The organism is Vibrio sp. YQ_11, from assembly GCF_043103065.1.
Classification (GTDB): domain Bacteria; phylum Pseudomonadota; class Gammaproteobacteria; order Enterobacterales; family Vibrionaceae; genus Vibrio; species Vibrio parahaemolyticus.
The window spans coordinates 113781-171451 of record NZ_JBICJM010000009.1 but is presented as its reverse complement, the minus strand read 5'-3'; the positions used below and the strand labels follow the sequence as shown (position 1 = coordinate 171451).

Below are 57671 nucleotides of genomic sequence, written 5' to 3'. Positions count from 1 at the left end.
AGTGAAAGCTGTTCTCATTATTGAGAATGACGCAGACTGGAAGGGAGTATTTAGGTGCGTCTCTTTAAGGTATTAAGGAAAAAAATAACATAATCAGAATGTTATTTTTTGTATTTACTTTAAGTACTCATCAAGTATGAAATGAAGCCAATATAAAGAAGTAGTTCGTTCTATTGCACTGAGCGGAGCAGTCATCCATTTTTTATAAATGGCATTTTATCCAATTATTATCTTTATTATTTAATATTATAAATCATGTCCTTATGCTAGCACAGGTTGAAAAGTATGGATAAAAATATAATAGGTTCATACTTTTTAAGTCTTTTTCGGTGCTGAAAAGCAATGCGATATCATTCTGAAGTGCTATATTTTCTACTTAAAATGAAGATAAATTCTCTTTGCTATCCCCAATTTATTTTTAAACGGGGGTTGGTGAAACAGGTAAGTTAATGTGGTGGGACTATGGAAAAGAAGCACTTGATACTGCTAGCTGAGAGTAATTTGCAAAGTAACTTAATAAAAAAACAGCTGTCTTCCATTCATGATGTCGATGTAAAAATAATGCAACCAGATGAAGTGGTGTTCAGAAGTCACTCACTCAGTATCGATTTGATGTTTATTGATTACGATTTTATGCGTCAGCTTGAAATGCAAGGAAAGTTACCAGATTTTGATCTATTTGGGTGGTCCTTTATGCTCCACAACGTCCCTTGTGAAAAAGTACAAACGGACTTACTGCATTGGAAGTTGTTAAAAGGAATTTTGCTCCGAAGCGCATCAGTGACACATATATGTGATGGCGCGGAATACGTACTGAAAGGTGGGTTGTGGCTGCCAAGAATGTACTTAGAGAAGTTAGTCCTCAATTATCGGCATGCAAATTTGTCCGAAGAACAGCAGCATGATGAGTTAACATGCAGAGAGAAGCAGATTCTAGAGCTACTTGTGTACGGCATTTCAAATCAACAAATTGCTTCAAGGCTTTTTTTATCTGAAAGTACAGTGAAAAGCCATATATACAAGTTGTACAAAAAACTCGATGTCCATTCTCGTCATGATGCGGTTAAGTTGGTACGAATGAACAATGGCTTAACCGCAAGAAGTTAAGTTGTAAAGCATACAAACCATTGATTAATGATTTTTTGATTTAAGGGTTGACGTGTCAGACAGGCATATCGTAGAAGTGATAAGGTCACATCCGCAACATTGGTGAGAAAAGGTTTAGGATATCTCAGGGTTCTGCTCGATATTGATAACTTAGAATGCATAGCACTCGCATTTTGAGAACATTTTGGTTTGATAATTAATTTCAAGGATATGCGTCAAGATAAAGTGTATATAAACGCATGACTTTTGCAACATAAAGGCGCGTTTCGGGAATTGGTAATTTCTGTGTGAGTTCAAAATATAGCGCTTCTTCACTCATTTTATTCACATTGCGTGAAAACATGAGTAACGAGTTAGTCCTGCTAAGCGTTTGCATTACGCGAGATAAACCACAATTATAGGCAGAAATCACGACAAGCCGCCGCTTTGTGTCGGACGTTATCGCTTGCAAATGAACATTGTTTAGAATGTGCAAATAAGCACTTCCTATATCTATGTTTACCTCGGGCCGATATAATCTCTCGCTCTCTACCTGATGTTCATCGTGGTATTTTTGTGCTACTTCTAACGCTGCACCTTGAGGCATTATTTGCATTAACCCAATGGCGCCTTTATCAGAGCGTGCTTTAGGATTAAACGCACTTTCAGCGTCAATAATGGCAAATATTAGCGCAGGTTCGATTTGCCACTTTTCTGCCGCTTGAGACACTAATGGAACGTATTCCCAAGCAGAAAGGAGTCTTCGTGAAAATTTTGGAGCGCGATTCTCTAGTATTTTTGCCTGGCCTTTTCCTTTAAGCTCAACCATCTGAGTAGCTGATAGAGACGGGGGCAGGGGAGGGAGAGTTTTACTTTCAAGAAAACTGTGTTGTTGCTTCTGGATTTCATCATGATCCAGTGTGGTTATTTTTGCTTGGGTAAATAGCGCGCAGCTAAGTAGCGTTATAGTCATGGATAAACGTCGTCGCCATTGTATGAGCTTGTTTAGCCTTGATAGGGGGAGTTTACTCCCATTTAAAACCATGTCTAATTACCTTACGTTTTTGTCCACCAATAACCAAATATTGAGATCTTGTTGGCTTATTGCTAAACGTGAGGGATGTTCCCTTTTAGCCTGTCATGCAACCATTGATTGTATTTACTGTACTCCGTATGAAGTGGCCAAATCAAAGAAGCGTATATTTGCTTGCTAAATAGACCCGTCTCATTGGGATATAGGGTCAGAATCTCAGCATATGGATTCTGTTCAAGAGCGTGCTGTGGTACAAAAGCAATGCCTTTTTGCGCGATACAAAGCTCAATCATTAATCTAATATCATCAAGCACCCAAACTAGATTATTGGCTACATTCGATAAATTTAGGATGTATTCGTGACCATCTAATAATAGTAGGCGAGATTTGTACGGTTTCGATACTTTGAGTTGTTGGGGATGTGTGACCCAATGACAATGTACGCAAAATAGCTCATCAATATTAAAGTTACGAGTAGTTCGGTGGTAAGGGTTGCCAATTGCTATGTCGATTTCATGTCTATCAATACAATCGACGAGCATGTGGCTAGGCATTGTTACAATGGTGAGCGCGAGCTCAGGAAAAGTATCGCACAAGGCAATCAAGGTCGATCTTACCTTAGGGCTAAAGACTAAAGGGTCAACTCCCAAACGTAAGCGCAATGATTGGCAATGCATTAATGACTCGGCGACGTGGTTCAAATCTCGGTATTTATTGACTAGAGGTGATACTAGTTGGTAGAGTTTTTTCCCCTGCTCCGTGAGCCCAATCTGTTGCGATTCGCGGTCAATCAAACGATAGCCAAGCATCCCTTCAAGGCTTTTAACTGCACCGCTTACGGTCGATTGTGATTTGCCCAACTTCCTCGCTCCTGCACTGAATGAGCCACACGTTACCACTGCATGAAAAGAGATTAGATTGTCGAATGCTAGTTTCATCTTGTTTCTCCTGTATCTATTGTAAGCGTAATGGATATTATTCTAATCGAATAATTTCTGGTTTTTTTTGTGATCAATACCTTTTTTTATGTCATAGATATGTGACCTTTTTTTCTATTGCTCAACATGATTTGGTTCAAAGTGGCCTTATTGTCACTATATATTTATGATATTTAATATTTTTAGATATTCGTGGAATAAAAATAGTGAATTTCTATCGGTTTTACCGATGTGTCTTATTTATGAAACGGTAGCCTTCGAGCTAAGCTCATAGAGAAATACAATTTTATGCACACAAGGAAGAGGGTAACACCATGATTACTAAACTTTATGTAACCGCAAGCAACTACCTAAACAACCTAAGAAATGACGAGCGTGGCGTGACCGCGATTGAATATGGTCTTATAGCTATTGCTATGGCAACCATGTTGGCTTTAGTTTTTTACAACACTGGCAGCTTAGTTGATGAGCTTAAAATTGGCTTCGATAAAATCACTTCAGCGCTAAATTCAGCTAATAACTAGCCGCGACTGTAAACCAATATTAGTTAACCCTGTGTTACTGATTTATGTCCTACTGGCTCTGCTCTGTGCGATGGTATCGTTTTCTGACCTTCGCCATCGCACAATAAAGAATCATCACGTAGGCATGATTGCGCTCTTGGCAATCGTTATTGGCAGTGCGGACTATACACTCGACAGCTCTTGGATACTGGGTATTTGTTGGTCTGCGCTGCTTGTTCTTCACATTTTTAATGTAATGGGAGGGGGAGATGTAAAACTCATTGCAGCCTTTTCTTTGGCACTTCCAACCGCTTTTTTGCTGCCCGCTTTAATGCTTGTAGCTGTGTTTGGGGGCGTACTTACCACATTTTACCTGTGTAAACGTTGGTGGATAACTAAGAAAAGCGCGCAAGAGCATGTACAAATCGGCCTCCCTTACGGCGTTGCAATTTGCTGTGGCTTTTTCACAGCACTTCTATTGAATTCAGCCGTTTAATCGGTGGGAGGAGCGTATGCGATCTCGTATCGGGTTAGTGTTGGCACTGTTAGCACTGGTGATAGGTGGTTACGGGCTGTTTAGCCAAATGTCGACCCAAGCACCACAACAGGAAACCGTGGCCCAAGATAATAACTCTAATCAACCTCAAGTGCACTACGTTCAGGTATGGCGCGCCAAACACGATCTCACACGTGGCAGTGCCATCGGAATAGAAGACGTAGAAAGAGAGCAAATGCAGCTCGACATGGCATTGGAAGAGGGGATCAATAGCGATATTCAACTCGATTTTTCACCTTCTACGCTACTTATCAATGATGTGCCTCAAGGCAAAATTGTGTTTGCCGAATACCAAGTGGATGAGAGTGACCCAAGGCATATTGATGTGCTCATTACTGCAGGTAAGGAGCCGTATTCACTTTTGGTCAGTACACGTAACTTAGTCAAAGGTTATATTCGTCCTGGGGTGTATGTGGATGTGCTGTCAGTCGGTTCACCTCAAGAAAATCTTTCCGACGAGCGCAGGACGAGTATCGATTTTAACGGTGTGAGTGCGCGCCACATCTTACGTAACGTCAAAGTGCTCAGTGTGGGTAATTCCAAAGAGCCTGTGGACTCGCCTGTTAAATCCAACGTCAGCAGTGATGATGAAAAGCAGATCGTCATCGTGGTCGAAGTGGAGCCCAGTGATATCGCTAAATTATCCATTGCGCAAAAAACCATGTATCTCGAAGTATACAGAACACATCAATATCAAGAGCCAGTGTTCGCAGAAGTGCGTGACGTGATAGGAAATTACAGCGGTGTTGCCGAGTTAAGAGGCTCATCTCGACAATCAGCACAAGGAGAAGAGCTGTGATGGTAGGAATAATTAGAAACACTTGGCAATTTGGGTTGAGTGCATTGCTCTGCGTGTTGTTTAGCGCATCCCTGTGTGCTGCAGAGCAATACATTACCGTGGGGGATGGTCAGCACATCGCGGTAGAGGAAGCTATCTCTACCATTTTTATCAGCGATCCAGAAGTCGTGGATTACAACGTCGTAAATGAAAATACAGTAGTTGTGTTTGCCAAGTCTGTCGGGCAGGCACGGCTTATCGTTTACGGTAATTCGAAAAAAGTGCTGCTCTCGCAGAGGATCATCGTTGATGTGGATCTCTCGCTCGTGCGTCGTCAAATCAAGCTGATGTATCCAGATCTAAATGTCAAAGTCGAGTCGGTGGGGCAGCAAGTTGCAGTAAGCGGTATCGTCGATTCTGAGCAACAACGTGATGATATCTATCGCATGGTGGCGACACTACTGGGGCGTAAGAAGGTAGAGAAATGGGAAGATACCGACATTATTGAGTTTAAGGGCGATGGGTTTGATGTACAGGAACCTCAAAGCATGATCTTTGCTCGTAACATGACGTGGGAAGGCATTTTGGAGTTGCTAGAAGTTGCCACGGATCAGCAAGTTAACGTTAAGATCTCTGTAGCACAAGTGACTGAAAGTTTCTCGAAAACTGTAGGTGTTGATTGGTCTTCTGTTGGAGCTGATGTGGGGGAGTTCTTATTCCAACAATTTGATGCCGCAGATTTAACAACATTGATTACAGCACTCGGAAATGAAAACGTAGCGCAAATTTTGGCTGAACCCAATCTTACTGTGATTTCTGGTGAGTCGGCAAGCTTTTTAGTTGGAGGTGAAGTACCAATTGTCGTTAGTACTAATAGTAACATCAACATCACCTTTAGAGAGTTTGGTATTAAGCTTGATCTCACTGCCAAGGTGCTGCATGAAGACAAAATCCGTATGCGCTTGATCCCGGAAGTTAGTGAAGTGGAAAGATACATTCGTGCTGCAGGTATAGAAGTACCGCAGTTTGCTACTCGACGAGCCATGACCACCATTGAGCTAGGTGATGGCGACAGCTTTGTCTTGGGGGGCTTAATGAGCAGTGCCGATCTTGAAGAGTTACAGAAAACCCCTCTACTGGGTGATGTGCCTATCTTGGGAGCGGCATTTCGGAAAGCATCCACAGACCGACGCCATACAGAGTTGATCATTGTTGCCACAGTCAATCTTGTTAAGCCAATAAAGAATAAAGAGATTCAACTTCCATACATCAGAAAAACCTCAACTCTGCACCGTTGGTTTAACGTGGATACTAATGACGTTGGCAATAAAGGCAATGACCCCACCATCAAATTGCTTTCTCAGGGAGGATTCATCCAATGAGACGAACATTAATGACATTGTTAGGTATCATTCTACTCACTGGCTGTGCAGAGCGTTACTTTTCGGGCTCTGGCGTAGAGGCCCTAATTTACCCAGAAACGCATGTGTATCAATTAACGATAAAATCGGTATCGGAATCTGCAGAGCAGCTCGGAGACATCATCGACAAAGTCAGTGAGATCGATTCCGGAGGCCATTATTTATTGGAATATCGCAACAGCAAAGGGAAAAAAGTGGTACAGCATACCCTGAAAACGAGAGCTACATTACCTTTGCGTGCGGACTCGTTCGAACTAAAGCCTAATAGCACTATAGATAGCGATCTGCTACTAACAGTTACTTACCATGCCATGATTACACAAGCGTGTAAACCGGCAGAAATTGAACGCGCTAACCCAAGCCGAAATTGCTTTTCTGAAGTGGCTAGGATGAAGCAAGTCTCTCACAAGGAACGCATCGTGGAGGGGTTATAATGTTTGATTTAGGAAAATCTCTTAATCAAAGCAAACCAGCGGTCTTAGAAGGTAGTCATGGCCCTGTAGGTTGTGTTCTGCTCTATCAAAGTGACGAATGTGTTGCCTTGGTAAAAGAAATGTTTGAGTTTGAAGGTTGGGCAGCACCGACCTGCATCAAGCAGAGTGCGGTGCCGAAAAACTTTTATTCAGAGCAAAGCGGAAATATGGTCATTTTGGAGCTTTCTGAATCGCAGGATATTGTTACTGATGCGCAAAGGTTGACTAACCAAATGCCGACTCACAAAGGTATTGTAGTGATAGGTACGGAAGATTCGATCAGTGTATTACGTCAGTTAAAGGATATCGGGTTTTACTACCTGTTTTGGCCAATCAATAAGCATGAGTTTGCAGATTTCATTATGAACGTGCACCGCAATTTACAAACCTATACAGGGGTGAGTAAGCAGCGTCGGGCAAAGCGTGTGGCTGTTGTTGGTAGTAAAGGTGGAATTGGAACCTCTTTCATCGCGACCGAGATCAGCTCTAAATTGGCATCGAACGATATCGATAATATTCTTGTCGACCACCAGTACAACAACAGCAACATTGATGTGTTACTGGCGTTAGACGACTTTAAACCACGTTCGATAGACGAGTATGCCGTTCCAATACATGAACTTGATACAGAAGGTGCCAACAGCTATCTAACGAAAATACGTAAAAACTTGCGCTTACTGTCGTTAGGCAGTGATCGATCTCAAGCAGAGGTTTTTAATTACAGTCAGGCATTGTGTGAGTTACTCAGTCGTAATACCAATTTCATCATTGAGGACTTCTCTGGCAGTATTGATTTTCACGTCGAACCCCATATGTTGATAGAAAACTACGATGTGGTCGTCGTGATTTTTGAGCCTTCCATTTCATCGATTCGGAATGCTCGAGCCCTACTCGAACAGCTAGAAAATAAGCAGCTCTCGATGAGCAAACGGATTCGTATTATTACATTGGCCAATCATCACCGACCAGAGAACAACTTTGTCATTGAGCAAAAAGAGCTAAAACGATACTTAGGTTCGGAGGTGAATCTTAATATGGCCTACTGTCGTTCATTGTCGCATCTATTGCTCGAAGGCAAACGCGCTCACAAACACGATCGCAGTATTAGCCATACTATTGATGATCTCACACGTCTTATTAACGGGCAGCCAGCTCAGCACACTGGCGGTTTTCTCGCTAGGTTGGGGGTCAAATGAGTTCTAATAAAGAGGTTTATTCAGCGTTTAGAGCACAGATCTTCGAGGCACTTGATGTCGAAGCGATACAATCTCTTGCGCGCCCTGAGATCGAGGGGCAAATTCGCAATGCGGTAGATGTGTTAGCGACTAACTTTGATCGCCCCGTGACTAGTATGATGAAAGCAAGCCTTGTGAAAAGCATGCTAGATGAGTTGTTCGGTCTCGGTCCAATCCAGCCGTTGGTGGATGATAAAGCGATCACTGACATCATGGTCAATGGGCCGAATAATGTTTTTTATGAAAAACATGGAAAACTAGAAAAATCGGACATTACGTTTATCGACGAAGATCAAGTACGTACGATAGCCAAGCAAATTGCCGCGCGCGTTGGACGTCGTGTGGATGAGCTCTCTCCCACAGTGGATGCCCGTCTTAGTGATGGTAGCCGGGTTAATGTAGTGATTCCGCCGATAGCGTTAGATGGCACCGCCATCTCTATTCGTAAATTCCGTGAGCAAAATATAGGCTTAGAGGAGTTGGTCGAGTTTGGTTCTATGTCCATGGACATGGCAAGGCTCTTGTCTATCGCGTCTCGCTGCAGGATGAACATCTTGATCTCTGGGGGGACTGGGTCCGGTAAAACTACACTACTCAATTCGCTCTCTCAATATATTGGTGAAGATGAGCGCATTGTAACCATTGAGGATGCCGCAGAGCTGCGCCTACAGCAACCGAACTTGGTACGCATGGAAACCCGAGCTGAGAGCATTGAACATACAGGGCTAGTGACGCAACGGGATCTTGTGATCAACGCGCTACGTATGCGACCTGACCGTATCATCCTTGGTGAGTGTCGTGGCTCAGAGGCGTTCGAGATGTTGCAAGCGATGAATACAGGCCATGAAGGTTCCATGTCTACTTTGCACGCAAACTCACCACGAGATGCGATATCTCGTGTCGAATCGATGGTGATGATGGCGAATTTAAACCAACCGTTAGACGCTATTCGTCGTGCTATTGTCAGCGCTATTGAATTGGTGGTGCAAGTTAGCCGCTTGCGTGATGGTTCGCGAAAAATCACGAGCATATCAGAAATCATTGGACTAGAAGGTGATAGCGTGGTGATGGAGGAGATCTTTCGCTTCCAATATGAAGAAGTTGGGTATGGTGAAGCAGTCCGAGGCCGCTTTATTACTGAAGGCTTAATGCAACGCTCCGAGTTGGTGAAAAAAGCCCACTTTTATGGTCTCTATGACGAGCTAATGAAAGCGTTTCAAGGAGAAAGAAAATGATCTTATGGATATCTTTCATACTATTTTGTGTCGCGATTTTGTTCTTATTGAGTGGCAAAAAGAGCAAAGTAGAAAACTATTTCCCAGAAGTGGAGGTGGAGGAAGATATCATTACCGCAATTAACCTTAATGTGTTAATCGAACAAAAGCCGTGGCAACGTTTTAAAAACATGGTATCACCGGCAATAAAAGTGCTCGGACCCAGAGCATATGTGATCATTTTTATTTTCTTGTGTCTCTCGGCTTATATCAGTTATTACGTCGTGTATCAGTTACTGAATGTTGATTCGCGCTTGATGTCGTTTCTCATTTTTACTTTTTCAGTATTTTGGGGATATTTCTGGCTGCAAAATCGACGTCGTTTAGATTTTGAGAAAAAATTCCCCGATGCGTTGAATATTTTAATGAGTGCGGTGACCGCCGGTGAAAGTTTAATGCATGCCTTTTCGTTTGTAGGCGAGAATATGGATGGCGAAGTTGGACGTGAATTTAGGGAAATGGGTGAGCGACTTAAATTGGGAGAAAACCCAGAGAAAGTATTATTGCGCTCGTGTAAAGCATTCCCTTACCCTGAGTACGTTTTTTTTACCATTACGGTACGTGCCAACCTGAACCGAGGAGGACAGTTAAAACATGTATTAGCGCGTTTAATTCGAATTTTAGTTGATGCAAGAACACTAGAATCGAAAAAAATGGCAATGACGTCAGAGGCAAGAATTTCAGCCAAAGTGGTTGCAGCGATTCCTTTGGTGTTCGCTATCATTATTAGTCAAATTAATCCCGACCATATTGAATTTGTGCTCAATGACCCACGTGGACAATTAGTATTGTATTATGTTGTCGGTAGTGAGTTGATCGGTCTGTTTATTGTTTGGCTTCTGGTAAAAGGAGTTAGGCGATGATTTTAGCAATAAGTGTGTTTTTAATTGTTTGCGCGCTGACTTTTGTCTTTTATGATTATTACTCGACACGCAAGCGTGAAATCGCACTAAATAAATATTTAAAACACCAATCCAAAAAAATGAAAAAGCAAAAAATGGAAACATTTATCGTTGCATTTGGGGAGAGTGGTAAAAAAGACTTAGAACAAAAATTGTTAAACGCGGGTTATTACAATAAGCAGCTAGCGAAGTACTACTTTCCTTTTAAAGCTTTTCTCTTTGTGGTGGCATCATTAGTCATTTTCTTTATTGATGTGGCCATTAATAGCAAAATCATTTTGCTCCTCATCGCAGCGGTAACCATTATTGTGTTACCTGACTTTTTACTCGAGTTACGCCGACGTTGGCTTGTGCGTAAAATTTCAAAAAACCTTCCCTACGTGCTCGATATTATGTCGGTGTGTGTGCAAACGGGTATGACCATTGAGGCATCTTTTGCTTATTTGGCCAAAGAGCTAAAAATCTTCGATAAAGATCTGTGCTATCAAATCAATAAGACGTCCGAGTCAGGGAAAGTACACGGGATTGAAAAAGCCTTGCATGATCTGTCGCTGCGCTTGCCTGCACCAGAGATCAATAGTTTTGTGCTTACCATTATCCAAAACTTACATTATGGCGCCTCTGTTGCTGGTGTATTAAGTGACTTGGCTGAAGACATGCGCCGAATTCACTTACTCGAAGTAGAAGAGCGAATGGGGAAACTATCAGCCAAAATGAGTGTGCCTCTTATTTTGCTGATCATGTTTCCAATCGTTATTTTTATCCTCGCTCCGGGTTTCTTGCAAATCGATTTCTCGACACTTTCAGGGAGTGGGTAATGAAAAAAATCGCATTGATGGCTTTAACACTTTTTTCTCTCATGGGGTGCAGCTCGACGGCGTACAACGAAGAAAGTACTGTTGAAAGCATGAAACGTGTACAAAATCATGCAGGCCTTATTGAGCATTACAAAGCACGCTTAGAACAAAAATCCAACGATGTACAAGTGATGCAGGATCTCGCTTTTGCTTATCTGGCAAAAGAGGATGTGGAGTCTGCAAAATTTTATGTTCAGCACTTATCTGAATTAGGAGTTGAAAATGCGCGACTTGCACAGCTAGGTGGGCAAGTTCATAGCCTCGAAGGCGAAGATGCATTAGCGTTGGAACAGTACCAACGTTCCATCGCTATGGGTAATAGTAGCGGAGAAATTCAGGTACTAACCGGCATTGCGTATAGTAACTTGGGTGAGTTCTCTTTGGCTATACGGGCTTTTAATCAAGCTCGCCTGAAGGGGTTTAATGATGTAGCCATTAAGAATAATCTCGCTGTGGTCTATTTAGCTCAGCAGCAATATCATGACGTAATCGCGCTGCTTGCCCCTGTTTATCAGGAGAACCAAAGCAATGAAAAAGTACGTTCAAACTTAGCCATTGCCTTTTTCAAGGTAGGAGAAGTATCGCAAGCCAAAGAGTTACTTGAGGGCACTTTTTCTGATACGCAAGTTGCGCAAATATCCAAAACGCTTCATCGATAAAAAGCGATAACGATAAGAAACGAAATCTATTAAAAAGTTACATCATTGAAATATGGCATGGGATACAGCGAAAGCCACAAAAGTGACACCGATAATTAGGGTGGACAATATGAAACGATTATTGACTCAATTTCAAAGAAATGTAGCCGCTAAATCTCGATCTAAGAGTAAGTCATCATCAAGGCGTTCACGGAAAAAAATACAAGGGGTTACGGCTGTAGAGTTTGCGCTCGGTGCATTGGTGCTAGCGATTTCACTGCTGATGTTGTTTGAGATGGGACTACGTATTTATACAATGAGTGTGGTTGAGTATGCCTTAAGAGAGACGGTGCGAAATACTAAGATATTTGAGGGTGGGAGTAACTATAGTAGCTATAATAATACATTGAGAGCAGCGTTAAATGAGAGCGGAACACTTTGGTCTGCGCTGACTCCAGCGGACAATTTTAGTATTTCGGGTAAGTACTACTTAACCTATCCGGATCTGATCGCAGATAGCAGCTTTTCAGATGCGGAAATGATGGAAGATGATTTGGGCTATCAGATTGCTGAGATTACGTTAACGTACAATTACCGTCCGGTTTTGAATGTGTTTTCTAGTGCCACTGTGCCTATTGTCAGAAGCACTTTGATCAATTTAGAGCACGAGGGTTGGGAGGAATAACCATGAAATTGCGTTCCCGACAAAAAGGCTCCTTCGCCATTGAGCTTTTCTTTGTGCTTATAGCGATCGTCACCATTTTTTATTTTATGACTGATCTGAGCGATAAATTGATGACAAGAGCAAAACTTGATCGCAGTAGTTTTGCCTTAGTAAACATACTAAAAGAGCGCACTCGGTATTACGATGAAAGAGTGAATTTAAATGCAATTGATACCTCCCACATGCAAATTTTGGCAGCGCGTTTGCTCGGTACTAGCCCCGATAGTATCGCTATTAAGATAGAAGCATTGCACAATAAAACCGTTTGGGAGCAGTTTGTAAGTACGGAATACGAGAACTTAGGCTGTAATGCTGTAGCGTTGAATGAAAAAGCTGATCTTGTCCCAGTTGAAAATAGCGTCGTCTTTCCTCTCTACCAAGTAACGCTGTGCCAAAAGGAAACGTCTTGGTTCGCGACGCTTTGGGGGAATAGCGGCGGGTCCACAATGACAATCTCATCCAGTTCTGTTGTGGTGGGGAGGTAACAATGGGTTTCATGAATAAGCCACAGTCTTGTCGCTCAACGTATTTTAGTAAAGCTACAGGTCGAGTCCTACTGGCAAGACGGTCCATGCGTCACCAAAAAGGGGTTGCCGCCATTTGGTTTGCAATTAGCCTTGTCCCTGTACTTGGTATCACGTTTTTTGCCGTAGAGGGCACTCGTTATATTCACGAGACAAGCCGTTTACGTGATGCTGCACAAAGTGCGGCGTTGGCGATTACGATTGACGATAAAGCAAACCAAGCGGACGCCTTAGCTACTCGATATATTCAAGATTATGTGCGGGATATTTCCCATGTCGATATTACTACGCTCAGAACATACCAAGAGCCGGATGAGGACGCTGGAGTCTTAGAAAAAATTCAATATTCAGTACAAGTGACCACAACCCATAATTCTTGGTTTGCCAGTAATTTGATCCCCTCATTTAAAGCGCAGGAGAAACTGGCAGGACAAGCCGTTGCAGCGAAGTATCCGTACTATTTGGGTGACAAAATCATTGACTTGGTTTTAGTGAGTGACTTTTCGGGCTCAATGAATTGGAAGTGGCAAGGTAAAGTCAAAATCAACTTACTAAAAGGAGCCGTTGAGCAGATATCTGACCGTATTTTAGTCCCGAGAACCGGTGAAACCGAGGTGCTCAATCGGGTGGCGATTGTGCCGTTTAACTTGAGGGTACAAGAGAAAATGCAGGGCTCTCTTTTTTCAAGTAGTCAAGTCAGATACAGAAACGATGTGAGAACAAATGTCTCATCGGTAACCTATGAACAAGTGGACTGGTCAGCTTGGGCTAGTTCCTCTGAGAGAGATGTAGAGCGTTGTGCCGCTTGGTGGAGTTGGTGGTGTAATAGCCAGCAAAAAGAACAAGCACGACGAGTTCTCGACGTATTAGATCAAAATGGCAGCAGCAACTATCTGGAGGTGCCGGTTTACATTGATTACGCTACATCGGTGAATGATATGTTTAACGATAAGGTGTCGGATCCGAACTTTAATTTCCATTTTGATTCCAACAACAACAACCTTTATAGAGATAGCTTAACAAGCCCTGGCAAGAATGGCTTTTATACTATTCCGCTTACTGCGGACAAAAGTAAACTTGCAGAAATGCAAGGAATGCGAGCCGGAGGTGGTACGGCTGCTTATCAAGGTTTATTGCGTGGTTTTCAAGCCATGGATAAAGGGCGTCCCGCCAGTGGAAGTACTGAGGATGAGATTGAACAATATAACGAGCGGCTGAAAATGCTGATCGTGATCAGCGATGGTGAGGAAGACCCATTTGGAAATATTTTGCCAAACCTTGTTGAACAAGGCATGTGCGATAAAGCGCGAGCGCACTTTGAATCAGCGAAGGGCTACTTATACATTGGCGTAATTGGGGTGGATTTTCAGGCATCGGCACAAAGCGGCTTCCAAGATTGCGTGCTGAACCCAGATGAAGACATTATTGATGTAACAGAAACGGAAGATTTTATTAAAAAAATCGAAGAATTAATTCAAAAAGGATCTCGTGGTACTGGTGAATCGAGACTATATGGGTGAAAGATATGACCAATAAAAAAGTAATGGCAGTAATGCTGGTGGTCGGTTTTACAACGTTAAATGCCAATGCCAATGCCAATGCCAATGCCAATGCCAATGCCAATGCCAACGACATCAGTTCAACATTAACAGAGTACTGCGCCACTGCGTTTTATGAATATTCGCATTCAATCACAGTCGGAGAAGTGACGGGCGTTGGCACACATCGCAATGGTTTTTTGCAAGTGACCGAAAAAAGCGATGACCAAGCTCTTAAACAGGCACTGATGAAAAAATCATCACTGTTAACCGATCCGAGTGAATGTTTAACCTATATCTCAAACTTAGGTATTGCACAATTTAGTGGTGAAGTGGGTGACAAGGGACAACTGGTTGCACGGGTTCACTTTGCTTTTGATCGTTTCAATCTTTCATCATTGGCTAGAGATGTGTTAAGCAGTGTGGCGCGTCAATTGGCTCTAAGTAATTATCGAGTGACGGTTGAAGGGCATACTGACTGGATCGGTACCGATACTTACAACCAAGAGCTTGGCTTGAACCGCGCGCACAGCACCGCCAATGAATTGGTGAAATATGGGGTGAAACGGGAAAATACAGAGCTGAAGTCATTTGGTGAATCTGAACCGATTGCTAGCAATGAAACCCCCCAAGGACGCTCTAAAAACCGCCGAGCGGATGTCTACATACCAGCTGAAGAGCGAGAGTCACCAAGCCATAAAGCTATCCCATAACCGCTATATTACCCCCCCCCCCCGCGCTTCTACACGGGCGGGGGAGTTTTTTCCTTACTTCAACACATACTTCTATTAGAACTGGCGCTTTGGGGATCAATCTCAAACCGCCATGGTATTGCGTTTGATGAACCAACCAACTATCTTCCACAATAAAACAGTTAACAGCGTCCCCACATAGCCATCAATGGCGTAATGCCAACCTAAATGTACCGAGCCGATTTGTATCAGGATAGCAAAAGCGTAAGCAAAGTAACCGAGCTTTTTATTCAGTCTGCAAATGGACAACGCCATCAATACAGACATAGATACGTGCATACTCGGCATCGCGGAAATACCAGAGCCAAAACTATTGGCATTCTCTAGGTATTCATGCCACAGGTAGTCTTGTGTCGACAAAGACCATAAAGGGGATGCGCCAATGTTCTCCAGATACAGACTTTGAGCGGTGAGTAATTTCATCAACGGTGCGTACTGAGCGTCACCGGTCAAAAGTTCCATATAGCAAGGGCCTGCAGAAGAAAATAAGGTAGCGAACCATATACTATTTATCATCCATAGCAGTGCGAATGTGAGCAGAAATTGCAATCTCAATAATGGAAGTTTGTAATAGATGCAAAAAAAGAATGCGCTCCCCCACATTAGAAAAAACCATAGGTTGTAAGCAAAATTGATACTAAGTGAAGCCCACGGGCTAGAGAACAAGCTATGAGTCAATTCCCATGGTGCAACGCCAAAATGAAGCAGCCTATCAAGCTCAGCAAAGGTATGATCCCATTTGAATGGATTTATGAGTGGGATAAGCGATTTCAGAAACGTATGGTTAGTTACAATAAAATTGATAGCGAGCAACGATAAAAAAATAGAGATGGTTCGGTATAGAGGGAAAAATAGTTGATGAACTTTTTTCTTAAAACGATTCAAAGGACGCTTTTCTCGTTGGACCAGTAAATAGAAATAATAATACATACCTGCCCCTAAAATAGCGGCGCAAGTCGTAACTGTGAAGAGGTGGTAATAAGTAGAAAATGAGTAATTGATAGGGGAATCAAGGTACCAAGAGCAAAAGTAAATAATGGCAGTAGATCCGAAACTGTATAGATAAAAAATGATATCAGTACTCAGTTCATCCTTTACTGATTTTATCCAAGATGACGTTTTTTGCTGCCAACTGAGGTTGAGCTCGTAATTATTCTCTTGTTCCATCGATGCTCCCATCTTCTTATTTTTTATTAGAGGTATAAGTTTAGCTGAGAAAACGGGCATTTGTATTTAAGTGCCCGTTAAGAGTTTGTCGTTTAAGATTTTTAAATCATGCTCGTGACAAGGCCTGCCGCCACAAAAAACACGATCATCCACAGCACCGAAAGGTTGAGCTTTTTGTGTAGATAGCAACCCGCAACCACTAACGCCATGTCGATGGGAGCAACAACTGCGCTGCTAAATACTGGCTGGTAAAGTGCCGCGAGTAGTAACCCTACTACCGAGGCATTGACACCGTTGATAGCGCCGGAGACCCGCGGTTTGCCTGCCAGTGCTAGCCAGTTTTTAAGAACACCAAGCAGTAAAAGAAACCCTGGGAGGAATACGCCAAGCGTTGCGATCAGCGCGCCTAAAATTGGCGTATCCGAAAGCTCATAACCAATAAAAGTCGCAAAGGTGAACATTGGCCCCGGTACAGCTTGTGCAGCGGCGTAGCCTGTTAAAAATGCATCTTGGCTGAGCTGGTCGCCAACAATGTTTTGCAGAAGCGGCAGCACCACATGACCGCCACCAAACACTAAACTACCAGCTTGGAAAAAATCACTAAACAGCCCAAGCAAAGGCAGCGTATGAGCTACTAACGGTAAGCCGAGTAAAAGCACCGCAAATAGAGCCAATGGCGTGATAGACGGTTTAAACGGCTCGGCTGATGGCGCGGAGTCTTTCTTCAGATATCGCATGCCGACAAAACCTGCTGCGATCAACACGAACATTTGCGTCATGATGCTTGGCGCCACCAGCAACGCAATTGCAGTAGCGACGCACAACCCCGCAGTCAGTTTGCTTTGGCAGAAGTTTTTGTACATGCCCCAAGTCGCATCCGCCACGACCACGACTGCGAGCAGTTTTAGGCCGTGAACGATGTTTTGGAACACTGCGGTGTCGGTGATTTGGCTGCTCACCATCGCCAGCGCCAACATGATGATCACCGAAGGAAGCGTGAATCCGACAAATGCTGCGCATGCGCCACCTAAACCGCCACGTTTATAGCCTAAAGCAAAGCCAACTTGGCTTGAGCCCGGTCCCGGCAAAAACTGACTGAGCGCGACAATTTGCGCGTACTCGCTGTCATCAAGCCATTTCAGTTTCTCAACAAAGGTTTGGCGAAAATAACCAATATGAGCCGCAGGGCCGCCGAAGCTGAACCAACCTAGCCAGAAAAAAGTTTTGAAGATGGTGAACATGTCGAGCCTGTTTATCTAAAAAGCATTGTTGCTAATTTATCGGATGCTCTAAAATGACTCAAATTGATAGATTTAATTTCATTTATGAATGAAATGGGATGAAGGTATTGAGGTGAAAGAGGACATTCAGTGGCGTAACATTGACTTGAACTTATTGGTGACGTTTTCCTACTTGTATCGACATCGAAGCGTTAGCGTCGCGGCAGAGAAAAGTTACGTTAGCCAGTCGGCGATGAGTCATAGTTTGTCTCGTTTAAGGTTGTTGTTTGACGACCCGCTTTTTGAGCGAAAAGGACACAAGATGGAGCCCACCGAGCACGCTCACAACATCGCGCCAACCGTGCATCATTTGCTGGACTCTATCGCCAAAGACTTGCTCACTAAGTCTGCCTTCCAACCTGAAAATTACGCGGGTGTATGTCGCATTGGGTTAACGGATTATGCCGAGTTTATCTTTGCTCCTCGGCTTTATGACGAAATACGCCAGCGCGCACCAGAGGCGCAGATCAGTTTTATTAACGTCAATCGTAGCAACTACGTGGCATTAACTGAGCACGAAAAGCTCGATGTCATTATTGGCAGCATGCCGGTGTTGGATGACAACTTTGAGAGCTTGTACTTGTACACGGAAAAACACGTGTGTATGTGTGATAAACAGGTATTGAAAGGGGAAACACAGCTGTCTCTGGAAGCGTTCGCGAACATAGAGCAAGCTCTGGTAAGTCCCGATGGGAGCTTAAAGACACAAGTAGACCAAAAGCTCGCAGAACATGGTTTGAGCCGTAAAGTCACCGTGGCGTCGCGCAACTTTCTCACTATTCGGCATTTATTGAAAAAGCGCGATCTCATTGCCATCGTGCCAGAAAAAATGGCGTTGGCGGAGGGCTTTTCGGACGATCTCATTACTGTTAAGCCGCCGATCGCCGTTGCGGATTTTGATATTGCCATGCTGTGGCATTCCAGCCGAAACAATGAAGATAAAGGCATTTGGCTACGCGAGTTGGTTTCTTCGACCATCACCTCTCACATATAAAAAAGGGCACCAAAGGGTGCCCAGAATGTTTGTCATTGAGAGTCTGTGTTATACCGCTTGCGAAGCTGGCGCGGCTTCTTTTATACGCTCTTCCTGATTCAATGATTTTTCGTATTGGCTGTACTTCCACCAAGCAAAGCCAAGGAAAATCACGATACCGCCAACGTTGTAGAAAATGATGGTCATGATGTCGGCCCCAGTAGGGAAGGTCGATGCTAAGAAACCAACCGTAAAGATAGCGATCAGTACCGATACGGTAGCGATGCCCATTTTGCGTGAGCCCATTTTGAAATCACGCTCGACGTGATCCAGTTTCAAGCGCAGATTCAGGTACGCCAGCATGATGAACAGCGGTGGCAGCATCGAAGCGGCTGCGGTCATGTTGATCACCGTATTCATCAGATCTTGAGCGGTGTTAGAACCTAATGTTGGGATGATCATCAATGGGATAACGATAAGGAACTGATACCAAGCTGCGCGAGCTGGCACGCCGTTTTCGTTCAGCTCTACGGTTTTCTTACCAAAAATGCCTTCTGGAATCTCAGAGAAGAAGATTTTCACTGGCGTTGCTGTCCACATCAGTAGAGAGCCAAACATAGCGGTGAAGGATACCAAGCCTACGAAGCGGTTCATCAATATTTCTGGCAAACCAAAGTACGCAGCCAAACCTTCAAATACTTGAACCGATCCGCCCGTGTATTTTAGGGTTTCGCTAGGAACAAATACGTTAATCAAAACAGACGCAACTGAGTAAAGCACGCCGATAAAGATACCTGCGATGATGATGACTTTAACGAACGATTTCGAGCCGCCTTTCACATCGTTTACGTAAACCGCGACCGATTCCGCACCGCCTGCCGCCATAAAGATCCATGTAGTAATGCCTAAAAATGCCCAGCTGAAATCAGGGATCATCGCTTCTACAGTAATTGGGTCAGCCGGTTCTACGCCGCCGATCAACGCTGCGCCAGCCAGTAAAATGTACGACATTGTCAGTAGCAGCATGAGGGAGGAGGTCACCGACGTAATTGGCCCCAACATTTTCGCGCCGTTTGTCGATACGTAGGTTGCAAACGCAAACAAAATCATACTGAGCACGGTAGTGGTGAATGGCGTCAGAATGTATTCATAGCCCAAGAACGCGTAAGACGCATAAGCGATAACACGCGGCAGCAAGGACGTGAAGAAGAATAGGTTAACGAACCAGTAAGTGTAGGCAGAGATAAACGCCCAGCGACCGCCGAGTGAGCTTTTTACCCATGCGTAGACCCCCGCTTCAGAATCTTTATTCAGAGATACGAATTCTGCGATGATCAAACAGAAAGGGATGAAATAAAAAATGGTCGCCAGAAAGAACATTGGCGCAGAAGCTAGACCGATCTCGATGTTATTATTGATTACGTTGTTAAAGCTAAATACTGCGGCAAAGGTGAGGGACAACAACCCGAATTTGCCTATCGTATTACGTTTGGATTCAGACATGTTCTATCTCCGGTGAATCACGTTGGAATTGTAGGGAGGAAGGGCTTGTAATGCTGTGACCACAGCCCTTCTCTTGTTTTATTTATTTAGGAAGTAGCCATCTTCGATGGTCACTTTGAGCACCACTTTTCTTACGCGGTTGTCTCCGTGGAAGCGGTACGCTTCACTGTTTTCAAAAATCGCCACTTGGCCTTCGCAAAGCTCACGTGTTTCACCCTGACCAGAAAAAAACTCGCGGTCAGTTTCATCACGATAAGCTTGTTCTAGGGTTAACGCGGTTTTATCCGCGAACTCAACGGTTTCTCGACCTTCGAGGTAGTAATGCACATCGAAGTAACGACGGTTACCGATGAACATTTCGGTTTGTTTCGCGATGCCATCTTCAACCATGTAAACTAGTGAATCGCCAATCGAGTGCATCACGCCATCTTTGATGTTGCCGATGTTGCCAATGGCTTCCACACAGCGGTTCCATTTACGACCGTTGCGATATACCTGTTTGAATTGCTCTAAGCTGTCTAACACGATCATGGGTTAAGCCTCGTTGACTGATTGAGTATTGGTTTGAGTGAAAAACGCGTTGTCGAAATCATGGTTTGCCATCACTTGTGCGTTGCAATCACCTGCTTGCAGAGGCATCAGCGTCAAACCGTAACGGAACTCGTCCATGTACACGCGGTAAGAGTCGAGCACTTCGCTGCCCCATGAGTTCGAGCCTAACCCCATCACTTGATGGTCAAGGTTAAGGGTGATGTAGCCACTCTTTTCTAGCTCGATCGTATGTTGCGCTTGATGCAGGTTTTGGTTGGTGTAGAACCACGCGCTGAAGTTGATTTCTTGCTGAGGTTTCACCAATAACCCTGTGCCATGACGGTTCGTGAGCGATGCCCAGCGCACGTGTTGGCGGTTGCCGTTGTTTTGCGGGAACGGGTAGTTCTCGAACATGTCTTCTACGGTGCTGTGGTAAACATCAATGAGGTTAGCTTGGCGACTGTCTTGGTAGTTTTCTTCTGGGCCGCGACCGTAGTAGCTCACTTGGTCAAAGCTGCCGTTGATGCCCAAATCCAAGCCGATGACCGGAATCACGTGAGGGTAGTCGCCGTAGCGCTCGCCATTCAGTTCCACGTTCAAATGGCCTTGCGCATTGATTTGATAGCGATAGGTACAACGCATGCCAAAATCAAAGACCGGCGGCGCAATGATGCTGGTGGTCGTAATCAAGACGGAATCATCAGTTGCTTCCACAGCAAGTGTGCGGAAGTGCTCCTGCATGATTTGCAGATGCGCTGGGTGCCACAAACCTTCATACTCTTGTTTGTGGTTATCAATCATCGGTTTGAAGAAGTTTAGTCTCGGCTCAGATTGAATGATCTCTTCGTCATTTACGCGCCAAGAAGTCAGCTTGCCGTTTACTTTCGAGAAGGTAAGCGTGAAGTTATGACCTGTGATCACGTGCTCTAGACGGCTTTCTTCAAGCACCAATGGTTGAACATTGTGGTTGACCAACGCAGGCAACGTGGCGGTGTTTTCTTTCAGTTGGAACTGATACACCGCAATTTCATGGTTGGCTTCGCTGTAAAGCGTGAGACTGTCTTTGCGTACGGTGAAGTTAACAAAGGCTTCGCGCTCATCCAATTCTGGCAAGTCGATGCTCACTTCACGTTCGCTGTTAGCTACCAAAGCTTCGACTTTGAATTGCACGCTACGCAGGGTTTCACCTTCGGCACGCACGTCAGCAGTAATGGTGTAATCATCGAGGTTGGTGAACCACAATTTGTTCTCAACGATAAAGCGATCATGGCAACCTTCAACGGTGCGGATTTTCACCGGTGCAATGACTTGTTTGTATTCTTTCAGGCCAGGGCCCGGGGTTTGATCTGGGTAAATCAGACCATCCATGCAGAAGTTGTAGTTGTTTGGGTAGTCGCCGTAATCGCCGCCGTATTTGTAGAACTCTTGGCCGCGTTCATCACGCGCTAGAATGCCGTGATCACACCATTCCCAAACGTAGTGACCTTGAATGTGGTCGTGCGCATAGAACACGTTTTGGTATTCGGTTAAACCACCCGGCCCGTTCCCCATCGCGTGGGCGTATTCGCAGATAATGCGTGGCTTCTCGTGTGGGTGTTCGCCAAAGTAATTCATCAGTTGAGCGCGTGAGTACATAGTGGAAATCACATCCACCACTTCAGCATCGCGGTCTTCTTCGTAGTGAACCAAACGGGTGTCATCAATTGCTTTGGTCGCGGCATACATCGCACGGATGTTACAGCCATAACCCGATTCGTTACCGAGTGACCACATGATGATAGAAGGGTGGTTCTTTTGCGCATGAACATGACGCACTGCGCGATCGACAAACACCGCTTCCCAAGCAGGATCATTGGTGATGCGGCTTAGGTCGCCAACGTTGGCAAAGCCGTGGGTTTCCACATCGGTTTCTGCCATCACAAACAGGCCGTAAATATCACATAACTCGTAGAAGCGTGGGTCGTTCGGGTAGTGTGCGGTGCGAACCGAGTTGATGTTGTGTTGCTTCATCAAAATCAGATCTTTTTCCACGCGGTCCATGCCCACTGCGCGACCTTTTAGGTGGTCGTTGTCATGACGGTTTACACCATGCAGCATCACGTATTGATTGTTGATGTAAAACAGGCCATCACGCACCTTGATATCACGGAAACCCACGCGTTGTGGGATCACTTCCACTAGGTTGCCTTGGTGATCTTTTAAGGTAATGAACAAGTGGTAAAGGTAAGGATTTTCAGCCGTCCAATGCGTTGGGTTCACCATATCAATCGCAAAGCTTGTTGAGTGGTGGTTTTGGATAGTCAGTGAATCGCATTGACCACTGGCTACGACAGTGCCTTTGTCATGCAGCGCGTATTCCAGCGTATAGCCAGACGCGATAGCGGTGGAAAGGTTTTCCAATTCGATTTGAGCACTGAGCGTCGCACTTTGGTAATCGTCGGCGAAATCGGTGCGAATGGTGAGGTCTTGGACGTGAATGTTCTCTTTTCCGATTAGGTAAACATCACGGAAGATCCCCGCCGTCCACCACATGTCTTGGTCTTCAATGTAAGTGGAATCGGCCCACTGCATCACGCGTACAGAGAGCAAGTTTTCGCCTTGTTGGACGAACTTGGAAATGTCGAATTCCGCTGTGAGTCGGCTGCCTTTACTAAAGCCGACGTACTCGCCGTTTACGTACACTTCAAAGTAGGTTTCCACGCCGTCGAACTTGATGATGGTTTGTTGGTTATCCCACTGTGGACCAAGTGTAAATGTGCGTTGATAAGCGCCCGTTGGGTTGTCGGTTGGTACAAACGGGACGTCGATCGGGAATGGGAAGCCCTCATCGGTGTATTGCAGATCGCCGTGACCTTCCATTTGCCACATGTTTGGGACGGTAATGTGTCCCCAGTCGTTCATTGTTTGTGAGTAAAACTCATCAGGCACCAACATTGGGTTGGTGAAATAACGAAATGCCCATTGGCCGCTGAGCAACATAAAGCGGCGACTCAGTTCACGTTGAAAGGTTTGTGCGCTCTGAACAGAGTCGTAGGAGAAAAAGTACGCACGCGGTGCCATACGATTCTCGTGTAAGTGTTGGAAGTTTTCCCAATTGTTCACGTTTTGATCTCCCCTCGGCTTGGTGCGCTTATGTTGGAGTGCGGATTGGTTTCATCGCGGCTCAACATCAGTGCAAAAACAACGGCCGATGTATTGTGAAAAATGCTTATGAATAATCTGAGAAAGATTTTAGTAAAGGTTTTACTAAAATAAATTATTGGAAACGTTTTACTTTAACTTGGTCACGTTTTAAATGACCAATGTTGAGCAAGATGTGATCAGCGTAAAGGAATGCGTTCTAGATTGTTTTGGAAAGTAAAAACAGTAAAAATTCGGTAGAAAATAAAAGAAGAAATAAAAAAGCACTGAAAATTCAGTGCTTTATTTGAACAGTTTTGAGGGTGTTTTTATCGAGTTGTGCCGCGTAGCTTGAGCTTGCTTGGAACGTACACTTGAAGGGGCAGTGCGCGTCCGTCACGGTATTTTTCTACTAACAAGTTCACGCCTTGAATCCCCATCATTTCAGAATGAATACGAACGGTCGATAGAGGAGGGAAGGTAAAACGCGCGGTAGGAATGTCGTTCACGCTGATCAGCGCAATATCATCAGGAATGTTTAAACCAAACTCATGCACTGCTCGTAACACACCAATCGCAATGGAGTCCGAAGCAATGAACATCGCTTTTGGGAAATCGCCTTTGGCCAGCATCTCTTTCGCTAAGTCATAACCGGACAAGCTAGAGAAATCGCCACGATAAATGTCGTCTTCAGAAACCACACCTTTTAGACTGCCGTAGTCCACAAACGCATTTTCACGAATGTCTGCGGTGTTGGGCTCGTCTTGTCCACCAATAAATCCGATACGCTCGTAGCCTTGTTGTACAAAGAAATCAACCACTTGCTTGCTGATTCTTACAAGGTCGATATCAACGCAATCGTAAGGGCTAGTTGGATCTGAAAAGTCGATGTAACAGATGCTATCGGCTAGGCGTTTAGGTAACTTATTGACCACCTTTTGGTCGACTTTCCCGACTAAAAGGACACCCGTAATCTTTTGCGTTTCAACATCAATTTCGCTGTTGTAGCAATTGGTTAGCGTAATGCCGAGTTTGTCGCACTGAGTTTCAATCCCATGACGAATCGACAAGTAGTACGGGTCATTCACTTCTGCTTCTTGTTTGTAATTGTACAAGGCCAAAAAGTGATGTTTTTGCTTGGCTTCTTTGGTGGCTTTCTTCGAACTGCTGGTGCGGTACTCCAGCTTTTCTGCGATTTCTAAAATGCGGCGTTTGGTTTCTTCTTTAACGCTCAACGTCGGATCGTCATTCAAAACTCGCGATACAGTTGCAAGTGAGACGCCCGCTTCAGTGGCGATATCTTTTAGTGTTGCCATGTACATTTCCCGTTGGCATTGCTCACAGTCCAAGTGAGAACTCAATAATCTGGCTATTGTAAACAGCTACTTAGGGATGCACAAACTTTTAGTAAAATCGTGCGATCCACGAAAGAGAGCGGTATCTGCTCGACTCATCTTCACTGCTCATCATCCTCCTGGTTTAATTTAACTAAAGTCAGCATCTAAAATAAGGCTTTTGTGTAATTTTGTGGAAACGTTTACACAATTTGAATTCGATCACGGATCTGGATCGAGATTGGTTGCTAGACTTTTAGCCAGTTAAGAAATGGGCGTTCCGATTCGATGCAATGGCGATTGGCTTTTAGCGCATCAGAGTGAGGTATGAACAGAAAGCAGCAAACGTGGAGAAGCAAAAAGTGAAAGTTCTTGTCACAGGCGGTATGGGATACATCGGTAGTCACACTTGCGTTCAGATGATTGAAGCGGGAATGGAACCTATCATCGTTGATAACTTGTGTAACGCCAAACTGGAAGTGTTAAACCGTATTGAAGCGCTGACAGGCAAGCAGCCTGCGTTCCACCAAGGTGACATCCGTGACGAAGCATTTTTGGATACGGTATTCGCGCAGCACGACATCCAAGCAGTGATCCACTTTGCTGGCCTCAAAGCGGTTGGCGAATCGGTGGCAAAACCACTTGAGTACTACGACAACAACGTCAATGGCTCATTGGTGTTGGCGCGCAGCATGCGTAAATCGGGTGTGAAAAGCATCGTATTCAGTTCATCGGCAACGGTTTACGGTGACCCAGAAATAGTGCCGATTACGGAAGATTCACCAACAGGCGCAACCACCAATCCATACGGTCGCAGTAAATATATGGTGGAGCAGTGCTTCAGCGATCTGTTCCATGCTGAAAACGACTGGAGCATCACCTTACTGCGTTACTTCAACCCAGTTGGCGCCCATTCATCGGGCAGCATGGGGGAAGACCCACAAGGTATTCCCAATAACTTGATGCCATTTATCGCCCAAGTCGCTGTTGGCCGCCGAGAAAAACTCGCGGTATTCGGTAGCGACTACCCAACACCTGATGGCACTGGCGTGCGCGATTACATCCATGTGATGGATCTGGCCGATGGCCATATTGCGGCTTTGAAAACGGTGGGTGAGAAATCGGGTTTGCACATTTACAACTTAGGTACAGGTAAAGGCTCGAGCGTACTTGAGATGGTGGATGCGTTCGCGACCGCTTGCGGTAAACCAGTGCCTTACGAGTTATGCCCGCGTCGTCCTGGGGATATTGCTGAATGTTGGGCAAGCACGGAAAAAGCTGAGCGTGAACTAGGCTGGAAAGCAATACGCACGGTGGCTGAAATGACCGCTGATACGTGGCACTGGCAGTCAAAAAATCCCAATGGCTATTCCCCTAGTTTGAAGAATTTTAAAGAGTTGAGTAAGTAACATGTCGAATGTCGAATTTAACCCAGTGGATCATCCACACCGCCGTTACAACCCTCTTACTGGGCAATGGATTTTGGTTTCACCTCACCGTGCAAAACGCCCTTGGAGCGGCGCAGATGAAAAGCCCGCATTGGATGAGCTACCAAGCTATGACGGTAAATGTTTCCTTTGTCCAACCAACGAACGTATCTCTGGCGATGTTAATCCAGACTACCAAGGCACCTATGTGTTCAATAACGATTTTGCTGCGCTGATGGTGGATTCACCAGATGCACCAGAGTCAAACAACCCGCTATTCAAAACGCAAGGCGTGCGTGGTTTGAGCCGAGTGATTTGCTTCTCGCCAGATCACAGCAAAACCTTACCGGAGCTGCCAGTGGATAAAATTCGTGGCGTGATAGAGACCTGGAACGAACAAATTGAAGAGCTCGGCAAGGAATACGTTTGGGTTCAGGCGTTCGAAAACAAAGGCGAAACCATGGGCTGTTCTCAGCCTCATCCGCACGGTCAAATCTGGGCGAACAGCTTCTTACCAAATGAAATCGAGCGTAAAGAGCACAACCTAAAAGCCTACTACCAAGAACACGGCAGCAACTTGCTGGTGGATTACGTACAAGCGGAACTCAAAGACGGTTCACGCATTGTGGTGGAAACCGAACACTGGCTGGCGGTGGTGCCTTACTGGGCTGCTTGGCCGTTCGAAACCATGTTGTTGCCGAAAACGCACATTCGTCGCATGAGCGAACTCAGCGATGAGCAACGAGACGATTTAGCGCGAGCGATTAAGAAGCTGACCAGCCGTTACGACAATTTATTCCAATGCTCTTTCCCTTACTCGATGGGCTGGCACTACGCGCCGTTTTTTGACGAAGGCACAGACATCGACCATTGGCAGCTTCATGCACTTTTTTATCCGCCACTACTGCGCAGTGCCACGGTTCGTAAGTTCATGGTGGGCTACGAAATGCTGGCAGAAAGCCAACGTGACCTCACCGCAGAGCAAGCGGCGCAGCGTCTGCGTGATGTGAGTGATGTCCACTACAAAGAATGCTAAGTCTTTAAATTGGACTGATTACGAATAATGGGATAGCGCGACTTTACAGATAGAAAGTTAGGCTCAACGCGTTATTCCACACAAATTACTATTTTAAGAGAACGTCCCTATGTCTGAACTTATCCAAAATGTGAAAGCGTCATTTGAGCAAGTGTTGGGCTACGCACCTAGCCATATTATTCAAGCGCCTGGTCGTGTGAATTTGATTGGTGAGCACACCGATTACAACGATGGTTTTGTCCTACCGTGTGCCATTAACTACCAAACGGTCGTGGCGGCGACAAAGCGTGAAGACAATATCGTGCGTGTGGTGTCGGTCGATTACGGTAACGCAGTGGACGAATTCGATATCACGCAAGCCATTACCTTCCAGCAAGACAAAATGTGGGCGAACTACATTCGCGGCGTGGTGAAGTGTCTTCTGGCGCGTGGCTACCAGTTTACTGGGGCGGATATTTCAGTCAGCGGCAACGTACCTCAAGGCGCGGGTTTGAGCTCATCGGCGGCATTAGAAGTGGTGATCGGTCAAACGTTTAAAGTGCTGTTTAACCTTGAAATCAGCCAAGCCGAAATCGCCTTAAACGGTCAGCAAGCAGAGAATGAATTCGTCGGTTGCAACTGCGGCATCATGGATCAAATGATTTCAGCGGAAGGGCGTGAAAATCATGCGATGCTATTAGATTGCCGTAGCCTTGAAACAGAAGCAGTCTCTATGCCAGAAGAGATGGCCGTCGTGATCATCAACTCGAATAAAAAACGTGGTTTGGTCGACAGTGAATACAACACTCGTCGTCAGCAATGTGAAGAAGCGGCGCGCATTTTCGGTGTGAGAGCTTTGCGTGATGTGACGATTGAGCAGTTCAACGAGAAAGTCGCTGAGCTGGATGAAATGGTGGCAAAACGTGCCCGTCATGTCATCACAGAAAACGATCGTACTGTGGAAGCGGCGCAAGCGCTACGAGCACACGACATGAAGCGTATGGGCGAGCTGATGGCCGAGTCTCATGCCTCGATGCGCGATGATTTCGAAATTACGGTAAAAGAAATCGATACGCTGGTGGAGATAGTCAAAGAGGTGATCGGCGATCAAGGCGGCGTGCGCATGACTGGCGGTGGCTTTGGTGGTTGCATCGTGGCACTTGTACCGCCAGCACTGGTTGATGACGTGAAAGCGGCAGTTGAAGCGAAGTACCAAGCGGCTACGGGCTTAAAAGAGTCGATTTATGTTTGCCAAGCCAAAAATGGTGCGGGTTTGGTTGAAGTGCTGTAAGGAATGATGATGAAAGCCTATTTTCAACAACTAGAACAAGCGATGGCGCAAACGCCGTCGTTTGATGGCCAAACTGCGACTCTGATTCATTTGACCAACGCGAATGGTATGACAGCGTCGTTTATGGATATCGGTGCGACGTGGTTGAGTTGCACATTACCGGTAAATGGTGAAAACCGTGAAGTGTTGTTGCGCTCACCAAATATGGCTGAACACATGAAGCAAGACGCTTACTTCGGTTCCATTGTTGGCCGCTTTGCTAACCGAATTGCGAAGGGGCAGTTTGAGATAGACGGAGAGAACTATCAACTTGGCATTAATAACGGCGAAAACTCACTGCACGGAGGCTTGGAAGGGTTTGATAAACGCCGCTGGAAGGTTGAAGAGCAACAAAATGATCAACAGGTCACTTTTTCACTTCGCTCCCCGGACGGTGACCAAGGCTATCCGGGAAATCTCGATGTGAAGGTGACGTACACTCTCACTGACGAGAATGAACTAGCTATCGCCTATGATGCTAAGACCGACAAAACATCGCCAGTGAATTTAACCAATCACGCCTACTTTAACTTGGCTGGTGAGGCGAGCCGCGCGAAAAGTTTGGATCATACTTTACAGCTCAATGCTGGGCATTACTTGCCAACGGATGCGGGGTTAATTCCTTCCGGTGAACAAAAGCCAGTTTCGGGTACCAGTTTCGACTTCACCGAGCCAAAATTGATTGGCCAAGAATTTCTTGCCGAGCAAGATCAGAAAACTGCTGGTGGCTACGATCACGCCTTTGTATTCATGCCTGAAGTGACCGATGGCGTGTCTGTCGCTGCGGTTTTAATTGCACCAAAAGAAGATGTGGTGATGAAGGTGAAAACCACCAAGCCTGCCATCCAGTTTTATTCAGGTAATTTCTTAGCCGGTACGCCAGGTGCAAGTAAAACTTACGAACGCTATGACGGCCTAGCATTGGAAACGCAGTACTTTCCAGACGGGCCAAACAAACCAGAATGGGGACTCAACAATGGGGTGTTGAGCTCTGGGGATTGCTATCAGCATCAAACTACTTATCAGTTTGAATTTTAGATAGCACTTCTACCCTTTGAACTTGCAGCGGCAGCAATGCTGCAACTCCAACGACTTTGGGTGTTATGGTGGGCTACATGCCCACCTTTTTTGTTTTTGTCGAAGAGGTTCGAACGATGAGCTCACCCTCTACTTTGCGTTTGTTAGAAAGCAACGGTTGCCCTTCAATCAGTGCCATCAACGATTCGATTGCGAGTTTACCCATGTCTGAGTAGGGCAGTTCAACCGACGTTAATGCTGGGAAGCTTTCAGAGGCGATTTGCTGATTATCGTAACCGACAACGGCAACATCCTGAGGAATCTTCAACCCCAACTCCGCTATCGCTTGGTAGCACCCCATTGCCATATAGTCGCTGCCACAGAAAATCGCTTCTGGCGGCTGCTCCATATTCAGTAGTGCCAGTGTTTGCTGGTGCGCTTCTTTTAGCGACCAGTTTGCATCGACTAAATACTCTGAGTTAGGAATGATGTCTGCATCAATGAGAGCCTGACGATAACCATCGGCACGTTGCTTACTGGCTAGCATCCAACTTTCACCAGACAGCATGGCAATGCGACGATAACCTTGCGCTGTGAGGTGGGAAACTGCTTTGTAAGCTCCAATCATATCGGCCGGCAAAATACTTGGCGTTTCGGTGTGTTCTTCGTTGGTGCAGTTCAGCAGCACAGTCGGTAAGGAAGTTGTGACGCGTTGCTGCTCCAACTCTCGCGTCATACTGGATGCGTAAACCAAACCTGCGTAATCACCGCCGTTTATCTCCGACTCAATCTTGCTTGCCAACACTTCATCATGGCTGTAATTGAACGTCACCAATATGTAGTCGTTCGACCACGCTTCTTCTCTCGCTGCATTGATGGCATCGATAAATGGGTCATAACTGGTTAAGCCATTGATCACCAATGCGATCTTTTTAGGGCGTCCCAAAGCATGGGCAACCTTTTTGTTTTTGTAGCCAAGTGATTCTGCGGTTTCGAGCACTTTACGTTTGGTCGCTTCCGCGATTTTTACGGAAGTTGAGCCATTCAATACCAGCGATACGGTCGACTGAGAGACGCCAGCCGCCGCCGCAATGTCACTCATGGTGATTTTTTTAGCCATTCTGTTCTTTTACGTAATTTCGTTAGCTAAAGATATTAGCTAAAGATTAAGTTCGGATCATCCTTTAAAGATGAAGATCACAAAAGTAAGTCAGAGAAACTTAAAAGCTGTGATTTTCACCACGTTTATTCTTTGAGCACCTAGTCATTAAATTATTAATTAATATATTAGCTAATATTATTAGTTAGTAATTTAGTTTTAAGGTGAGTAAGATGAAAAGATGGTCGGAAGAGAAAGCGTGGCAATGGCAAAAAGAGCATGGCTGGCTACGTGGCTTTAACTATTTACCGCGCACAGCGGTTAACTGGAATGAGATGTGGCAAGCGGAATCTTTTGCTCCTGAGGTGATGGAACAAGAGTTAGCTTGGGCGCATGATGTGGGTTACAACACTTTACGTACCAACTTACCATTTATAGTTTGGCAAGCGGATCGCGATGGTTTACATGCGCGAATTGAGCGCTTTCTGGATATTTGCGAACGCAATCAAATCAAAGTGATGCTCACGCCGATGGATGACTGCGGTTTTTCGGGCGACCATCCTTATCTTGGTGAACAAAAAGCGCCAGTACCGGATTTGCACAATAGCCAAGCAGCAGCAAGTCCTGGTCGCAATGTGGTGATGGACAAATCTATGTGGGGTGAGGTCGAAGCGTATATTCGCGACATCATCTCTACCTACAAAAATGACCCTAGAATCGTTATTTGGGATCTCTATAACGAGCCAACCAACCGCATGATTTTCACCACTACGGGTGAGATCGCTTACGACGAAGAAATGGAAATCTTTAGTCATGAGCTGATGGAACAAGCGTTTGAGTGGGCACGTGAAGAAAACCCAACTCAGCCTCTCACCGTTGGCGCTTGGCATGCGCCAAGCATTCTTGACCGAAGCCTGCCGATTTATGAACACCCAACCGATCGCAAAGCGATGGAGCTATCGGACATCATTACTTTCCACGCTTACTTACCACTCGATCTGTTCCATAAAGCCGTTGAAATTGTAGAAAGCTACAACCGACCAATGATGTGTACTGAGTGGCTTGCTCGTCATGCGCAATCGTACATGCACGAACAGCTTCCGGTCTTTAAACAGAAAAACATTGGCTGCTACCAGTGGGGATTAGTGAAAGGAAAAACACAAACGCATCTGCCTTGGCCAGAGATAAAACGTAGCGATGCAAACTATGCGAGTCAATGGTTCCACGATCTGCTTGATGAGCAAGGACAGCCGTATGACGCAAGCGAAGTGCAATTGATAAAAACACTCGCAGAAGTGGATTAATTGCCTGTGAGCCGACTCTGAGAAATGGGTCGGTTTATTATTTACAATAAAATCAATTGAGACGTGAACAATGACTACTCTACAAAACAAACTCACTAATAAGGAGCTGATGTCTTACTTCGGCTATGGGGTAGGCCAGTGCTTTAGCTTTGGTCTAGTCGGCTCTTTTATTCTTTATTTCTATACCGATATTTTGGGCATTTCTCCAATTGCGGCGAGTACGATTTTTTTGATTGCTCGTGTGTGGGATGCGGTGAACGATCCGCTCATTGCCGGATACATGGACACGTTAGACTCACGCTTTGGTAAATTCCGCCCTTACATGCTGTTTACGCCGGTTCTGATTGTTCTGGTCACGGTGGCCGCTTTCTATAACATCGATGCTGATACATCGACAAAAGTGATGTATGCCGGTATCACTTACATTCTTTGGGGTACGCTTTACACCATTTCTGATGTGCCGTTTTGGTCTATGTCTTCTGTTATGACGGATGAACCACAAGAGCGAGCAAAAGCGGCAACTTGTGCCATGTTAGGGGTGAATGCGGGTATTGGTGCGACTTTGGTTGTGTTCCCGAAACTGAGCGCTTACTTCGCTGATGGCCGCGCAGATCAGGGTTACTTACCAGCAGTGATTGTGTTGATGATTGCGGGTTTGTTCTTCATGCTGAACGGTTTTTACAACACCAAAGAACGCATCTCGACGAAGAGCTGCGAAAAAGTCACGCTAAAACAAACCTTTCAAGCCGTTCGTAAAAATAAGCCGTTGTTTTTTATTCTGGCAGCGTTTTTCATGAATGTGTTTTTCAATCTAGTGAATGGCCTGTACATTTTCTTCTTCACATACAACATGGGAGATGCAGGGTTAGTCTCTCTGATTGGTACCATCACTTTGGTAAGTGCGATCGCATGTTTGGCTACGCCTGTGCTGACAAAGCGTTTCAAAAAACGTGACATCTTTATTGCGCTGTGTGTTTTAGAGATCATCGCTCGCATTGGGTTCTATTTTACTGGCTATGATAATCCAACGGTCGTGATGGCGTGGTTAGCGGTGATAACTGGCATCTTTATGATGACCAACCCTCTTATCTCGGCCATGATTGCAGACACAGTAGAGTATTCGTACTACCACAGTGGCAAACGTACCGCGGCGATCACGTTCTCGGGACAAACCTTTACAGGCAAACTTTCTGTTGCGGTAGCGGGCGGCTTAACGGGGTTAATCTTGACGATGATTGGCTATGTACCAAATGCGGCGCAAACGGAAACCGCGCTCAATGGCATGTTCTTCTGTATTGCGTTGCTACCCGCATTTGGAGCTCTAGTGCGCATCTTCATTATGTCTCGCTACACATTTACCGAAGACCAACATGCGATTTTACGAGAAAAATTACAGCGTGGTGAGTTTGCGCAAGGCGTTGACGTTAAGTCTGTAAAACCGCACGAAGCCTTGAGCTAGAATCCATATCGTCTCGACAAGTGCTCAAAGAAAAAGCCCACTCAATAACCTGAGCGGGCTTTTCGTTTTCAATTTACAGATTATCCACCATCAACAACGCTCAACAGAATTTCTTCGTACTAACGTAGGGCTAAAAATAATGGTTTCGTCTTCAACTTTTTCGTCACGAGATAGCGACAAAGCCAAACGGGCGGCGCGTTCTGCCATCATCTCGATTGGGTAGCGAATAGTAGTCAAGCTAGGGTGAACAAAGCGGGCGATCAAGCCATCATCGAACCCGACCATAGAAACCTTACTTGGTACGTCAATGCCATTTTGATCTAACGCTGCGAGTGCGCCAGCGGCCATGTAGTCGTTGTAGGCCACCACTCCAGTAATCTCCAAAGATTTGGTTAATAGGTTGGTCATCGCAACTTCGCCACCATCACTGTTGGGCTCACCGTATTCGATGTAGCTTTTGGAGAGTTCAATACCATGTTCTTTCAATGCGGCTTGGTAACCTTGCAAGCGCTCATCGGTATCTTCGATATCGTGGGATGAGGCAATGCAAGCGATTTTGCGATGCCCGTGACGAATCAAATATTCTGTCGCGAGGAATGCCCCCTTGCGGTTATCAAGGGAAATACAGCGCTCAGCAAGCTCTGGGATATGTCGATTGATAAGCACCATACCTTTCACTTCTTGGGCATAGCCAATTAGCTCCTCATCAGATAAGCCTTTCGAGTGGATGACTATTGCATCGCAACGGCTGTTGATCAGCAATTCTAGGGCTTGACGTTCATCTTCTGGATTATGGTAACCGTTACCAATCAAGATATGTTTGCCATTTTCGCGCGCGACATTATCGACGGATTTGACCAACGTGCCGAAGAAAGGATCGGACACATCACTCACCAACACACCCATGGTGTTTGTGCTTTGACTCACCAGTGCGCGAGCTGCGGCATTGGGTCTGTAGCCTAATTTGCTCATTGCTTTGGTGACCGACTCTACCGATGATTGACTGGCTTTTGGAGACTTGTTGATCACGCGAGATACCGTTGCGACCGAAACGCCGGCTTCTTTCGCGACATCCTTGATCGTTGCCATATAGAACCTTTAGTGGCTAAAAATTTTGACTGAAAGTATTAAACACCCATTGTGTAATAAGTGCAATTTGATAGAGGATTTGCTTTCGGAAATGAGATCTTTACCACTTGTATTTATTAAGCTTGCTGATAGTGTAAACGTTATCTTTTTAGTAAAACTTTACTGGGGTTTTAATTATGGAAACTATCGCTTACTCTGATTTTGCCAAATTAGAAATTCGTACCGGAAAAATCATTGAAGTGGCTCGTCATCAAAATGCAGACAAGCTGTATATTGTGCAAATTGATATTGGTGAAAAAACACTGCAAACCGTAACCAGCTTAGTGCCTTATTACACCGAGGAAGAGTTGATGGGCAAACAAGTGGTCGTGTTGTGTAATCTTGCCAAAGCCAAAATGCGCGGTGAAACCTCTGAATGTATGTTGTTATGCGCAGAAACGGATGATGAATCCGAAAGTGTGTTACTAACGCCAGAAAGAGCGATGCCGACCGGGGTGAGAATTGTTTAGAGTTTAATCAAGCAAACGTTTTATTGTTCGTGTTTATGTTTTGTGTCTCATTTTATAAATAAATCAATAGATATATATTCAACTCTATTTATAATCTCCGCGCTTTTAAAACTGTTTAACAGTATGAAAAATATAGGAAATTATAATGAAAAAAGTATTGCCACTATTGGCTTTAGGTGCAGTGGTTGCTTCAGCGTCAGTTCAAGCAAAAGGTAACTGGTATGTTGGCGCAGATGTTCTTAACTCTGATCTTAAAGTTGAAGGACACTCTTACAGCTCTTCGGCGACTGGCTTGGGTATTGCAGTAGGTAAAGAACTGCAATTTTCAAAAAACTTCAAATTGGCTTTAGAAGGTGAATACGTTTACTACGGTAGCTTCGAAGAAAAAAAATCGGGTGCGGGTAATTGGTTAGAAGCGACAGTTGAAGGTTATTCGTTCAACCTTAATGCTAAACCTAAGTACCAATTCTCTGGTACCGGTTTTTATGTTGGTGCCGTCGTTGGTCTTGGTGTAACGGGCGTTGATTTGGAGACAAAGTCAAACCTTTCTAGCCTTACTGGCAAGACTGATGGCAGCGATGCTGGCTTTAACTATGGTGCTGAAGTGGGGTATGAATTTGCTTCAGGCCTGATTGTTTCTGGTGGCTACCGTGCTTCGACAGTAACCATTGATGTTGAAGGTGGTGGCGATCTCGAATTTGATTTTGACAGCCTTTACGTTGGCGTTGACTACAAATTCTAAGTTCGCGTATGCAAACATAGATACTAAAAAGGAGCCATTAGGCTCCTTTTTTGATCAGATTATCAATCAACTCATAATGGTGCTCTTGCACGCCTGCAAGGTTGCCGTATTTGGGTTGGTGGCGGTCATTTTCTTTCGCGTGGTGCCAGCCAATGGTGTGACGCACAAAATGCTCCGCAAATGCATGGGATACCTCCAAGCAACCTGCTAGCACGGTATCAACATAGCTTTGCATGATTGGGCTTTTTGCGCACGGTGGTAGTGGCTCGTCTTTTACGTAAACCCAAATCTCATGTCCTTGGTTAAAGTTCGCGTCCGTTTCGATTTGATCTGGCTGAATTTGAATACGATGATAGCCACGTTCACGGCGATCGAATTCTGCGAGAGCTTCTTCATTCACTTCGAGTAAAACGCCATTGACCTGTCCATTGCCTTGGTTCACAACCAGTGGAGACAGAGTGTAGCTGTCATCAATCTTTCCCCAGTATCGAACCAGTCCATGAGCAATGACGGGAATGGCTTTTCCCGTTTGTCCGGTTAACTTGCGTGACGCGGAATTGATTAAACTGCCATAGCCAAATATGTACATCTTCGTTGCATCCTTTAACTCATTTTTGTGTCTTGGACTGTTTATACCTAACCAGCCCATGAAGCTCAAACTTTACCCCTTAAGTATAATCTTAATTTTTAACATGTATTTTTTATGCATGTTTATGGTAGCATCAACATCGTAGTTGAGTTAACCAGCATCGAGAGACGCTTGAGGGCAAGATAATGCTGAACATCACCGATAAAAAAGTGGAAGAAAAAATCCCCGCATGGCTGCGATTAGGCTTTCGGCCGTTTTTTCTGTTTGGGTCGATTTACGCCATTGTTGCGATTGCGTTGTGGGTGTGGATGTTCCAAACCGGACAGCCAAACGCATTAGCTGTACCGGCATTGTGGTGGCACGTACATGAAATGTTGTTTGGTTTTTCGATGGCGATTGTGGTTGGTTTTGTATTGACTGCTGTACAAAACTGGACGGGCATTAATGGTACCAAGCATTACACGCTTTTGGTCTTATTTGGCTTGTGGTTAGCACCTAGAATATTGCTTTGGACGCCAGTACCTCTGTGGTTAACCAGCAGCATTGAAGCGGTATTTTTACTGTTTGTTGCCTATGAGGTAGGCATTCGTGTTTATCGAGCCAAAGGCTGGCGTAATTTGTTTTTTGTACCGCTGTTTCTTTTGGCCATCTTTGCGAACTTTGCAAGTTACGCGACGATAAAAGGCATGCCGCCGTTTACTTCTTCTGCTGTGTGGCAGGCGATGTTGTGGTGGTTTACGTTGTTATTGTCGGTGATGGGCGGACGTGTGATTCCATTCTTTACTGCGCGTCGATTTAATTTCGAAAAAGCACAACCACTGCCGTGGTTAGATTGGTTCGCGAACTTGCCGTTGGTAATGCTATTTGTGCTGAGCTTTTTCCCCGTGACGTTTGCAGAATTAGGCAATCCGTTGATGCTGTTTGCAGGTGTTGCTCAGTTGGTGCGTTTTGTTCGCTGGAAATCTTGGTTAACCCTTAGCGAGCCTTTAGTGTGGTCGCTGCATGCAGCGTATTTGTGTTTGCCACTAAGCTTAATTTTGCGAAGCGCTTGGGGAGATGCATTTGCCAGCCATAACCTCATTCACCTGTTTGCGATAGGTGCGTTAGGCGGTTTGATTTTGGCGATGATCGCGCGCGTGACGATGGGGCACACCGGTCGCATGATCTACAAAGGGCCAAACATGGGCCTTGCGTTTGCGGCGATTACCGCGGCTGCTTTGGTTCGCAGTTTCGCCGTGATCTTTGACCCAGCGAACATGATGCTGTGGATTGATATCAGTGGCGGATTGTGGATTGTCGCGTTTGGGCTGTTTGTGTGGCGCTTTGGTATGATGCTCGTGACCTCTCGTGTGGATGGTCATCCGGGATAAAGCGTTTAGACTTGAGTGATAAAAAAGAGGAGCGTGTCGCTCCTCTTTTGGTTTCTGCGCTTTACGGTTTTATCGCTTATTCATCATCCGTTTTGTTCGTGAACCCTAAGCGTTTGAACAGCAACCACTCTAGGCCAAAGATCACAATCAAAGCGATGCAGAACCAAGTGAACGCCATGGAGGATTCTACGCCCGGCATGCCACCAATGTTGATACCAAGTAGTCCTGTTAGGAAACTGGTTGGTAAGAAAATGGTGGCAACTAAAGTAAATAGGTAACTGTTTTTATTGGTCTTCTCGTCTCGGTTGTGTTTGATTTCGTCTTGGAAAAGCGCCACTTCGCCAAGGTAAAATTCAATCGTTTCGTTGATGCGAGTAATGTTGTTATGCGCGAAGCGATATTGGTGAGGTCTTAATGTTACCAATTCTGACTCTGACTCGATCAAATCACGAATCGCATATTGCTGAGGGCGAATAAAACGTTTGATGGAAATAAGCGCCTTTTGTGCCGCAATGTGGTTGTACGTTGACTCATCATTGACGTCAAACTCGTTTAACGTTTCTTCGATGGTGTCGAGATACAAGTCGATTTTGCCGTTCAACCCTTCGATAATTTGATTCAGTAAGCTCGCCAGGCTTTTCGGCCCTTTATGCTCTGCTAATGCTTGGCGAATTTCCATGATTGCACGTGATGGGATTTTACGAGTCGAGATCAGTGCGCCCTGAAAATAGAGAATACGGATACTGAGCATGTCTTCCGGCGACGCATTCTCATTCATGTTGATGCCTCGTAAGATCAGCATGAAGTTATCGTCATCCAAAGGATGGAAAGATGGTCGGCTCTCGTCGGCTAACAGATGATCAACCGTCGCACGTGGTACGTGATTGTCTTCTAGCCAGCCACGAATATCGGGATGAAGCCTTTCACAGTGGTACCAATGATTCGGTTGAATGTGTTCCGCCGCTGTTGTTTCTTGAGTCGCCATTGGGGTTGAAAAATCCCAATGTTCAATCATAAAACCCATTTTTTTTCCTTGTATGAGCCTATACCCCAATAATCTCCAGATGCTTAACTTAGCGAGAATGACTTAGCGCACTACACGCCGCAACGTTCTCACTCCTTCACATTGAAGTCATGGGGGATAATTATTCAAATGAGTATGATTGCATTTTACGCCAAATGTCTATGAATAATTGTTCTTATTGGTAAGCAAGTGAAGCAATAAGAACCGCACAGTAACAAGGGGAAACAAAAAGCCTGCAACGAGGCAGGCTTTGTCATAGGTGAGGGGGGAGGAGCTTTTTAGCTAACCTGAGAAAGGTTGACCACTTTTTGTTGCAACTTTTCTTTCAGGTAGTCGGCAAGTGCCTGTTTTTCTTCGTCGTTCATGTAAAGACCAAGTTTAGTACGACGCCATAAAATGTCTTCGTCGGTTAGCGCCATTTCATGATTCATCAAGTAATCGATCTCGCGTTGGTACACGCCGCCTGCTTGCTCTGAGAACGCTTGGCCAAGATCGGCTTCACTGGATGCGCCTTCCATCAAATCCCACGTTTGCGTACCAAACTGAGTCACATAGCGCAGAATCAGCGCTTGCGGTGCCCATGAGTATTTCGCGTGAATTTGTTTCGCTAACTGTTCACGGGTACAGCTAAAGTTACCACCTGGTAGCGTTTGATTTGCTGTCCAGTTACCACCCATTTGAGGTAGGTACGGTTCCAGTTTCTTCATCGCCGCTTCACCGAGTTTACGGTAAGTTGTTAGCTTGCCACCGAATACTGACAACAATGGTGCTTGGTCGTACTCAGCATCGAGCTCTAGCGTGTAGTCTCGTGTGATCGCTTGCGGTGAGTCAGACTCATCATCACACAGAGGACGTACACCACTGTAAGTCCAAACCACGTCTTCACGAGTAAGCTGGTGGACAAAGTGTTGGTTCACGATGTCGATGAGGTAATCAACTTCGTCATCCGAGATCGCCACTTCACGTGGGTCACCTTTGTATTCCACATCTGTCGTACCGATGATTGAGAACTTATCTAGATAAGGAATCATAAATACGATGCGGTTATCTTTGTTTTGAAGAATGTAGGCTTGCGGTTCGTTGTGGATACGAGGAACAACGATGTGCGAACCTTTGATCAAACGAATGTTGCGAGGGGAGGTTTGCTCCAATCCTTCATCAAAGAACTGTTTCACCCATGGACCAGCAGCGTTAACCAGAGCTTTCGCTTTGCGCTCGAAGCGTTGGTCTGTCGTTACGTCATGGATTGTTACGTGCCATACGCCGTTTTCACGGTGTGCTTTTTCAACGCGACAGTAGTTACGTACCTCGGCGTGGTTTTCACGAGCCGCCATAACGTTCAGCAAGACTAAACGAGCGTCATCCACCCAGCAGTCTGAGTATTCGAAACCGGTTTTCATTTCTGGTTTTAGCAAGCCAGATTTTGCAAGGTTGACGGTTTTACTGCCTGGTAGAGTTGTGCGTTTGCCCAAGTTATCGTAAAGGAATAGGCCACAGCGGATCATCCAAGCTGGGCGTAGGAATGGGCGATGAGGCAAACGGAAACGCATTGGTAGAGCGACGTGTGGCGCTTTACGTAGAATCACTTCACGTTCTGCGAGCGCTTCCGAAACCAAACGAAACTCGTAGTGTTCAAGGTAGCGTAATCCACCGTGAATAAGTTTAGAACTTGCTGAAGACGTTGCTGATGCAAAATCGTTAGCTTCATATAAACCGACACTCAAACCGCGGCCAGCTGCATCAGCTGCAATGCCAGCCCCGTTAATGCCGCCACCGATAACGATCAAGTCTAAAAGAGTGGATGAGCTAGTTGTGGAAGTATTTTTTTGTATACTCATGAATTTGACCTCTTGGTGAGCGAACGAGCATTTTAGAACATGATTTAATCCTAGCTCAGGTTTCGTTTGTGATCATCTATTATTTTCGTTTGTGAGCGTTTTGTGTGATTTGGGCATAAAAAAACCTCTGTCTAATTAAGACAGAGGTCATTTTGAGGTTCAAATTTGAGCGATTTATCTATTCGGCGTCTGCTGATGTTACATTCGCTTCGACCACTTCGAGGGGAATTGCGGCGTCTTTTAAGATCGCGAGAATTTCTTCTGGTGGCTGTTTGTTAGTAAATATCATGTTCAGTTGCGCGATGTTGCCCAGTTTCACCATGGCATTGCGACCAAACTTGGTGTGGTCGACGGCGAGAAATACGCTGCGGCTGTTGTCGATGATCGCTTGCTTCACGCGTACTTCGTGGTAATCAAAGTCCAATAGGGAACCATCAAAATCGATGCCACTGATGCCGAGAATGCCAAAATCTAGACGGAACTGTTTCACGAAATCGAGCGTTGCTTCGCCTACGATACCGCCATCGCGGCTGCGGACTTCACCACCTGCTAAGATGACCTTGATCTCTGGGTTGGGGAAGAGAATGGTTGCCACGTTGATGTTGTTGGTGACAACGCGTAGCTGCTTGTGGCTCTTAGTGAGCGCACGTGCGACTGCTTCTGGTGTTGTGCCGATATCAATAAATAGCGTCGCGCCGTCAGGAATGTGTTTCACCACCTCTTCTGCAATGACATCTTTTTCATTGAAGTTAAGCGCTTTACGCGTGTTGTAAGATGTGTTTTCAGAACTGAGAGGGATGGTGGCACCACCGTGATAACGACGAATTTTGTTGTCGTCTGCGAGTTCGTTGAGATCGCGTCGGATGGTTTGTGGGCTGACATTGAATCTTTCTACCAACTCATCCGTGCTGACATAGCCTTGTTTTTTCACCAGTTCAACAATCTGCTGGTGTCTAGGTATTTGCTTCACTTACCACTCCCTTGTGCATTGGTAACGGCCAATGCTTCAAATTCGAAGCTCTATTGTGCTCGAATTTGCGCGTTGTGAGAAGTAAAGGCAGGTAGGAATCGGGGATAAGACGCAAAAAAGAGCGCTCAAATGGCGCTCTTTGTTCGTTTGGGGTAAAAATTAATCGTCTTCGTCGTGCAGTTCAGACCAAGTTTGCGCACATTTTACAGCGCGTTTCCAACCTTTGTAACGACGGTTGCGTTTTTCTTCGTCATCATGCGGTTCAAACGTACGATCAAGCACTGCTTTATCTTGCAGCTCATCAATGCTGTTCCAGTAACCAACCGCTAAACCTGCCAGGTATGCAGCACCAAGAGCCGTTACTTCAGTCACTTGTGGACGATGTACTTCTGTGTTTAATACATCCGATTGGAATTGCATTAGGAAGTTGTTTGCTACCGCACCGCCATCAACACGCAAGTTTGCGAGCTTGATGCCAGAGTCAGCTTGCATCGCATCCAATACGTCACGAGTTTGGTAAGCGATGCCTTCCAGAGTCGCGCGGATAATGTGGTTTGAGTTCACACCGCGAGTAAGGCCAACAATGGTGCCACGTGCGTAAGCATCCCAGTATGGAGCGCCAAGGCCAGTAAAGGCTGGTACTACATAAACGCCGTTCGATGTGTCCACTTTTGTTGCGAAGTATTCAGAGTCTTCTGCGCCGTTTAGGATTTTCAGTTCGTCACGCAGCCACTGGATAGAGGCACCACCCATGAACACTGCCCCTTCAAGTGCGTAAGCTGGCTCGCCTTTCGGACCACAAGCTAAAGTGGTAAGCAGACCATTCTTCGAGGTGACTTTCTCTTGGCCTGTGTTCATCAGCAAGAAACAACCTGTGCCGTATGTGTTTTTCGCTTGGCCTGCTTCCACACACATTTGGCCGTATAGCGCCGCTTGTTGGTCACCTGCAATACCTGCGATAGGAATACGAGTACCGCCTTTACCACCGATGTTCGTTTTGCCGTAAATTTCCGAAGAGCGTTTTACTTCTGGCATCATTGACGCCGGAATGCCCATCTCATCCAACAGCTTTTGGTCCCAACATAGGTCGTTGATGTTAAACAGCATGGTACGTGATGCGTTGGTGTAGTCAGTAACGTGAACGCGGCCTTGAGTCATCTTCCATACTAACCACGTATCGACGGTACCAAACAGCAGTTTACCTGCTTCTGCATCTTCGCGTGCGCCTTCTACGTTATCCAGAATCCACTTCACTTTAGTGCCAGAGAAGTAAGGGTCAAGCACCAAGCCGGTGTTGTCGCGAACGTAATCTTCTAAGCCGCGGCTTTTTAGGTCTTCACAAATGTCTGCGGTGCGACGACATTGCCATACGATTGCGTTGTAGACGGGTTTGCCTGTTTCTTTGTTCCAGACGATGGTGGTTTCACGTTGGTTCGTAATACCAATGGCAGCTAATTGGTCGCTTCGGATGCCTGACTTAGCCAAAGCTTCAACTAATGTAGAGCTTTGTGTTGCCCAGATTTCCATTGGATCGTGCTCAACCCAACCTGCTTGTGGATAAATCTGAGTAAACTCTCGCTGAGCGACGCTTACGATATTGGCGTCGTGATCAAGAATAACAGCGCGAGAGCTTGTCGTACCTTGGTCGAGGGCAACAATGTATTTTTGCTCAGTCATGGTAAGAATCCTTTTGTTTCGTTATTTATATTTTAGTAATTGGCAAGCGGTTAAGCTCGAGCTTCTTCTGTTTCTTCTTCAGTATCACATTGGTTTGGAATGGTACAACCGTGACCTTGGCGAGGGAGGTATGCCGCGATCGCTTTTGGATATAACCAACCACCAAAGCAAGCACCCGCAATAGGAGCAAGAAGGGGAACGATAAAGTAAGGGATGTCTTTAGCGCCGGTCAGTGCGTAATCCCAACCTGCAAAGTACGCGAACAGTTTAGGGCCAAAGTCACGAGCTGGGTTCATCGCAAAGCCAGTTAGTGGACCAAGAGAACCACCAATAACCGCAATCAGAATACCAATCAATAATGGGTTCATCGCGCCACGAGCGGCACCGTTGTTTTCATCACCCAGAGCCAAAATGGCAAACATTAATACAGCTGTAATGACGAATTCCACAGCAAATGCGCCAAAGAAAGAAAGAGAAGCGTGTGGGTAAGTTGAGAAAATACCAGCCGTTGCAAGGGCGTCTTGGCTGCTACGTACAAAGTTGTGTGCGATTTCGTAATCGGTGAAAAGGTTGCTGTACAAGCTGTAAACCAAAGCGGCAGAGAAAAATGCACCTAACATCTGAGCGATGATGTACGGCACTACTTTCGCTTTATCGAAACCATGAAACATCGCTAATGCAATGGTCACGGCTGGGTTGATGTGTGCGCCTGAAACGCCGGCAGTACAGTAGATCGCGATGGAGACACCTAAGCCCCATACAATACTGATTTCCCATTGTCCAAAAGATGCGCCTGTTAACACTAAGGCTGCGACGCAGCCAACGCCGAAGAAGATGAGTAGTCCTGTACCGATGAACTCGGCCAAACATTCTCCGAGCAGAGAGGGGTGTTTGTTGGTTGTCATGTTAAGAGTCCTATAGTTATTTTTGCTTATCTAGCACGATAGTATTGTGCACATATAAACGTTTGCGAAAACAAACGAGCGTTAAAAATGAGCGTTTGAGCATGAATTTGTTAACCAAACTCTTCGTTTTTGTTAAATGGCGCATCTTTTGACCAGAAAGGAAACTGATAGAAAGCTCTTTATAGGGATGAGTGAGTCATTTTCAGCGCTCAAATTACCGATGTGAAAACAAACGCACAACTGGTAAGAGGAGTTTTGTGAAGCTGGTTCGTCAATGGTGGATTATCGTTCAATAGTTTGTGTAAAAAGTAATCCCTAAGAGGTAGTTAAAGCCAGATACAGCAAAGGCTTGGGGGGAGATCCTGAAAGAAAATAACTAGAACGCACGACGATAAAATCGGACTCGCGTATAACGAGAGTATGATATGGATTTTGCCTTCCAAAAGTGTGTTCATTGCGCTAAGTGTACGAAATGTACACCTCAGTAGAACTTGGTTGTTTTTGGACTCTTTATTTCGTTTGAAACTAAACACCAAACTTTTCCTTCACTTTTGTTATTACTGATTTTTCCTTAGCTTAATGCGTCATGCAGCACCGTTTATCTCGAATTTGTGTTCCTATTCGAGCCTTTATTTTGTTTAGTTTCGAATGTGAGTGATTAAATGTTCTTTTTTGATCAAGAAAAGATATTAACGAATTCTGAGTAAAGTTGAACTGCTGTCTAATTAATGGTGGCTAATTTGCTGTATTTACTAATAATTAATTCCTATGCAACATTTATCACAGAAATTAAATCCTAACCTCATACAATGCAGAAACTTTCGAACGAATGTTAATTTTGTTTCGTTCGCTCCTTTCGGGTTCTTTACCATCGCATATACATAATGAGGTTCCTATGTTTGGAATATTCAAACCTAAGGCGCACATTGATCGTCTATCCCCGGATAGCATTGATAGCACCTATTCTCGCCTCCGTTGGCAACTGTTCATCGGTATTTTTGTTGGCTACGCTGGCTACTATTTGGTTCGTAAAAACTTCAGTTTAGCGATGCCGTACCTCATCGAGGAGGGTTACAGTCGTGGTGACCTTGGTGTTGCTTTGGCCGCTGTTTCAATCGCTTATGGCCTTTCAAAATTCTTGATGGGCAGCGTGTCTGACCGTTCTAACCCGCGCTATTTCCTCAGTGGCGGTTTGTTGATGTCAGCTTTGGTTATGTTCTGCTTTGGCTTTATGCCATGGGCAACAGGCAGCATCACGGCGATGTTTATTCTTCTATTTTTGAACGGTTGGTTCCAAGGTATGGGGTGGCCGGCCTGTGGGCGAACCATGGTGCACTGGTGGTCACGTAAAGAGCGTGGTGAGATCGTTTCGGTTTGGAACGTGGCGCACAACGTGGGTGGCGGTTTGATTGGTCCACTATTCATTTTGGGTCTGTGGGCATTTAACGATGATTGGCGCACCGCATTTTATGTACCTGCATTTTTCGCCACTTTGGTTGCGGTGTTCATTTGGATGACGGTTCGAGATACGCCTCAGTCTTGTGGTCTACCGCCGATTGAAGAGTACAAAGATGACTACCCAGATGACTACGACAAGTCGCATGAACAAGAAATGACGGCGAAGGAAATTTTCTTCAAGTACGTATTCAACAATAAACTGTTGTGGTCGATTGCGATTGCAAACGCGTTTGTTTACTTGATCCGTTACGGTGTGTTGGACTGGGCACCCGTTTATCTAAAAGAAGCGAAGGACTTCTCGGTAGATAAATCGTCTTGGGCTTACTTCCTATACGAGTGGGCGGGTATTCCTGGCACGTTATTGTGTGGTTGGATTTCGGACAAACTGTTCAAAGGCCGTCGTGCACCTGCAGGCATCTTGTTCATGGTATTGGTAACGTTGGCGGTATTGGTTTACTGGTTCAACCCTGCGGGCAACCCAACTATCGATATGATGGCTCTTATCGCGATTGGCTTCTTGATTTACGGCCCTGTCATGCTGATTGGTTTGTATGCACTTGAATTGGCGCCGAAAAAAGCAGCGGGTACTGCTGCTGGTCTAACTGGCTTGTTTGGTTACTTAGGCGGTGCGGTGGCTGCGAACGCGGTTCTTGGTTACACCGTGGACCATTTCGGTTGGGATGGCGGTTTCATCATTCTAATTGGTTCATGTATTACTTCTATCGTGTGTTTGACGTATGCGCTTCTAGGCGAACGCGCACACCACGAGCAAAAAGAGCGCGAAAAGGAGCAAGAAGCGCTAGCGTAATATTTATTTAAAGAGGCAGTGGAATACTGCCTCTTCGTTTTATCAAGGATATAACAATGAAAACCAAGTCAGTATGTCTCACATTTTTAGCGCTTAGCCTATCTGCTGGCGCACTTGCAAAGCCGCTTGTTATCGCTCACCGCGGCGCTTCTGGTTATTTACCAGAGCACACTTTAGAAGCCAAAGCTTTGGCTTATGCAATGAAACCAGATTACATCGAGCAAGATGTCGTGATGACGAAAGACGATCAGTTAGTGGTGTTGCATGACCATTACTTGGATCGCGTCACGGATGTAGCGGAGCGTTTTCCTGATCGCGCACGCGAAGATGGTCGTTATTACGCGATTGACTTTACTCTGGCTGAAATCAAATCTCTGCGAGTCACTGAAGGGTTCAATATCGACGAAAACGGCAAAAAAGTTGCCGGTTATCCAACCCGATTCCCAATGTGGAAATCTGATTTCACTGTACCGACGTTTGCTGAAGAGATTGAACTGATCCAAGGCCTTAACAAGACGTTGGGTTACGACATCGGTATTTACCCGGAAATTAAAGCGCCTTGGTTCCATCGTCACGAAGGTAAGGACATTTCTAAAGCGGTGCTTAAAGTCTTGAAGCAGTACGGTTACGACTCGCAAGACGACAAAGTCTACCTGCAGTGTTTTGATGCGAATGAACTGCAACGCATTAACAGTGAGTTGATGCCAGCAATGGACATGGATTTAAAGCTCGTTCAGCTCATGGCTTACACCGATTGGAACGAAACTATGGTGTACAAAGGCGATACAGCAATGCCATACAGCTATGATTGGATGTTCGAAGCCGACGGCATGAAGAAAGTGGCGAGTTACGCCGAAGGTATTGGACCTTGGAAGCCGATGCTGGTGGATGATAAGTCAACCAAAGACAATATCATAATCAAGCCGTTGATGAAGGCTGCAAAAGACGCTGGCTTGCAAGTTCATCCATACACGTTCCGTGCCGATCCAGGACGCATTCCTGCGTACACAGACAGCTTTGAAGGCATGATGGATGTGTACTACAACCAAGTGAAAGTGGATGGTTTGTTTACTGACTTCCCAGATAAAGCAGTCAGTTTTTTAAATCAGCACTCACACATTTTGCTTTAAGCTAAAAAAATCCCCCAACAGTTTCCTGCTGGGGGATTTTCGTATTCTTATTAGTTGTTTTTATGCAGTTCGCTGTTCAGTTCAACCGCGCTCTTGTTTGCAAGACACTCGATTTGACCTGTCACAGAGTTACGACGGAACAGTAGGTCAGAAACACCAGCAAGGTCGCGTGCTTTCACCACTTCGACTTCTTGACCTGCAGAATCTAGCATGCGCACTTTAGAACCAGCAGTCACGTACAAACCTGACTCGATAGTACAACGGTCACCCATTGGGAAACCAAGACCTGCGTTCGCGCCTAGTAGTGAATTTTCACCAATAGAAACCACAACTTTACCGCCGCCAGATAGCGTACCCATGATCGATGCGCCGCCACCGATGTCTGAACCGTTACCAACAACTACGCCAGCAGAGATACGGCCTTCAACCATGCTCACGCCAGTTGTGCCCGCGTTGAAGTTGATGAAGCCTTCGTGCATAACAGTTGTGCCTTCGCCAACGTGTGCGCCAAGACGTACGCGAGAAGTGTCTGCGATACGGACACCAGTTGGAACCACGTAGTCCACCATTTTAGGGAACTTGTCTACGCAATCTACGCTTAGCGTACGGCCAGCTAGGCGAGCTTCGATTTGACGCTCAGCCAGCTCAGGTAGGTCGATTGGGCCTTCGTTAGTCCATGCGATGTTGTGCAGCAGACCGAAGATGCCATCCAGTACTGTGCCGTGTGGCTTAACTAGACGGTTAGAGATAAGTTGAAGTTTTAGGAAGCCTTCAGCAACAGATTGTGGCTGTTCATCCGTAGCTAGGATAACCAGTACAAGCGGTTGTGCTGATTCTGCTGCTTTGGTTGCGAAAGATGCGTTTGCTGCATCGCCGTTTGCTTCGAATGCTGCCGCAAGTTCTGCACTTTGTGCCGCAGAGATCTCGATAGCTTGGTTGCCTTGCTCGTAACCTGCTACTGCAGCCAGTGCGTTAACAAGTGTGTCGCTTGGGTTAAGAACTGGGTTTGGGAAAAACGCTTCGATGATTTTACCGTCGCGGTTTTTAGTTGCCGTACCAAAGGCTAGAGAAAAGAAAGCCATAGTTGATCTCCATGTGTTGAGTCTTGTGTCTCGTCTGTTCACTGACAAGAAATAATTACGTTGTCAGCCATCATAAAGAGTGTATTGGGGAGTTTAAAGGGGGGAAATGGAGAAAGTCTGTAGATGGATACCTTTTGTCTTTTGGGAGATATGTCTGTCTGATGAGAAATGTAGCTACGAGGTGGTCTATTGGGAGAGTTTTGCTGAAATTCAAAAAGGCAGTTTCTCGTCTCGGATCTAGAAAGAAAGGGCGTTCTTTCATTATGATCTATGCTTTTAGGCATAAAAAAACGCCACAAGATGCGGCGTTATTTGAAGGGCAGTCATTGGATTATGCTGCGTCTTCTTGCTGTTCTTCTTCAACAGCTTCAAGCTTTTTTGCTTTCTTTGGTGCAGGTTTACGTTTTGCACCGATTGCGTAAAGCAATTCTTCTTTGTTTTGCGCAAGGAACATCGCAAGATCTTCTTGCTTACCTTCGTCTTCTAGAAGTTCACTTTTACCTAGCAGCGTGAATAGTTCATCTGCCATATCCAGCATTTTGTCGTATGCGTCAGCTTCCGCTTTAGAGGTAAAAGTCATTTTCTCTTCTCCATTGCGTTCTACCACGTACTTGACGATTACAGCCATGGTTGGTCCCCTAATTTGGTGTATTGATACTGGCTTTTTATACAGTTTTTGACCAATCAAGTCTAGCCACAAGCCTCAGAATGAGAGACACGTACAACTAACTGACTAGCATTTAAACTATCTTGGTTTCACTTTGCGGATTTATTCCCCAAAGGAAGGTTGGTTGGTCGTTCCCAATCTTGGCAAAATTCGATAAACGTTTTGAGCAATGGGCTTTGATATTTCTCTTTATGAACCAGTAACCAGAAGCGGCGTTTCATATCTAAAGGCATGTCGAGCAGTTTTACACGACCGTCACGAATAGCAGGTTCTGCAGACAAGCGTGACAAGCAGCCTAAGCCCAGCCCAGCAGATACTGAGTTGATCAACGCTTCGGTGGTATTGAGCTGAAAAGCTTCATGCCAATGTTCCAAGCGCGGCGCGACAACGCGCATAAAAAATTCGCGTGAACCAGATCCCGCCTCTCGTAATATCCATTCACTGTTTTCTAGCTCGGTTAAGTTTACTGGCCCTTCGTGCGCGGCTGGGTAATCGGGCGCGCAAATCACGCACATTTCATCTTCGCTAAACTGGGTAGACTGCAATTCAGGGTGAAGTGTTTTGCCTTCAATGAGGGCTATGTCTAACTCGTAATCGGTCAGCATGTCGCAGATTTGTGCGGAGTTAGAAATGAACAGGCTTTGAGAACGATGGTTCGTTTGCTGACGAAATTCGCTAAGCAAATAGGGCGCGACTTGGTTGCCAATGGTGTCGCTGGCACCAATGCGAAGTTGGCCCGATAGCGCTTGGTCACCATCGAAAATGCTCTCGATGTCCTTGGCTCGGTTGAGTAACTCATCCGCCAGTGGCAGCAGTTTTTGACCTTCTTGGTTCAAAATCAGTCGGTTATTAACACGATCAAACAAGTGATGGCCGATCTGCTTTTCTAATTCTGAGAGTGCCATGCTCACAGCGGCTTTTGATAAAAAGAGACTATCAGAAGCTGCTGTGAGCGTTTTGTGTTGCGTGATCGTCGTAAACACTTTCAGTTGTTTAAGAGAAATGTGACTTGCCATACCCCACCGTTAAGTAATTTTGAACGTTTGTTTTAAATAATTAGATATATCGGAACGAAGTGCAAGCGTATTATACGCTCCATCAAGAGTGAGTCTGGTTGAGGTCATCATGATTCAAAGAACAAAAGCAAAAGTAATGGGAGCACCAACTCCGATGGCGGGTTTGGCTCTTGGTATTGCAAGCTTAGGCTGGAGTTGGGAAAACTTCGCCGAATTACATGGCTACGGACAGTGGATTAGTGCGGGTATCGCGAGCGTATTGTTGGCTATATTGGCAACCAAGTTTTTGCTACATAACCATCTATTGAGACAAGATCTTGCTCATCCGGTTGTGGGCAGCGTGGTTCCGACATTTGCGATGGGCACTATGGTGGTATCGAACTCTCTCGGCCATTTTTACCAATTGGCTGGTGATGTACTTTGGCTGATTGCAGTGGTTCTGCACATCGTGTTCTTGGTGAGCTTTGTTTACCATCGCGCCAAAGATTTTGAATTGCACCACATGGTTCCTAGTTGGTTTGTACCGCCAGTGGGTATCATCGTTGCGGATGTGTCTTTCTCTGGCAACCCGATGTTAGCACCAGTGGCACAAGGCGCATTGATGTTTGGTATGGTGGCGTATGCGATCATGTTGCCGATGATGATTTACCGTTTCATGTTTACCCATGAAATTCCGGATGCAGCGAAACCAACAATGGCAATCATGGCAGCGCCAGCAAGTCTATCATTGGCTGGGTACTTAACGGTCACTGCGACACCATCACCAGTGATCATCGCTATGCTATTTGGTATCGCGGTATTGATGACAGCCATCATTTACCTCGCATTCTTTAAATTGCTTAGACTGCCATTTAGCCCAGGCTATGCGGCGTTCACTTTCCCGATGGTGATCGGTGCGACGGCGCTGTTTAAAATGGCGAATTGGATGGAGTTGCAAGGATTGGCTGCGCACTATGTTCAACAAGTGCGAGGCTTAGCTGGTCTTGAGTTGATAGTGGCAACATTTGTTGTCTCTTATGTGGCTTTACAATACATCAACAACTTATTGATTCAGCCACGCTTGATGCACGCGCATCACGCTTAAATAGCAGATAGGAATAAGCCTCTTGGTCTTACAACCAAGAGGCTTTTTTATTTCAATCGGCGTCGATGTTGGACACTAGCCTTTTTTGTAAAATCGCGACATCTCATCCAGAGAATGACGAATGATATCGACAGGAACTTTCTGTTCTTTCTCGACTTTTAACTGGCGATTCAGTTGCTGAGAGTGTCCGCCAGGATTGACCACAAGCATCAGTTCTTTGCCGACCAATGCATAGTTGTAGTAGCTGCCAGCAATATACCAATCGCGAGGGGCAGAGCTATCAAACAAGTTATGACCAACGCTGTATGAACTGGTTGTGCCTTGAACGTCAAACAGTGTATTCATCATGGTTGGCACGACGTCAAAATGGGTCGTGCGATAATTAATTTGCTCTGGTTGACGATTTGGCATGTACACGTAAAGAGGCACATGCACTTGAACGTCACTGTAGTTACCCGTGTGGCCCCAATAGTTCATCTTATGGTCGTTAAACTCTTCACCATGATCAGATGAAATCACCACAATGGTATTGTCCAAGTCGACGTTTTTCAGCACATCGCCAATCAAGCTATCGATGTAGTACAACGAGTTCTTGTATCGATTGTGGTAAAGCGAAGCGTCAAAGTCGTTGTTGAGCAAAATGTGGTCAACGCGTTCCCAGTATGGTTTGAATTTCGCAAATTCAGGTTCAGGAAACACCGTGCCGTGGGCAGCATCGTAGAACAGAAAACCAAAATACGGCTTGTCGCTGTCCTGCTTTTGGAACTCGATGAACTTGTCTGTTATCTGCTGATCGCGCTGGACAGCTGTTTCCCCAGTTTGTTTCAAGGTCAAGTCCGACACTTTTTTGAATACCGTGCGAGAAAGTGGCGGGCTGGTGAGCGGTGCCGAGCCAAAAATGCCCATGCGGTAGCCTTCTGCTTGCAGCGTATCCATAAAAACAGGAGAGCGTTGGCTTGCGTAAAAGCTTTCCCAGTAGGTCGCTGGCAAGCTGTAAAACAGGCTGAAAATACCCGCTTGAGTTGAGTTGCCGCCGCTCATATGTTGTGTGAAGTTCACCGTTTTTTCGGCGAACTTGCTGACATTTGGCATGACTTCCGGCGTCGCATCACTGTAGCGCCACGCGTCAACCAAGATAAACAAAACATTGGGCTGCTTCTCTTTGCTTTGCACTTGAATGGGTGCAAGCGGGTAGTTGAGTGAGCTACGTTCAATATTGGTTAACTCTACGCGGTTCTTCGATGCAATGTTCTCATCCACTAGGTCGTGTTTGTAAATAAATTTACGAGCCGTCAGCGGGTAGTAAAGTGGCCAGTTATTCGAAAACTGACTGACTTCATCGTCGTAAAGCGCGTTTTTGTACGCATGAATCATCTGTGTGCTGACCAATACAGCAAACCAGACGCTGATCAAAACGAACTTAGCTCGGCTTTGTGCCAGTTTATTACTTACCCAAACGGTACAGGCGAGCCCGATCACCAGAACGGCAACTTCACTGATGAAGATTAGCCAACTCATCCACGAAATATCGAAGACATCACCACCACCTTCGAAAAACATACGGATTAATAGGGCGTTGATGTGAAGTTTGTATTGCTGAAAAACGAGGATATCGACTTTAAACATGATCAGTAGACAGATCGCGATAGCGATCACGATGCCTTTGAATGCTCGAGTCGGTAGAAAAGAAAGTAATAAACTCAACAACATAAATGGAAGAGCGATCAAGCCCAGCCAGCCATATTGAGTCGAAACCAAATAGTAACCTTGCAAAAAGGTTAGTGGTTCATTCGGATTGTTAGACAACACAAAAGGATAACAAGCGATCGACAGATACACTGCAAAGCAAGCAAAAAAAGCAATCAGCCAAGCGCTGTTGGAAGACAGTTTGCGAAACATACTTTTTATATATTTATAAATTATAGGTAGCAAGAGTATAAAACAGTGTTTTTTATTATGGAATAGTTGCGAGTAATGTCACATTTCGTATGACTGTGTAAGATTTTGCTTACGCCTTGAAAAGGTGATGTTTTCTGTCCATTTTGAGCGATATGTAACCTTTTACTTTTTTCAGAACACGAGATCACTGCGGGTTTAAATAGGGCTGTGCTAAGCTAGCTAACAGTTTCAATCGGCGCTCGGTATTCCCAATTTGTTTACTGTTTATCACTCCAACCAAGTTGATGTTCTTAAATCACTCCTTGTCGAACTGATTCGAATCAGTCCGCTGGAAAACCCGTTCGAAAAAGAACAAATTCTGGTTCAAAGTCCGGGCATGTCCCAATGGCTAAAAATGGAAATGGCCAAAGAGTTTGGTGTTGCCGCGAACATTGATTTTCCGCTCCCTGCAACCTTCATTTGGGAAATGTTTACGCAGGTGTTGCCAGACGTGCCAAAACGCAGTGCGTTTAACAAAGAAGCGATGACGTGGAAGTTGATGCATCTGCTTCCTGGGCTTCTTAACCAAGACGTGTTTTCGCCGTTAGCGCAGTACCTCAAAGATGACAGTGACCACTCTAAGCTGTATCAGCTGGCTGAGAAAATTGCCGATATTTTCGATGGTTACTTGGTGTATCGTCCGGAATGGATCGCAAGTTGGGAAGCTGGGCAGAGTGTGGCAGAGCTGGAAGATGAGCATCCGTGGCAGCCGATCTTATGGCAAGCGTTGTACGATCACACTGTGTCATTAGGACAGTCTCCTTATCACCGTGCTAACCTTTATGAGCACTTTATCGACACGTTAGCGAGTTTTAACGGCAATTTTGACCATTTACCCAAGCGTTTGTTTGTTTTTGGTATTTCCTCGTTACCGCCTCGCTATATGGATGCGCTAAAAGCAATTGGTGAGCATATCGATGTGCATCTGATGTTCACTAACCCGTGTCGCTATTACTGGGGTGAAGTTCGAGATCGCAAGTATCTTGCTCGTTTGGCGGCGAAACATCGTCAGCACGTTGTGTGGCAGGACGATCACTCGGAAGTGCAAGGTGAAACTAAGCAACTGAAAGGTTCATTGGAAGATAATGTGATCGATGAGCTGCACACCGATGTGGTCGGAAACAGTCTGTTGGCGTCCATGGGTAAACTCGGGCGCGACAATATGTATTTGTTGTCTCAGCTGGAGTCTCATGAAATTGAAGCGTTTGTTGATGTTGAGCGCGACAGTCTGCTCCATCAATTGCAAGCGGATATTCTCAATCTTGAAGAACATCAAGATGACCAACAGATTGAAAACAGTCATCACAAACAAGTGGTTCGCTTGGGTGATAAATCACTGAGCCTACACGCTTGTCACAGCCCGATGCGTGAAGTGGAAGTGCTGCATGATCAACTATTGGCGATGTTCGATGCTGACTCAACGTTAAAACCGCGCGATATTATCGTGATGGTCGCGGACATCAACGCTTACAGCCCTGCGATTCAGGCGGTCTTTGGTAACGCACCGGGTGAGCGTTTTATTCCCTATTCGATTTCTGACCGAACCGCCGATCAAGAGAGCCCAATTCTGGCCGCATTTATGCAGTTGGTGAACTTACCCAATACGCGCTGTTTGGCATCAGAACTACTCGAACTTTTGGAAACTCCGGCGATATTAAAGCGTTTTGAACTCAGCGAAGATGATTTCTTACAAGCCAAACAATGGGTTGAGGAATCGGGGATTCGCTGGGGGTTGGATGCCAATACCGGACGCGAATTTGAACTGCCGGAAACCCGTCAAAACACGTGGCAATTTGGTATTCAACGCATGTTGCTCGGCTATGCGATGCCAGAATCCGCAGGCTTGTTTGAAACCGAGCAAGGTAGTTTGTCTCCGTACAACGAAGTGCAAGGCATGGGCGCAGAGCTTGCGGGCAAGTTGGCACACTTTATCCAACAAATTAGCACTTATCGCAGCAAACTTTCTCATGTTCAGACTATTGATGGTTGGCGAGAGACTTTAGTTTTACTGCTGGATGACTTCTTCTCAGTTGAGTTAGAAGGCGAAATGGCGCTTAAATCCATTCGCGATACGCTCAGCCAACTCAAAGAGCAATTAGCTGATGCCGCATTTGATGATGCGTTATCGCCGTCGATCATCAGCCAATACCTTCAAAACAAATTATCTGGCACACGAGTCAGCCAGCGCTTCCTGGCTGGTCAAGTGAACTTTTGTACCCTGATGCCGATGCGCTCTATTCCGTTTAGAACCGTTTGTCTACTGGGGATGAATGACGGCGTGTACCCGCGTTCCATGCCGCCAGAAGGCTTTGACTTGATGACGGGAAGAACCAAACCGGGCGACCGTTCGCGCCGAGATGATGACCGTTACCTATTCCTCGAAGCGATGTTGTCTGCACAGCAAACGCTCTACATCAGTTATGTTGGCCGTTCAATCCAAGACAACACCGAGCGAGTGCCTTCGGTTCTGGTTTCTGAGCTGATGGAATACTGCCACCAAAACTATTGTTTAAGTGGTGATGAAGCGTTGCCCGTTGATGAGTCTGGCGACAACTTATTAAATGCGTTGGTGAATACCCACGCCATGGTGCCGTTTAGCCCAAGTGCGTTCCAAGGCACGCACGCTAGCTACGCGAAAGAGTGGATTCCAGCGGCATTGACTCAAAGTAGTCAATCGCAAGGCTATGTTCGTCGTGATTTTAATCGGGCATTAGACGACTATCTGTTAGGAGCGACGTTCCCACTTGAGCTCGACTTAGTCGAGTTGCAACGTTTCTGGCGCTTACCTGTGCAGTATTTTTTCAATCGTCGTTTAAAAGTAATCTTTGAACCGCCACTGCCGGTGATGGAAGACGACGAACCCTTTGTTTTAGGTGGTTTGGAAAGCTATCAAATGCGTGATGAGCTGTTAGAAACCTTGCTTGAAACGACATTGATGCAGCCAGAGAAAAAAACAGAGGTGCTTAAACACTTTATGAGTCAACAGCGCGCGCAAGGCAAACTGCCGGTGGGGGCGTTTGGTGATATCGAATTTGAAACCAACCGAGTTCAGGCGGAAGAGCTGGTGGACAAACTGGCGTTTTTATCTGGTGCGCCTCAAGACGATTTGGAAATCGACCTGACGTTTGATTCCTTGTTTGAGCGAAATGAAGGCGAAGAGAAAAACGTTCGCCTAACAGGTTGGCTAACCCAGTGTTACCAATCTGGGTTGATTCGTTACCGAAGCGGTAAGATTCGCTCGCAGGATTACCTTGCAGCGTGGATCGATCACCTTGCCATGTCGGCGTCGGGTTATGCCAAGAAAACTCATCTGATTGGCTACGATCGTAAAGAAGGCGCGCTGCATTTGATCTACCCAGAAATTGCCGATGCGCAGTATGCCAAACAGCTACTGACTGAATTAGTTCGCTTATTCTTCGAAGGCATGACTAAGCCTTTGCCTTATTTCCCGAAAACGGCGTTGGCTTGTGTTGAAGCGGGCTTTAGCCGTGGTCAGTGGGTCGATGACGAAGAGAAATCTTTGAAGAAAATGGCTGACGCATTCAATGATGGCTTCATGAGCCCGGGCGAAGGCAATAATGCGTACATCTCTCGAATTTGGCCTGCTTGGAATGATGAGTTGGCCTCAGAAGTTCGTTTGCTGACAGCATTAGTACTGCAAGGTGCGCGCTTAGCGGTTCAAGACGCTGATGATGTAAAAGCGTGATAAAGAAAGTTGGATAAAGAGAAGGAAGAGTAGGGTGGCCGCCAGAAAATCATTATTTTTTGTAGGGCGTTCGCTGTACGGCCACAAGGTCAGAGGGACCATGATACTTTTGTTTAATTCATTTGAGTTGTGCCGCCAAAAAGGTTTGGCTTATCTCGTGGGGCGCATACTAACGGTACGTCTTATGGATAACCGTGAGAAAGATCTCACAAAGCTCTAAATTATCCAACTTGTTAAACATATTAATAGAATTTTTAACTATAGATCACATTTATTAG

Annotated in this window: 49 protein-coding genes; 29 read left to right on the top strand and 20 right to left on the bottom strand. The window is 45.5% G+C overall.

Features of this window, described 5'->3' with window-relative positions:
- Positions 1-462 precede the first annotated feature (462 nt).
- Complete coding sequence (locus tag ACF8EG_RS06560; RefSeq protein WP_138938291.1) at positions 463-1107, top strand: helix-turn-helix transcriptional regulator; 645 nt, start codon at positions 463-465, stop codon at positions 1105-1107.
- 202 nt (positions 1108-1309) lie between these two features.
- On the opposite strand, the gene ACF8EG_RS06555 is transcribed toward ACF8EG_RS06560, so the two are convergent.
- Entirely contained in the window at positions 1310-2059 is a 750-nt protein-coding gene (locus tag ACF8EG_RS06555) for a transglycosylase SLT domain-containing protein (protein ID WP_161442947.1), read from the bottom strand.
- Between the two features lie 134 nt (positions 2060-2193).
- A complete protein-coding gene (locus ACF8EG_RS06550; protein ID WP_045545315.1) occupies positions 2194-3057 on the bottom strand; it encodes a LysR family transcriptional regulator in 864 nt (287 codons plus the stop codon).
- Positions 3058-3371: 314 nt separating this feature from the next.
- Between ACF8EG_RS06550 and ACF8EG_RS06545 the strand changes: the two genes are divergently transcribed.
- From ACF8EG_RS06545 to ACF8EG_RS06480, 14 genes are all read left to right on the top strand, one after another.
- Complete coding sequence (locus tag ACF8EG_RS06545; RefSeq protein WP_045545314.1) at positions 3372-3581, top strand: Flp family type IVb pilin; 210 nt, start codon at positions 3372-3374, stop codon at positions 3579-3581.
- A 31-nt stretch (positions 3582-3612) separates the two neighbouring features.
- The gene (locus tag ACF8EG_RS06540) at positions 3613-4056 is read left to right on the top strand and encodes a prepilin peptidase (protein WP_138938289.1); all 444 of its coding nucleotides are present in this window, start codon (positions 3613-3615) and stop codon (positions 4054-4056) included.
- 16 nt (positions 4057-4072) lie between these two features.
- Positions 4073-4915, top strand: a complete 843-nt coding sequence (gene cpaB / locus ACF8EG_RS06535) for a Flp pilus assembly protein CpaB (RefSeq protein WP_045545312.1) — start codon at positions 4073-4075, stop codon at positions 4913-4915.
- Entirely contained in the window at positions 4915-6276 is a 1362-nt protein-coding gene (locus ACF8EG_RS06530; protein WP_045545311.1) for a type II and III secretion system protein family protein, read from the top strand. Before cpaB ends, ACF8EG_RS06530 begins: the two co-directional genes overlap by 1 nt.
- Positions 6273-6749, top strand: a complete 477-nt coding sequence (locus ACF8EG_RS06525) for a hypothetical protein (RefSeq protein ID WP_206926066.1) — start codon at positions 6273-6275, stop codon at positions 6747-6749. Before ACF8EG_RS06530 ends, ACF8EG_RS06525 begins: the two co-directional genes overlap by 4 nt.
- Positions 6749-7984, top strand: coding sequence for a CpaE family protein (locus ACF8EG_RS06520; protein ID WP_392419355.1), 1236 nt, complete (start codon positions 6749-6751; stop codon positions 7982-7984). Before ACF8EG_RS06525 ends, ACF8EG_RS06520 begins: the two co-directional genes overlap by 1 nt.
- The gene (locus tag ACF8EG_RS06515; protein ID WP_045545308.1) at positions 7981-9258 is read left to right on the top strand and encodes a CpaF family protein; all 1278 of its coding nucleotides are present in this window, start codon (positions 7981-7983) and stop codon (positions 9256-9258) included. The genes ACF8EG_RS06520 and ACF8EG_RS06515 overlap by 4 nt, the downstream gene beginning before the upstream one ends.
- Positions 9258-10160, top strand: coding sequence for a type II secretion system F family protein (locus ACF8EG_RS06510; RefSeq protein ID WP_048852209.1), 903 nt, complete (start codon positions 9258-9260; stop codon positions 10158-10160). The genes ACF8EG_RS06515 and ACF8EG_RS06510 overlap by 1 nt, the downstream gene beginning before the upstream one ends.
- Positions 10157-11017: a type II secretion system F family protein gene (locus ACF8EG_RS06505; protein WP_045545306.1), complete on the top strand. Its 861-nt coding sequence runs from the start codon at positions 10157-10159 to the stop codon at positions 11015-11017. The genes ACF8EG_RS06510 and ACF8EG_RS06505 overlap by 4 nt, the downstream gene beginning before the upstream one ends.
- Complete coding sequence (locus tag ACF8EG_RS06500) at positions 11017-11715, top strand: tetratricopeptide repeat protein (RefSeq protein WP_141180364.1); 699 nt, start codon at positions 11017-11019, stop codon at positions 11713-11715. The genes ACF8EG_RS06505 and ACF8EG_RS06500 overlap by 1 nt, the downstream gene beginning before the upstream one ends.
- Positions 11716-11824: 109 nt before the next feature.
- Positions 11825-12379 (top strand): TadE family protein, encoded by a 555-nt coding sequence (locus tag ACF8EG_RS06495; RefSeq protein ID WP_082063947.1) that lies wholly within the window; start codon positions 11825-11827, stop codon positions 12377-12379.
- A gap of 2 nt (positions 12380-12381) precedes the next feature.
- Positions 12382-12903 (top strand): tight adherence pilus pseudopilin TadF, encoded by a 522-nt coding sequence (gene tadF / locus ACF8EG_RS06490; protein ID WP_141180363.1) that lies wholly within the window; start codon positions 12382-12384, stop codon positions 12901-12903.
- Between the two features lie 86 nt (positions 12904-12989).
- On the top strand, positions 12990-14462 hold the full coding sequence (locus ACF8EG_RS06485; RefSeq protein ID WP_141180362.1) for a pilus assembly protein: 1473 nt from the start codon (positions 12990-12992) through the stop codon (positions 14460-14462).
- A gap of 5 nt (positions 14463-14467) precedes the next feature.
- Positions 14468-15193 carry an OmpA family protein gene (locus ACF8EG_RS06480; protein ID WP_353985827.1) on the top strand — a complete coding sequence of 242 codons (726 nt, stop codon included), beginning with the start codon at positions 14468-14470 and terminating at the stop codon, positions 15191-15193.
- 102 nt (positions 15194-15295) lie between these two features.
- Here the strand turns inward: ACF8EG_RS06480 and ACF8EG_RS06475 are convergent, their stop codons facing one another.
- The gene (locus tag ACF8EG_RS06475; protein WP_138938282.1) at positions 15296-16399 is read right to left on the bottom strand and encodes a phosphatase PAP2 family protein; all 1104 of its coding nucleotides are present in this window, start codon (positions 16397-16399) and stop codon (positions 15296-15298) included.
- 101 nt (positions 16400-16500) lie between these two features.
- Complete coding sequence (chrA, locus tag ACF8EG_RS06470) at positions 16501-17640, bottom strand: chromate efflux transporter (RefSeq protein ID WP_206926064.1); 1140 nt, start codon at positions 17638-17640, stop codon at positions 16501-16503.
- 112 nt (positions 17641-17752) lie between these two features.
- Between chrA and ACF8EG_RS06465 the strand changes: the two genes are divergently transcribed.
- Positions 17753-18673 carry a LysR family transcriptional regulator gene (locus ACF8EG_RS06465; protein WP_079859006.1) on the top strand — a complete coding sequence of 307 codons (921 nt, stop codon included), beginning with the start codon at positions 17753-17755 and terminating at the stop codon, positions 18671-18673.
- A gap of 48 nt (positions 18674-18721) precedes the next feature.
- On the opposite strand, the gene ACF8EG_RS06460 is transcribed toward ACF8EG_RS06465, so the two are convergent.
- The 4 genes from ACF8EG_RS06460 to ebgR all read right to left on the bottom strand — a co-directional run bounded on the left by ACF8EG_RS06460 (position 18722) and on the right by ebgR (position 25122).
- Entirely contained in the window at positions 18722-20155 is a 1434-nt protein-coding gene (locus tag ACF8EG_RS06460; RefSeq protein ID WP_005456559.1) for an amino acid permease, read from the bottom strand.
- A gap of 78 nt (positions 20156-20233) precedes the next feature.
- A complete protein-coding gene (locus ACF8EG_RS06455; protein WP_005484991.1) occupies positions 20234-20686 on the bottom strand; it encodes a beta-galactosidase subunit beta in 453 nt (150 codons plus the stop codon).
- Positions 20687-20689: 3 nt separating this feature from the next.
- Positions 20690-23788 carry a beta-galactosidase subunit alpha gene (gene ebgA, locus ACF8EG_RS06450; protein WP_069507381.1) on the bottom strand — a complete coding sequence of 1033 codons (3099 nt, stop codon included), beginning with the start codon at positions 23786-23788 and terminating at the stop codon, positions 20690-20692.
- Positions 23789-24135: 347 nt separating this feature from the next.
- A complete protein-coding gene (gene ebgR, locus ACF8EG_RS06445) occupies positions 24136-25122 on the bottom strand; it encodes a transcriptional regulator EbgR (RefSeq protein ID WP_005494135.1) in 987 nt (328 codons plus the stop codon).
- A 380-nt stretch (positions 25123-25502) separates the two neighbouring features.
- On the opposite strand from ebgR, the gene galE reads away from it, so the two are divergent.
- The 4 genes from galE (at position 25503) to galM (ending at position 29950) form a co-directional block, all read left to right on the top strand.
- On the top strand, positions 25503-26549 hold the full coding sequence (gene galE, locus ACF8EG_RS06440) for a UDP-glucose 4-epimerase GalE (protein ID WP_025631158.1): 1047 nt from the start codon (positions 25503-25505) through the stop codon (positions 26547-26549).
- A 1-nt stretch (position 26550) separates the two neighbouring features.
- Complete coding sequence (locus ACF8EG_RS06435; protein WP_020841212.1) at positions 26551-27603, top strand: UDP-glucose--hexose-1-phosphate uridylyltransferase; 1053 nt, start codon at positions 26551-26553, stop codon at positions 27601-27603.
- A 109-nt stretch (positions 27604-27712) separates the two neighbouring features.
- The gene (galK, locus tag ACF8EG_RS06430; RefSeq protein WP_069507380.1) at positions 27713-28873 is read left to right on the top strand and encodes a galactokinase; all 1161 of its coding nucleotides are present in this window, start codon (positions 27713-27715) and stop codon (positions 28871-28873) included.
- 9 nt (positions 28874-28882) lie between these two features.
- Positions 28883-29950 carry a galactose-1-epimerase gene (gene galM / locus ACF8EG_RS06425; RefSeq protein ID WP_069507379.1) on the top strand — a complete coding sequence of 356 codons (1068 nt, stop codon included), beginning with the start codon at positions 28883-28885 and terminating at the stop codon, positions 29948-29950.
- A 73-nt stretch (positions 29951-30023) separates the two neighbouring features.
- Here the strand turns inward: galM and ACF8EG_RS06420 are convergent, their stop codons facing one another.
- Positions 30024-31049, bottom strand: a complete 1026-nt coding sequence (locus ACF8EG_RS06420; RefSeq protein ID WP_006742407.1) for a LacI family DNA-binding transcriptional regulator — start codon at positions 31047-31049, stop codon at positions 30024-30026.
- 212 nt (positions 31050-31261) lie between these two features.
- Here ACF8EG_RS06420 and ACF8EG_RS06415 point away from each other — a divergent pair, with 212 nt between their 5' ends.
- Both ACF8EG_RS06415 and ACF8EG_RS06410 read left to right on the top strand, forming a co-directional pair.
- Positions 31262-32332, top strand: coding sequence for a cellulase family glycosylhydrolase (locus tag ACF8EG_RS06415; protein ID WP_005494146.1), 1071 nt, complete (start codon positions 31262-31264; stop codon positions 32330-32332).
- A gap of 70 nt (positions 32333-32402) precedes the next feature.
- Positions 32403-33791 carry an MFS transporter gene (locus ACF8EG_RS06410; RefSeq protein ID WP_068864595.1) on the top strand — a complete coding sequence of 463 codons (1389 nt, stop codon included), beginning with the start codon at positions 32403-32405 and terminating at the stop codon, positions 33789-33791.
- Positions 33792-33881: 90 nt separating this feature from the next.
- Here the strand turns inward: ACF8EG_RS06410 and ACF8EG_RS06405 are convergent, their stop codons facing one another.
- Positions 33882-34880, bottom strand: a complete 999-nt coding sequence (locus tag ACF8EG_RS06405; RefSeq protein WP_029830591.1) for a substrate-binding domain-containing protein — start codon at positions 34878-34880, stop codon at positions 33882-33884.
- A 176-nt stretch (positions 34881-35056) separates the two neighbouring features.
- Between ACF8EG_RS06405 and ACF8EG_RS06400 the strand changes: the two genes are divergently transcribed.
- Together ACF8EG_RS06400 and ACF8EG_RS06395 are read left to right on the top strand one after the other, a co-directional pair.
- On the top strand, positions 35057-35389 hold the full coding sequence (locus tag ACF8EG_RS06400) for a tRNA-binding protein (RefSeq protein ID WP_005494151.1): 333 nt from the start codon (positions 35057-35059) through the stop codon (positions 35387-35389).
- A 145-nt stretch (positions 35390-35534) separates the two neighbouring features.
- Positions 35535-36131 (top strand): outer membrane beta-barrel protein, encoded by a 597-nt coding sequence (locus ACF8EG_RS06395; protein WP_015297197.1) that lies wholly within the window; start codon positions 35535-35537, stop codon positions 36129-36131.
- A 37-nt stretch (positions 36132-36168) separates the two neighbouring features.
- Here ACF8EG_RS06395 and ACF8EG_RS06390 read toward each other — a convergent pair whose 3' ends face one another.
- The gene (locus tag ACF8EG_RS06390; RefSeq protein ID WP_025578383.1) at positions 36169-36720 is read right to left on the bottom strand and encodes a gamma-glutamylcyclotransferase family protein; all 552 of its coding nucleotides are present in this window, start codon (positions 36718-36720) and stop codon (positions 36169-36171) included.
- 185 nt (positions 36721-36905) lie between these two features.
- Between ACF8EG_RS06390 and ACF8EG_RS06385 the strand changes: the two genes are divergently transcribed.
- On the top strand, positions 36906-38090 hold the full coding sequence (locus ACF8EG_RS06385) for an NnrS family protein (protein WP_069507378.1): 1185 nt from the start codon (positions 36906-36908) through the stop codon (positions 38088-38090).
- A gap of 76 nt (positions 38091-38166) precedes the next feature.
- On the opposite strand, the gene ACF8EG_RS06380 is transcribed toward ACF8EG_RS06385, so the two are convergent.
- The 5 genes from ACF8EG_RS06380 to ACF8EG_RS06360 all read right to left on the bottom strand — a co-directional run bounded on the left by ACF8EG_RS06380 (position 38167) and on the right by ACF8EG_RS06360 (position 44504).
- A complete protein-coding gene (locus ACF8EG_RS06380; protein ID WP_069507377.1) occupies positions 38167-39114 on the bottom strand; it encodes a CorA family divalent cation transporter in 948 nt (315 codons plus the stop codon).
- A 278-nt stretch (positions 39115-39392) separates the two neighbouring features.
- Complete coding sequence (gene glpD / locus ACF8EG_RS06375; RefSeq protein WP_005456665.1) at positions 39393-40952, bottom strand: glycerol-3-phosphate dehydrogenase; 1560 nt, start codon at positions 40950-40952, stop codon at positions 39393-39395.
- Between the two features lie 178 nt (positions 40953-41130).
- Positions 41131-41922 carry a DeoR/GlpR family transcriptional regulator gene (locus ACF8EG_RS06370; protein WP_005456614.1) on the bottom strand — a complete coding sequence of 264 codons (792 nt, stop codon included), beginning with the start codon at positions 41920-41922 and terminating at the stop codon, positions 41131-41133.
- Between the two features lie 159 nt (positions 41923-42081).
- Positions 42082-43599 (bottom strand): glycerol kinase GlpK, encoded by a 1518-nt coding sequence (gene glpK / locus ACF8EG_RS06365; RefSeq protein ID WP_005456578.1) that lies wholly within the window; start codon positions 43597-43599, stop codon positions 42082-42084.
- 50 nt (positions 43600-43649) lie between these two features.
- A complete protein-coding gene (locus tag ACF8EG_RS06360; RefSeq protein WP_005456607.1) occupies positions 43650-44504 on the bottom strand; it encodes an MIP/aquaporin family protein in 855 nt (284 codons plus the stop codon).
- Positions 44505-45399: 895 nt separating this feature from the next.
- Between ACF8EG_RS06360 and glpT the strand changes: the two genes are divergently transcribed.
- Positions 45400-46770, top strand: a complete 1371-nt coding sequence (gene glpT, locus ACF8EG_RS06355; protein WP_005456512.1) for a glycerol-3-phosphate transporter — start codon at positions 45400-45402, stop codon at positions 46768-46770.
- A gap of 56 nt (positions 46771-46826) precedes the next feature.
- Positions 46827-47900, top strand: a complete 1074-nt coding sequence (gene glpQ, locus ACF8EG_RS06350) for a glycerophosphodiester phosphodiesterase (RefSeq protein WP_069507376.1) — start codon at positions 46827-46829, stop codon at positions 47898-47900.
- A 50-nt stretch (positions 47901-47950) separates the two neighbouring features.
- Here glpQ and dapD read toward each other — a convergent pair whose 3' ends face one another.
- From dapD to ACF8EG_RS06335, 3 genes are all read right to left on the bottom strand, one after another.
- Positions 47951-48982: a 2,3,4,5-tetrahydropyridine-2,6-dicarboxylate N-succinyltransferase gene (gene dapD, locus ACF8EG_RS06345; RefSeq protein WP_005456577.1), complete on the bottom strand. Its 1032-nt coding sequence runs from the start codon at positions 48980-48982 to the stop codon at positions 47951-47953.
- A 331-nt stretch (positions 48983-49313) separates the two neighbouring features.
- Positions 49314-49610: a YebG family protein gene (locus ACF8EG_RS06340; protein ID WP_005482297.1), complete on the bottom strand. Its 297-nt coding sequence runs from the start codon at positions 49608-49610 to the stop codon at positions 49314-49316.
- A 128-nt stretch (positions 49611-49738) separates the two neighbouring features.
- Positions 49739-50665, bottom strand: coding sequence for a LysR substrate-binding domain-containing protein (locus tag ACF8EG_RS06335; protein WP_005482339.1), 927 nt, complete (start codon positions 50663-50665; stop codon positions 49739-49741).
- A gap of 109 nt (positions 50666-50774) precedes the next feature.
- On the opposite strand from ACF8EG_RS06335, the gene ACF8EG_RS06330 reads away from it, so the two are divergent.
- A complete protein-coding gene (locus ACF8EG_RS06330) occupies positions 50775-51749 on the top strand; it encodes a TDT family transporter (protein WP_045545035.1) in 975 nt (324 codons plus the stop codon).
- A 75-nt stretch (positions 51750-51824) separates the two neighbouring features.
- Here the strand turns inward: ACF8EG_RS06330 and ACF8EG_RS06325 are convergent, their stop codons facing one another.
- The gene (locus ACF8EG_RS06325) at positions 51825-53648 is read right to left on the bottom strand and encodes a DUF3413 domain-containing protein (RefSeq protein ID WP_045626644.1); all 1824 of its coding nucleotides are present in this window, start codon (positions 53646-53648) and stop codon (positions 51825-51827) included.
- A 253-nt stretch (positions 53649-53901) separates the two neighbouring features.
- Between ACF8EG_RS06325 and recC the strand changes: the two genes are divergently transcribed.
- Positions 53902-57393, top strand: a complete 3492-nt coding sequence (gene recC / locus ACF8EG_RS06320; RefSeq protein WP_069507375.1) for an exodeoxyribonuclease V subunit gamma — start codon at positions 53902-53904, stop codon at positions 57391-57393.
- Positions 57394-57671: the final 278 nt, after the last annotated feature.

What these genes read in the sequence shown, in the direction of transcription:
- ACF8EG_RS06500 (WP_141180364.1), top strand. Translation starts at nt 11,017, where the DNA reads ATGAAAAAAATCGCATTGATGGCTTTAACACTTTTTTCTCTCATGGGG.
- ACF8EG_RS06460 (WP_005456559.1), bottom strand. Translation starts at nt 20,155, where the DNA reads ATGTCTGAATCCAAACGTAATACGATAGGCAAATTCGGGTTGTTGTCC.
- ACF8EG_RS06330 (WP_045545035.1), top strand. Translation starts at nt 50,775, where the DNA reads ATGATTCAAAGAACAAAAGCAAAAGTAATGGGAGCACCAACTCCGATG.
- ACF8EG_RS06525 (WP_206926066.1), top strand. Translation starts at nt 6,273, where the DNA reads ATGAGACGAACATTAATGACATTGTTAGGTATCATTCTACTCACTGGC.
- ACF8EG_RS06360 (WP_005456607.1), bottom strand. Translation starts at nt 44,504, where the DNA reads ATGACAACCAACAAACACCCCTCTCTGCTCGGAGAATGTTTGGCCGAG.
- ACF8EG_RS06395 (WP_015297197.1), top strand. Translation starts at nt 35,535, where the DNA reads ATGAAAAAAGTATTGCCACTATTGGCTTTAGGTGCAGTGGTTGCTTCA.
- ACF8EG_RS06495 (WP_082063947.1), top strand. Translation starts at nt 11,825, where the DNA reads ATGAAACGATTATTGACTCAATTTCAAAGAAATGTAGCCGCTAAATCT.
- ACF8EG_RS06415 (WP_005494146.1), top strand. Translation starts at nt 31,262, where the DNA reads ATGAAAAGATGGTCGGAAGAGAAAGCGTGGCAATGGCAAAAAGAGCAT.
- ACF8EG_RS06385 (WP_069507378.1), top strand. Translation starts at nt 36,906, where the DNA reads ATGCTGAACATCACCGATAAAAAAGTGGAAGAAAAAATCCCCGCATGG.
- ACF8EG_RS06555 (WP_161442947.1), bottom strand. Translation starts at nt 2,059, where the DNA reads ATGACTATAACGCTACTTAGCTGCGCGCTATTTACCCAAGCAAAAATA.
- ACF8EG_RS06325 (WP_045626644.1), bottom strand. Translation starts at nt 53,648, where the DNA reads ATGTTTCGCAAACTGTCTTCCAACAGCGCTTGGCTGATTGCTTTTTTT.
- ACF8EG_RS06505 (WP_045545306.1), top strand. Translation starts at nt 10,157, where the DNA reads ATGATTTTAGCAATAAGTGTGTTTTTAATTGTTTGCGCGCTGACTTTT.
- ACF8EG_RS06520 (WP_392419355.1), top strand. Translation starts at nt 6,749, where the DNA reads ATGTTTGATTTAGGAAAATCTCTTAATCAAAGCAAACCAGCGGTCTTA.
- ACF8EG_RS06550 (WP_045545315.1), bottom strand. Translation starts at nt 3,057, where the DNA reads ATGAAACTAGCATTCGACAATCTAATCTCTTTTCATGCAGTGGTAACG.
- ACF8EG_RS06390 (WP_025578383.1), bottom strand. Translation starts at nt 36,720, where the DNA reads ATGTACATATTTGGCTATGGCAGTTTAATCAATTCCGCGTCACGCAAG.
- glpK (WP_005456578.1), bottom strand. Translation starts at nt 43,599, where the DNA reads ATGACTGAGCAAAAATACATTGTTGCCCTCGACCAAGGTACGACAAGC.
- ACF8EG_RS06455 (WP_005484991.1), bottom strand. Translation starts at nt 20,686, where the DNA reads ATGATCGTGTTAGACAGCTTAGAGCAATTCAAACAGGTATATCGCAAC.
- ACF8EG_RS06435 (WP_020841212.1), top strand. Translation starts at nt 26,551, where the DNA reads ATGTCGAATGTCGAATTTAACCCAGTGGATCATCCACACCGCCGTTAC.
- ACF8EG_RS06485 (WP_141180362.1), top strand. Translation starts at nt 12,990, where the DNA reads ATGCGTCACCAAAAAGGGGTTGCCGCCATTTGGTTTGCAATTAGCCTT.
- galM (WP_069507379.1), top strand. Translation starts at nt 28,883, where the DNA reads ATGAAAGCCTATTTTCAACAACTAGAACAAGCGATGGCGCAAACGCCG.
- dapD (WP_005456577.1), bottom strand. Translation starts at nt 48,982, where the DNA reads ATGGCTTTCTTTTCTCTAGCCTTTGGTACGGCAACTAAAAACCGCGAC.
- galK (WP_069507380.1), top strand. Translation starts at nt 27,713, where the DNA reads ATGTCTGAACTTATCCAAAATGTGAAAGCGTCATTTGAGCAAGTGTTG.
- cpaB (WP_045545312.1), top strand. Translation starts at nt 4,073, where the DNA reads ATGCGATCTCGTATCGGGTTAGTGTTGGCACTGTTAGCACTGGTGATA.
- chrA (WP_206926064.1), bottom strand. Translation starts at nt 17,640, where the DNA reads ATGTTCACCATCTTCAAAACTTTTTTCTGGCTAGGTTGGTTCAGCTTC.
- ACF8EG_RS06420 (WP_006742407.1), bottom strand. Translation starts at nt 31,049, where the DNA reads ATGGCTAAAAAAATCACCATGAGTGACATTGCGGCGGCGGCTGGCGTC.
- ACF8EG_RS06335 (WP_005482339.1), bottom strand. Translation starts at nt 50,665, where the DNA reads ATGGCAAGTCACATTTCTCTTAAACAACTGAAAGTGTTTACGACGATC.
- glpT (WP_005456512.1), top strand. Translation starts at nt 45,400, where the DNA reads ATGTTTGGAATATTCAAACCTAAGGCGCACATTGATCGTCTATCCCCG.
- ACF8EG_RS06340 (WP_005482297.1), bottom strand. Translation starts at nt 49,610, where the DNA reads ATGGCTGTAATCGTCAAGTACGTGGTAGAACGCAATGGAGAAGAGAAA.
- ACF8EG_RS06380 (WP_069507377.1), bottom strand. Translation starts at nt 39,114, where the DNA reads ATGGGTTTTATGATTGAACATTGGGATTTTTCAACCCCAATGGCGACT.
- ebgR (WP_005494135.1), bottom strand. Translation starts at nt 25,122, where the DNA reads ATGGCAACACTAAAAGATATCGCCACTGAAGCGGGCGTCTCACTTGCA.
- ACF8EG_RS06530 (WP_045545311.1), top strand. Translation starts at nt 4,915, where the DNA reads ATGGTAGGAATAATTAGAAACACTTGGCAATTTGGGTTGAGTGCATTG.
- ACF8EG_RS06400 (WP_005494151.1), top strand. Translation starts at nt 35,057, where the DNA reads ATGGAAACTATCGCTTACTCTGATTTTGCCAAATTAGAAATTCGTACC.
- ACF8EG_RS06405 (WP_029830591.1), bottom strand. Translation starts at nt 34,880, where the DNA reads ATGGCAACGATCAAGGATGTCGCGAAAGAAGCCGGCGTTTCGGTCGCA.
- tadF (WP_141180363.1), top strand. Translation starts at nt 12,382, where the DNA reads ATGAAATTGCGTTCCCGACAAAAAGGCTCCTTCGCCATTGAGCTTTTC.
- ACF8EG_RS06475 (WP_138938282.1), bottom strand. Translation starts at nt 16,399, where the DNA reads ATGGAACAAGAGAATAATTACGAGCTCAACCTCAGTTGGCAGCAAAAA.
- glpD (WP_005456665.1), bottom strand. Translation starts at nt 40,952, where the DNA reads ATGAGTATACAAAAAAATACTTCCACAACTAGCTCATCCACTCTTTTA.
- ACF8EG_RS06515 (WP_045545308.1), top strand. Translation starts at nt 7,981, where the DNA reads ATGAGTTCTAATAAAGAGGTTTATTCAGCGTTTAGAGCACAGATCTTC.
- ACF8EG_RS06545 (WP_045545314.1), top strand. Translation starts at nt 3,372, where the DNA reads ATGATTACTAAACTTTATGTAACCGCAAGCAACTACCTAAACAACCTA.
- ACF8EG_RS06410 (WP_068864595.1), top strand. Translation starts at nt 32,403, where the DNA reads ATGACTACTCTACAAAACAAACTCACTAATAAGGAGCTGATGTCTTAC.
- ACF8EG_RS06480 (WP_353985827.1), top strand. Translation starts at nt 14,468, where the DNA reads ATGACCAATAAAAAAGTAATGGCAGTAATGCTGGTGGTCGGTTTTACA.
- ACF8EG_RS06560 (WP_138938291.1), top strand. Translation starts at nt 463, where the DNA reads ATGGAAAAGAAGCACTTGATACTGCTAGCTGAGAGTAATTTGCAAAGT.
- glpQ (WP_069507376.1), top strand. Translation starts at nt 46,827, where the DNA reads ATGAAAACCAAGTCAGTATGTCTCACATTTTTAGCGCTTAGCCTATCT.